This window comes from Aquabacter sediminis (genome assembly GCF_028863665.1).
In the GTDB taxonomy this organism is placed as follows: Bacteria; Pseudomonadota; Alphaproteobacteria; order Rhizobiales; family Xanthobacteraceae; genus L1I39.
In genome coordinates this window covers 284256-341926 of the sequence record NZ_JARBFX010000003.1, presented here as the reverse complement: position 1 = coordinate 341926, position 57671 = coordinate 284256, and the positions used below count along the sequence as shown (strand labels likewise).

At 68.5% G+C, this 57671-nt stretch carries 48 protein-coding genes and 1 tRNA gene (2 of these 49 cut by a window edge); 15 read left to right on the top strand and 34 right to left on the bottom strand.

The features are described 5' to 3' along the window. Positions 1-386, bottom strand: partial view of an amino acid ABC transporter ATP-binding protein gene (locus PV781_RS07305; RefSeq protein ID WP_274774975.1) — the 5' portion only. 370 nt of this gene lie to the left of the window's left edge; only the first 386 of its 756 coding nucleotides appear in the window; its start codon is at positions 384-386; its stop codon lies beyond the left edge, outside the window. Between the two features lie 122 nt (positions 387-508). Between PV781_RS07305 and PV781_RS07300 the strand changes: the two genes are divergently transcribed. Together PV781_RS07300 and PV781_RS07295 are read left to right on the top strand one after the other, a co-directional pair. Continuing rightward, positions 509-1414 (top strand): LysR substrate-binding domain-containing protein, encoded by a 906-nt coding sequence (locus PV781_RS07300; protein ID WP_274774974.1) that lies wholly within the window; start codon positions 509-511, stop codon positions 1412-1414. Further along, a complete protein-coding gene (locus PV781_RS07295; RefSeq protein ID WP_274774973.1) occupies positions 1414-2691 on the top strand; it encodes a M28 family peptidase in 1278 nt (425 codons plus the stop codon). Before PV781_RS07300 ends, PV781_RS07295 begins: the two co-directional genes overlap by 1 nt. Positions 2692-2697: 6 nt before the next feature. Here PV781_RS07295 and PV781_RS07290 read toward each other — a convergent pair whose 3' ends face one another. The 12 genes from PV781_RS07290 to PV781_RS07235 all read right to left on the bottom strand — a co-directional run bounded on the left by PV781_RS07290 (position 2698) and on the right by PV781_RS07235 (position 15803). Further along, positions 2698-6198 carry a bifunctional cytochrome P450/NADPH--P450 reductase gene (locus PV781_RS07290; RefSeq protein ID WP_274774972.1) on the bottom strand — a complete coding sequence of 1167 codons (3501 nt, stop codon included), beginning with the start codon at positions 6196-6198 and terminating at the stop codon, positions 2698-2700. Positions 6199-6267: 69 nt separating this feature from the next. Beyond that, positions 6268-7536, bottom strand: a complete 1269-nt coding sequence (locus PV781_RS07285; protein WP_274774971.1) for a glycosyltransferase — start codon at positions 7534-7536, stop codon at positions 6268-6270. Beyond that, on the bottom strand, positions 7536-9086 hold the full coding sequence (locus tag PV781_RS07280; protein ID WP_274774970.1) for an MFS transporter: 1551 nt from the start codon (positions 9084-9086) through the stop codon (positions 7536-7538). Before PV781_RS07280 ends, PV781_RS07285 begins: the two co-directional genes overlap by 1 nt. A 235-nt stretch (positions 9087-9321) precedes the next feature. Continuing rightward, the gene (locus tag PV781_RS07275; protein ID WP_274774969.1) at positions 9322-9867 is read right to left on the bottom strand and encodes an Lcl C-terminal domain-containing protein; all 546 of its coding nucleotides are present in this window, start codon (positions 9865-9867) and stop codon (positions 9322-9324) included. Between the two features lie 42 nt (positions 9868-9909). Next, a complete protein-coding gene (locus PV781_RS07270; protein WP_274774968.1) occupies positions 9910-10170 on the bottom strand; it encodes a hypothetical protein in 261 nt (86 codons plus the stop codon). Next, positions 10146-10937, bottom strand: a complete 792-nt coding sequence (locus tag PV781_RS07265; protein ID WP_274774967.1) for a hypothetical protein — start codon at positions 10935-10937, stop codon at positions 10146-10148. Before PV781_RS07265 ends, PV781_RS07270 begins: the two co-directional genes overlap by 25 nt. Positions 10938-10982: 45 nt before the next feature. After that, positions 10983-11864 carry a hypothetical protein gene (locus tag PV781_RS07260; protein ID WP_274774966.1) on the bottom strand — a complete coding sequence of 294 codons (882 nt, stop codon included), beginning with the start codon at positions 11862-11864 and terminating at the stop codon, positions 10983-10985. 145 nt (positions 11865-12009) lie between these two features. Beyond that, a complete protein-coding gene (locus tag PV781_RS07255) occupies positions 12010-12225 on the bottom strand; it encodes a hypothetical protein (RefSeq protein WP_274774965.1) in 216 nt (71 codons plus the stop codon). 320 nt (positions 12226-12545) lie between these two features. After that, the gene (locus tag PV781_RS07250) at positions 12546-12842 is read right to left on the bottom strand and encodes an NfeD family protein (protein ID WP_274774964.1); all 297 of its coding nucleotides are present in this window, start codon (positions 12840-12842) and stop codon (positions 12546-12548) included. Between the two features lies 1 nt (position 12843). Then, a complete protein-coding gene (locus PV781_RS07245; protein WP_274774963.1) occupies positions 12844-13725 on the bottom strand; it encodes an SPFH domain-containing protein in 882 nt (293 codons plus the stop codon). Between the two features lie 88 nt (positions 13726-13813). Beyond that, complete coding sequence (locus PV781_RS07240; RefSeq protein WP_274774962.1) at positions 13814-14722, bottom strand: alpha/beta hydrolase fold domain-containing protein; 909 nt, start codon at positions 14720-14722, stop codon at positions 13814-13816. A 217-nt stretch (positions 14723-14939) separates the two neighbouring features. Then, complete coding sequence (locus tag PV781_RS07235; protein WP_274774961.1) at positions 14940-15803, bottom strand: helix-turn-helix transcriptional regulator; 864 nt, start codon at positions 15801-15803, stop codon at positions 14940-14942. Positions 15804-15881: 78 nt separating this feature from the next. Here PV781_RS07235 and PV781_RS07230 point away from each other — a divergent pair, with 78 nt between their 5' ends. Both PV781_RS07230 and PV781_RS07225 read left to right on the top strand, forming a co-directional pair. Continuing rightward, positions 15882-16799 (top strand): SDR family oxidoreductase, encoded by a 918-nt coding sequence (locus PV781_RS07230; protein ID WP_274774960.1) that lies wholly within the window; start codon positions 15882-15884, stop codon positions 16797-16799. Between the two features lie 251 nt (positions 16800-17050). Beyond that, positions 17051-18106 carry a manganese catalase gene (locus PV781_RS07225; protein ID WP_274774959.1) on the top strand — a complete coding sequence of 352 codons (1056 nt, stop codon included), beginning with the start codon at positions 17051-17053 and terminating at the stop codon, positions 18104-18106. On the opposite strand, the gene PV781_RS07220 is transcribed toward PV781_RS07225, so the two are convergent. The 5 genes from PV781_RS07220 to PV781_RS07200 form a co-directional block, all read right to left on the bottom strand. Further along, positions 18019-19359 (bottom strand): putative bifunctional diguanylate cyclase/phosphodiesterase, encoded by a 1341-nt coding sequence (locus tag PV781_RS07220; protein WP_274774958.1) that lies wholly within the window; start codon positions 19357-19359, stop codon positions 18019-18021. The two genes, PV781_RS07225 and PV781_RS07220, sit on opposite strands and share 88 nt — an antisense overlap. 96 nt (positions 19360-19455) lie before the next feature. After that, on the bottom strand, positions 19456-21258 hold the full coding sequence (locus PV781_RS07215; RefSeq protein ID WP_274774957.1) for a sulfatase family protein: 1803 nt from the start codon (positions 21256-21258) through the stop codon (positions 19456-19458). Positions 21259-21318: 60 nt separating this feature from the next. Then, a complete protein-coding gene (locus PV781_RS07210; RefSeq protein WP_274774956.1) occupies positions 21319-23133 on the bottom strand; it encodes an amidohydrolase in 1815 nt (604 codons plus the stop codon). Between the two features lie 103 nt (positions 23134-23236). Next, entirely contained in the window at positions 23237-23458 is a 222-nt protein-coding gene (locus PV781_RS07205; protein WP_274774955.1) for a hypothetical protein, read from the bottom strand. A 207-nt stretch (positions 23459-23665) separates the two neighbouring features. After that, positions 23666-25000 carry an HdeD family acid-resistance protein gene (locus PV781_RS07200; protein ID WP_274774954.1) on the bottom strand — a complete coding sequence of 445 codons (1335 nt, stop codon included), beginning with the start codon at positions 24998-25000 and terminating at the stop codon, positions 23666-23668. Positions 25001-25400: 400 nt separating this feature from the next. Between PV781_RS07200 and PV781_RS07195 the strand changes: the two genes are divergently transcribed. Then, positions 25401-26246, top strand: coding sequence for a MipA/OmpV family protein (locus PV781_RS07195; protein WP_274774953.1), 846 nt, complete (start codon positions 25401-25403; stop codon positions 26244-26246). A gap of 210 nt (positions 26247-26456) precedes the next feature. After that, positions 26457-27149: a YoaK family protein gene (locus PV781_RS07190; protein WP_274774952.1), complete on the top strand. Its 693-nt coding sequence runs from the start codon at positions 26457-26459 to the stop codon at positions 27147-27149. A 6-nt stretch (positions 27150-27155) separates the two neighbouring features. Here PV781_RS07190 and PV781_RS07185 read toward each other — a convergent pair whose 3' ends face one another. The 3 genes from PV781_RS07185 to tcuA form a co-directional block, all read right to left on the bottom strand. Continuing rightward, positions 27156-27872, bottom strand: a complete 717-nt coding sequence (locus PV781_RS07185; protein WP_274774951.1) for an MgtC/SapB family protein — start codon at positions 27870-27872, stop codon at positions 27156-27158. 126 nt (positions 27873-27998) lie between these two features. Beyond that, positions 27999-29111, bottom strand: coding sequence for a tricarballylate utilization 4Fe-4S protein TcuB (gene tcuB / locus PV781_RS07180; protein ID WP_274774950.1), 1113 nt, complete (start codon positions 29109-29111; stop codon positions 27999-28001). A 33-nt stretch (positions 29112-29144) separates the two neighbouring features. After that, positions 29145-30554 (bottom strand): FAD-dependent tricarballylate dehydrogenase TcuA, encoded by a 1410-nt coding sequence (gene tcuA, locus PV781_RS07175; RefSeq protein ID WP_274774949.1) that lies wholly within the window; start codon positions 30552-30554, stop codon positions 29145-29147. 245 nt (positions 30555-30799) lie between these two features. Here tcuA and PV781_RS07170 point away from each other — a divergent pair, with 245 nt between their 5' ends. Beyond that, on the top strand, positions 30800-31765 hold the full coding sequence (locus PV781_RS07170; RefSeq protein WP_274774948.1) for a tripartite tricarboxylate transporter substrate binding protein: 966 nt from the start codon (positions 30800-30802) through the stop codon (positions 31763-31765). 58 nt (positions 31766-31823) lie between these two features. On the opposite strand, the gene PV781_RS07165 is transcribed toward PV781_RS07170, so the two are convergent. The 6 genes from PV781_RS07165 to PV781_RS07140 form a co-directional block, all read right to left on the bottom strand. Continuing rightward, entirely contained in the window at positions 31824-32546 is a 723-nt protein-coding gene (locus PV781_RS07165) for an IclR family transcriptional regulator (protein ID WP_274774947.1), read from the bottom strand. 230 nt (positions 32547-32776) lie between these two features. Next, complete coding sequence (locus PV781_RS07160; RefSeq protein WP_274774946.1) at positions 32777-33661, bottom strand: NAD(P)-dependent oxidoreductase; 885 nt, start codon at positions 33659-33661, stop codon at positions 32777-32779. Continuing rightward, complete coding sequence (locus PV781_RS07155) at positions 33658-35136, bottom strand: aldehyde dehydrogenase (protein ID WP_274774945.1); 1479 nt, start codon at positions 35134-35136, stop codon at positions 33658-33660. Before PV781_RS07155 ends, PV781_RS07160 begins: the two co-directional genes overlap by 4 nt. A gap of 53 nt (positions 35137-35189) precedes the next feature. Then, positions 35190-36404 carry an ABC transporter substrate-binding protein gene (locus PV781_RS07150; RefSeq protein ID WP_274774944.1) on the bottom strand — a complete coding sequence of 405 codons (1215 nt, stop codon included), beginning with the start codon at positions 36402-36404 and terminating at the stop codon, positions 35190-35192. Between the two features lie 14 nt (positions 36405-36418). Next, positions 36419-37279: an alpha/beta fold hydrolase gene (locus tag PV781_RS07145; protein WP_274774943.1), complete on the bottom strand. Its 861-nt coding sequence runs from the start codon at positions 37277-37279 to the stop codon at positions 36419-36421. Beyond that, positions 37276-37719, bottom strand: coding sequence for a hypothetical protein (locus tag PV781_RS07140; protein WP_274774942.1), 444 nt, complete (start codon positions 37717-37719; stop codon positions 37276-37278). Before PV781_RS07140 ends, PV781_RS07145 begins: the two co-directional genes overlap by 4 nt. Before the next feature lie 100 nt (positions 37720-37819). Here PV781_RS07140 and PV781_RS07135 point away from each other — a divergent pair, with 100 nt between their 5' ends. Both PV781_RS07135 and PV781_RS07130 read left to right on the top strand, forming a co-directional pair. After that, positions 37820-38620, top strand: a complete 801-nt coding sequence (locus tag PV781_RS07135) for an N-acyl homoserine lactonase family protein (RefSeq protein ID WP_274774941.1) — start codon at positions 37820-37822, stop codon at positions 38618-38620. Between the two features lie 204 nt (positions 38621-38824). Next, a complete protein-coding gene (locus tag PV781_RS07130; protein WP_274774940.1) occupies positions 38825-39733 on the top strand; it encodes a dienelactone hydrolase family protein in 909 nt (302 codons plus the stop codon). Between the two features lie 6 nt (positions 39734-39739). Here PV781_RS07130 and PV781_RS07125 read toward each other — a convergent pair whose 3' ends face one another. Together PV781_RS07125 and PV781_RS07120 are read right to left on the bottom strand one after the other, a co-directional pair. Beyond that, on the bottom strand, positions 39740-41122 hold the full coding sequence (locus tag PV781_RS07125; RefSeq protein WP_274774939.1) for a sigma-54-dependent transcriptional regulator: 1383 nt from the start codon (positions 41120-41122) through the stop codon (positions 39740-39742). A 2-nt stretch (positions 41123-41124) separates the two neighbouring features. Further along, a complete protein-coding gene (locus PV781_RS07120; protein WP_274774938.1) occupies positions 41125-43050 on the bottom strand; it encodes a sensor histidine kinase in 1926 nt (641 codons plus the stop codon). 187 nt (positions 43051-43237) lie between these two features. On the opposite strand from PV781_RS07120, the gene PV781_RS07115 reads away from it, so the two are divergent. Further along, positions 43238-44581 carry a dicarboxylate/amino acid:cation symporter gene (locus PV781_RS07115; RefSeq protein WP_274774937.1) on the top strand — a complete coding sequence of 448 codons (1344 nt, stop codon included), beginning with the start codon at positions 43238-43240 and terminating at the stop codon, positions 44579-44581. A 138-nt stretch (positions 44582-44719) separates the two neighbouring features. Here PV781_RS07115 and PV781_RS07110 read toward each other — a convergent pair whose 3' ends face one another. Both PV781_RS07110 and PV781_RS07105 read right to left on the bottom strand, forming a co-directional pair. Then, on the bottom strand, positions 44720-45772 hold the full coding sequence (locus PV781_RS07110; protein ID WP_274774936.1) for a GGDEF domain-containing protein: 1053 nt from the start codon (positions 45770-45772) through the stop codon (positions 44720-44722). A gap of 488 nt (positions 45773-46260) precedes the next feature. Then, positions 46261-46695 carry a MerR family transcriptional regulator gene (locus PV781_RS07105; RefSeq protein ID WP_274774935.1) on the bottom strand — a complete coding sequence of 145 codons (435 nt, stop codon included), beginning with the start codon at positions 46693-46695 and terminating at the stop codon, positions 46261-46263. An 87-nt stretch (positions 46696-46782) separates the two neighbouring features. Here PV781_RS07105 and PV781_RS07100 point away from each other — a divergent pair, with 87 nt between their 5' ends. Then, positions 46783-48996 carry a heavy metal translocating P-type ATPase gene (locus PV781_RS07100; RefSeq protein ID WP_274774934.1) on the top strand — a complete coding sequence of 738 codons (2214 nt, stop codon included), beginning with the start codon at positions 46783-46785 and terminating at the stop codon, positions 48994-48996. Between the two features lie 97 nt (positions 48997-49093). On the opposite strand, the gene PV781_RS07095 is transcribed toward PV781_RS07100, so the two are convergent. Next, positions 49094-49168 (bottom strand) — tRNA-Thr (locus tag PV781_RS07095). Positions 49169-49394: 226 nt separating this feature from the next. Here PV781_RS07095 and PV781_RS07090 point away from each other — a divergent pair. The 4 genes from PV781_RS07090 (at position 49395) to PV781_RS07075 (ending at position 54555) form a co-directional block, all read left to right on the top strand. After that, on the top strand, positions 49395-50555 hold the full coding sequence (locus tag PV781_RS07090) for an ABC transporter ATP-binding protein (protein ID WP_274774933.1): 1161 nt from the start codon (positions 49395-49397) through the stop codon (positions 50553-50555). A gap of 93 nt (positions 50556-50648) precedes the next feature. Continuing rightward, the gene (locus tag PV781_RS07085) at positions 50649-51566 is read left to right on the top strand and encodes an ABC transporter permease subunit (protein WP_274774932.1); all 918 of its coding nucleotides are present in this window, start codon (positions 50649-50651) and stop codon (positions 51564-51566) included. Beyond that, positions 51563-52381, top strand: coding sequence for an ABC transporter permease (locus tag PV781_RS07080; RefSeq protein ID WP_274774931.1), 819 nt, complete (start codon positions 51563-51565; stop codon positions 52379-52381). Before PV781_RS07085 ends, PV781_RS07080 begins: the two co-directional genes overlap by 4 nt. A 257-nt stretch (positions 52382-52638) precedes the next feature. Continuing rightward, positions 52639-54555, top strand: a complete 1917-nt coding sequence (locus PV781_RS07075) for an acyltransferase family protein (RefSeq protein WP_342455439.1) — start codon at positions 52639-52641, stop codon at positions 54553-54555. An 18-nt stretch (positions 54556-54573) separates the two neighbouring features. Here PV781_RS07075 and PV781_RS07070 read toward each other — a convergent pair whose 3' ends face one another. After that, a complete protein-coding gene (locus PV781_RS07070; protein ID WP_274774929.1) occupies positions 54574-56640 on the bottom strand; it encodes a hypothetical protein in 2067 nt (688 codons plus the stop codon). Next, positions 56637-57671 carry the 3' portion of a DUF4159 domain-containing protein gene (locus PV781_RS07065; protein WP_274774928.1) on the bottom strand. Its footprint extends 1776 nt past the window's final position, so the window shows 1035 of its 2811 coding nt (coding positions 1777-2811); its start codon lies off the right edge, out of view; it ends in the stop codon at positions 56637-56639. Before PV781_RS07065 ends, PV781_RS07070 begins: the two co-directional genes overlap by 4 nt.

The following is a 57671-nucleotide window of genomic DNA, read 5'->3' as shown; positions in this document are numbered from 1 at the left end:
GCCTCGGCGATCTCAATGGCGGCGGGGCGGCTCATGCGCTTCACGCGCAAGGGAGCCTCGATGATGTTCTGGAGCACGGTCATGTGCGGCCACAGATTGAAATGCTGGAACACCATGCCGATGTCGGGCCGCACCTCGCGCGCCGAGCGGCGCTCCTCGGAACTGTCCCGGGCCGAGGCGATGGTGACGCCGTTCATGGCCACCGTGCCGGCGCTCGGCTGCTCCAACAAAGCGAGGCAGCGGCAGAGCGTGGTCTTGCCCGAGCCGGAGGGACCGATGAGGCACACCACGTCGCTCGTCTGGATCGAGAGATCCACGCGCCGCAGCACCTCCACCGGGCCGAAGCTCTTGCTCACCTCATGGGCGGCGATCAGCGGCACAACCAATGCTGGCTCCCTCGAGAAACTTGACCATAAATTTGCGTTATGGTCTTCTTGCCTCGTGTTTCAAGGCTCGCTCATATTCCAGACGAGCAAACACGAAATGGCAATAACCAAAATTTATGCAAATGGATTATCGTCTCCTCGAAGCCTTCCGCGCCGTGATCGATGCCGGCTCCGTCACCCAGGCGGCGGGCGCGCTGGGGCTCACCCAGCCGGCCGTGAGCGCGCAGATCGCGCGGCTGGAGGCGGAGGTGGGCTTTTCGCTGTTCGAGCGCTCGGGCAACCGGGTGCGGCCCACCACGGAGGCCCTCGTCTTCCGCGAGGAAGTGGAGCGCACGCTGGCCAAGATCAACGACCTCAGCCGGGTGGCCGAGCAGATCCGCACCGGCGAGATGGGGGCGTTGACCATCGTCAGCCACCCCATGGCGGGGGTCACCTTGCTGCCGCCGGTGGTGGCCGCCTTCGGCAAGGCGCGGCCCGACACGAAGGTGGACTTGAGCGTGCGCAACTCGGACATGGTGCGCTCGCTCTTCCCCTCGCGCACCTACGACATCGGCATCGCCGAGGCGTCCGTGGACCCGGCGGGGCTCACCATCACCCGCTATCGCATGGCCTGCAGCGCCATTCTGCCCAAGGGGCATGCACTGGCTGCCCATGATGTCATCACGCCCGCTCTGTTCTCCGGCCTGCCCTTCGTCAGCATGTCCCGGCAATGGGCCGCCCATCATCTGGTTGAGAAGGTGTTCGGGGCCGCCGGCGCGCATCTCAACGTTGTGGCCACCTCGGAACTGTTCGCCGCCATCTGCATGATGGTGGCCCATGGGCTCGGCGTCTCCATCGTGGATGCCGCCTCCGCCGCCCAGTTCGAGGGGCTGGGTCTGGAGGTGCGGCCCTTCGCGCCCGCCGTGCTCTACGAGGTGGCGGTCTTCCATTCGGCGGACCGGGTGCCCTCGGCCATCGCCCGCAACTTCCTGGATCTTCTCGACGCCCACATGGGCACCTTTCTTTCGCCCGCCGTGGAGCAGCCCTGATGCGCCTCTTGTCTGACCTTGCCGCCTTCGCCGCCGATGCCCGTCTCCAGGAGGAGTTCGACGCGCTCTGCGATTTCGGCGGCCGCCTCGCCGGCACGAAGGCCGAGGCGGACGCCATGGCCTATGTGGCGGAGCGGGGGGCGCAGGCCACCGGCGTGCCCGCCCAAGCGGTGCCCGTGGCCTATGGCGGCTGGACGGCGGGTGCGGCCTCCCTCGCTTTTGCCGATGGCAGCACCGCCTTGTGCCATCCTTTGGTGCGCAGTCGAGCGACGCCGGCGGAGGGCCTCGAAGCTGAAGTGATCGATCTCGGCCGGGGCACGCCGGAGGAGTTCGAGGCCCACCGCGCCGAGATTGCCGGCCGCATCGTGCTGGTGAGCCACGAATTGATGTTCGTGGCCGGCACCATCCATCGCCGCCGCAAATACAATATGGCCCTGGAGATGGGCGCCGTCGGCTTCCTCATTGCCGGCCCCGTGGCGGGGGGCGCTGTGGCGGGCTCCTCCGGCCGCGCCGGTGACGAGCCGGGCATTCCCGCCGCCGGCATCTCGCCCGAGACCGCCGCGCGCCTCGCCCGCACCGCCGCCGGCTGGCCGAAGGTGCGCTTTCACCTCGACGCGCAGGACCGGCCCGGCGAAACGGCGACCTTGCTGTTCGACCTGCCGGGGCAGGGGCGGGACCTTGTGGTCCTGAGCGCCCATGTGGACGGCCACGACATCAATGAAAGCGCGCTGGACAATGCCTCGGGCGTCGCGGTGGCGCTCGCGGTGATGCGGGCGGTGGCGCCTCATGTGGCGGGCTTCCAACGCGGCGTGCGGCTGGCCTTCTTCAGCGCCGAGGAATGGGCGCTCACCGGCTCGGCGCAATATGTGGCGGGCCTGCTGCCTGAGGCGCGCGATCGCATCGCCCTCGACATCAATCTGGACACGGTGGTGGGCGGCGCGCGCCATGCGGCGCTCACCAGCGGCTATGGGGCGCTGGAGCCCTTCCTGCTGCGCGCGGCGGAGGAGGCCGGGCACCGCTTACGCTGCGTGCGGCCCTTCCTGCAGAATTCCGACCACGCCAATTTCGCCGCCGCCGGCATCCCTGCCTTCCGCCTGGTGGCCGGCTATGACGAGCCCAACGCCGCCGTCCGCTTCGTCCTGACCCCCGAAGACCGGCGCGACAAGGTGCAGCCCGGCGAACTCCTCCGCGCCGCCGCCCTCACCGCCGCCTTGCTGGTGGCCGCCTGCACGGCATCGCCGGAAGAGGCGGCGGGGTGGCGGGCGCGGGTGGGGTGAGGGGCCTCACCCCGCCGCCCACACATCCTGGAGATAGCGCCCGCTGTCCTCCAGCGCCTTGACCGCCTCAGCGCCGAGCAATTCCGCGAAGGCGGCGTGCACGTCTGGGGCCATGGTGCGGGCATTGCCGCAGATGAGGATGGACGCGCCCGCCGCCACCGCGCCGCGCACCGCCTCCCCATGGAGGCGCAGGAGGTCCTGCACATAGGTCTTCGGCGTCCCCGCCCGGCGGGAGAAGGCCACCGCCAGGAGGCTGAGCGTGCCCTCGGCCTCATAGGCTTCCATTTCCTCGCGATAGAGATAGTCGCTCTCGTCCCGGCAGCCGAAGAAGAGCTGCACCGGGCCCACCTCCATCCCCTGCGCGCGCTGGGCGTGACGCTCCTGGATGAAGCCGCGCAGCGGGGCAAGGCCGGTGCCGGGGCCCACCAGGATGAGCGGCACGGTGGGGTCCGCCGGCAGGTGGAAGGTGCTGCCCGTATCCTTCACCAGCACCCGCACCGGCGTGCCCTCGGCGCATTCAGCCAGATAGGTGCTGCACAGCCCGTCATGGTGAACCCCGTCGGCCGAGACGAAATGGTGGACGCCCACGGTGAGCGTGCACGCCTCCGGCGACAGGAGCGGCGAGGAGGAGATGGAATAATAGCGGGGCTTCAGGGCCGGGCGCACGGTGAGCAAGGTGGCGAGGTCGAGCTTCACCGAGGGTACCTGCGCCAGCAAATCCTCCATGCGGGGCTTGGCCTCGGCGACCGCGTGGGGGAAGTCGGAGAGCCAGGCGGCGATGCGGGCGCTGTCGGGCGGGCATTGGGCCGCCTGCGCCCAGGCGCGCAGGTCGCGCCGGGTGACGGGGCCGGCGAGGTCCACATGCTCGGCCAGAAGCTCGCCGACGCTCACCGGCACGCCGAACGGCAGGCCGGCCTCGTCCGCGGCGTGGGGATGGAGCGGGGTCAGGATCACGCGCGTTTCCGCCGCCAGGCCGCAGCGGGCGGCGGCGGCTGCCACCAAAGCTGGCGGGTTGGTGGGGAAGACGGCCAGATGATCGCCCGCCGCATAGGAGGTGCCGGCAGGCAGCGGGATCTCGATGTGGCGCGTGGAGCCCTGGGCGCCCGCGCCCAGCAATTCCCGGTTCATGCGCACCGGCACCATCACGGCGCCCGCATCGAGCCGCGTGCCGGAGCGGGGCGCGGCGCCGGAAGCGGTGCCGGCGAAATTGGCCATCTCCACCCTTACGGAAGGCTCCACCTTCGCAGGCCCCTCGGCGGCGGCGTCCGCGCCTGCCGCATCGGTGTCCGCCGCGCCGCCGAAGGCCGCGTCCAGCGCCGGCCAGAGCGCGGCGGTCCAGGCCTCCACCGCTGCCTCATAATCGCCGTCCGCATCCGCCGTGCCCGCCTCCAGGAGGGCAGTGCCGCCAAGTGCGGCGAGGCGGGTGGCGACAGTCTTGGGGAATTTCTGGAAGGTCTGGTGCCACTGGGTGTTGCCGCAGCCGAGCACCGCATGGCGCACCCCCGCACAGGCGCCCGCCGGGGCGCTCGCCAGCCATTGGGCAAAGCGCGCGGCATTGTCCGGCGGGGTGCCGTTATAGGTGGAGGTGACGATCACGACGGCCCCGTCCGTGGGCCAGGGCTGGCCCACCTGATCGTCCAGCTCTGCGACGGTGGCGGCATAGCCCCGCCCCGCCGCGTGTTGGGCGAGGGCGAGGGCGATGTCGCGGCAGCCGCCCATATTGGAGCCGTAGAGCAGGCGCAGGGGCCGCCCGCCCCCCGCCACCGGCGCCGCCAGCGCGCCCTCCGCCTTGGCGGCGGCGGGGCGCACGGGAAAGCGGCCCTTCACCTCCGGCCGCCGCTCCAGCAGCATGTCCAGATGGTCGGGCTTCACGGTGAGCGCCTGCTTGTGGCGCAAGACGTAATGGGGGTCCTTGGGCCGGACCGTGTAGCGCTGGACGAGGCGCGCCAGCACCATCTTGGCCTCCAGCAGGGCGAACTGGAAGCCGATGCAGGAGCGCGCACCCATGCCGAAGGGGTGGTAGGCGTGGGGATGGTGGAGCTTCTCCTCCTCCGGCGCGAAGCGGTCGGGGCGAAAGGCCTGGGCATCGGGGCCCCAAATGCGCGGATTGCGCTGCATGGCCGTGAGCGACACGAACAGGCGCTCGCCCGCCTTCACGTCATAGCGGCCGTTCCCCACCGTGGCGTCGCGGGTGATGTAGCGCGGGATCACGGGCACCGGCGGGCACAGGCGCAGCGCCTCTTTCAGCACCCGCTGCGTATAGACGAGCCGGCCCACATCCTCATAGGTGGGCGAATAGGAGAAGTCCCGGCCCAGCACCTGGTCCACCTCGGCGATGAGCTTTTCCAGCGTCTCGGGATATTTCCACAAATAGTAGAGCGCATAGGCCAGCATGCCCGACGTGGTCTCGTGCCCGGCGATCAGCAGCACGATGAGCTGGCCGCGAATATTGTCGTTCGGCAGCTTCTGGCCGGTGACCCGGTCGGGGGTGGTGAGCATCACCTGGAGCAGGTCGGTGGGCACCGCCGCGCCCGCCGCCATGGCGGCCCGGCGCTCGGCGATGATGGTCTCCACCTCGTCCAGCATGATCTTGTCGGCGGCCGCACGCCGCTTGCGCACCTCGTGGTAGAAGACCTCCGGCAAAAGGCGCCTGGTCTCGGCCATGGCGTCGGTGAGCACCACATTCATGGCCTCCACGAAGGCCGGCAGGTCCGGCGCGTCGATGGCCCCATAGCGGCGGTTGAAGGCGGCATAGGAGATGGCCTCGAAGGTCATCCGCGTCATCAGGTCGGTGGCGAGGAAGCTCTCGCCGGGGCCGAGGCGGTCGAGATGGGCGAGCAGGTCGTCCGCCACCTCGACGATGCGGCCGTAATAATTCTTCAGGGCCGTGGCGCCGAAGGCGGGGGCGAGGATGCGGTGCGCCTGGTGCCAGAGCGGGTCATCGTCGGAGGAGGTGAAGAGCGCGCTGCCCACGCTCTTGTCGGCGAGGTCGCGCAGCCCGCCGCGCCCTTCCACCTGCTTGGCGAAGATGGTGGGCGCGGCGCACATTTCCGAGACGATGTCGGGGTTCGAGCAGAAATAGGCGCGCTTTCGGCCCACCTGGAAGGCGAAGAATTCGCCATGCTTGGCATGGAGCGCGTCCAGGGCCGCCACCAGGCCGTCCGCATTGTGCAGTTCGGGCAGGTTGCCGACGATGGGATAGGGCCGGGGGCCGGGCACCGGCTGGTGGGCGGCGTGCGTCGCCGGGGCGGGCGTGGCCGTCGCCGCCGCATGCTCCACCACAAGACGCAAGTGAAGGCCATCCGGCAGGCTGTCATCGAGGGCGACGGTGATGCCGTCCGCCGTCTCCACATGAAAGGCCGCGTCCGCCGCAAGGCCCGCCGCCGCGCGCACGGCCTCGCGCACCGCCGCGCCGCTGGCGCCGGGGAACCAACCCACCTTGAGGGTGTCGGCCCCGTGCGCGAGATCCACACGCTTCAGGGCGGGAGGCGCAGGGGTCTGCGGCATGGGGAACTCCTTGGGACGTGTTTTCGGCCCCTCGGGGCCTCGTTTGGGATGGGGGCCGGATTGGGACGGTCAAGCGGCGGTGGACGCGCGCGGCGCGCGGCGGACCATGGCCTCGATGGCCGCCACGTTGCGGGCCATGTCCCCCTCCGGGTCCATGGCGGCGGCCACCGCCTTGGCGCGGGCGGCCATGGCGGTGTCGGCGAGCACCGCGCGCAAGGCGCGCTCCAGGGTCTCCCGGCTGACGCGCGTGTGGGGCAGCACCGCGCCCACCCCCATGCGGCGCAGGCGCTCGGCATTGTCCGGCTGGTCGAAGCCCACGGGAATGGTCAGCACCGGCACGCCGGCGCGCAGCGCCTCCGCGCAGCCGCCGACGCCCCCGTGCTGAACCACCGCGGCCGCATGGGGAAAGAGGCTCGCATGGGGGGCAAAGTCCAGCGCCAGCACCTGGTCCGCGGGAGCCTTGGGCGGCTCATTCTTGCCCATGAGCAGGACAGCCCGCCGGCCGAGGGCTTGCGCCGTGTCGGCGGCGATCTGGTAGAAGTCGCGGGCGAGGTGCACCACGGTGGTGCCGAGCGTGAACACCACCGGCGCCGGCCCCGCCGCCAGGAAGGCGGTGATGCGCGCGGCGGTTTCCGGGTTGGGCGCCTGGGCCAGGAAGGGAAAGCCGGTCTGGACCGAGGCCGCCGGCCAGTCCCGCTGGAGCGGGCCGAAGGCGGGGGAGAACAGGGCCAGCACCAGATGGGGCGAGAACTTGCCCTCGAACAGGACACCGCCATGGGTCTCCACCCCCAGTTCCTGCGCCAGGGCGGTGAGCGGCGCGCCCCAGGCATTGGACATGCGGCGCGCGATATTGAGCAGGATGCGCTGCGGCCAGGTGCCGAGGTGGCGCAGATGATAGCCCGCCGGGAACCAGGTGAGGACGCACGGGTCGAGCGCCGACATGAAGGTGGTGGGCGAGAGCATCACATTGGCCCAGGGCAGGCCGAGCTTGGCTGCCACCAAAGGCGCCACATAGACCAGTTCCCCCACCACCAGGGCATCGGCGCCCTGCGCGGCGGCCATGAGGTCCGCATAGGTCTCGCGCACGCAAGGGAAGACGGTTTCCAGATAGAGGCGCTTTCCGCCATGGACCGGGTCGCCGAAAATATGGGTCAGCACCTCCGGCGGAAAATCCGGCCGCAGGGGATGGAAGGGCAGGCCGAGGGCGGTGATGCGGCTCTCATAGGCGGCGGGGGCGGCGACCACCGGCTCATGGCCCCGTGCCTTCAGGGCCTGTGCCACCGCCAGCATAGGGAAGAGGTCGCCGAGCGAGCCGAGGGAGGCGAGGACGATGCGCATCAGATGGTCACCTTTACGGGCGCGCGGGTCGTGTTGGGACGGCCGCGCATCAGGACGATCACGGCGAGCAAGGCGACAGCGAGCATGATGAATCCCACATAATAGCCATCGGCAATGCTGCGCGCCGCGCTGAGCCGCAGGGCCTCGGCCACCGCCGGTGCCTGCGCCGCGAGCGTCCGCGCGGCCTCCTCATTGCCGTAGATGGCTTGCTCCATGATGACTTCGAGCTGCGCGCGCGCGGCCCCCTCGACGCCCGAGGCCTCGGCGATGGCGTGGAAGCGTCCGCGCTCCATGGCCACCACCACCGTGCCGATGGCCGCCATGCCCATGGCGCCGCCCAGCTGACGCACCGTATCCAGGGCGCCAAAGGCCCGGCCCCGCTGGCTTTCCGACACCTGGGCGGTGCCGTCCGTATAGGTCTGGGAGACGCACAGGCCGATGCCGGCGCCGAGCAGGATCAAGGCGGGCACCATATAGGCGAAATCCATGCGCGGCAGGGCCTGGGTCTCCAGGAAGAATCCGAGCGTGGCGAGGCTGAGGCCCGCCACCACCGGAAGCTTCGCGCCATGGCGGTCATACAGCACCCCCGAGAGCGGGGCGCAGATCAACATGGGCACCAGGAAGAGCAGCATGGCCAGGCCCGACTCCAGGGGCGTGAAATGCAGCACCCGCTGGAGAAAGATGGCGCCATAGGCCGATTGCCCCACGATGGCGCTCTGAATGCAGAACAGCACGATCCCGTCGGCGCTGAATTGCCGCCGCGTGAACAGGCGCACATCCATCAGCGGGTCGTCTGCCCGCGCCTGGGTGAGAATGAACACCCCCAGCAGCAGGCATCCGCTGGCGATCAGGCCGACGGTGAGCGGCGAGGTCCAGCCCCAGGAATGGCTCTGCTGCAGGCCGAGCACCATGGGGCCGAGCGCCGCCGCCAGCAGCAGGGAATGGGCTGGCCGGAAAGTGCCGCTGCGCGGGCTCGCGGCGGCAGGCCCAGCCTTCGCCAGCAGCACCAGGACGAGGGCGGCGAGCGGCAGATTGACGAAGAAGGCCCAGCGCCAGCTCCCCGCCTGCACCAGCGCCCCGCACACGATGGGGCCGAAGACCATGGCCAGCCCCCCGAGCCCGCTATAGAGCCCCATGGCGCGGCCGCGCCCGGAGGGGCCGAAGGCCTCGGTGGCCAGCAGCGCGGCGGCGGGCGCCATCATGATATTGCCGAGCCCCTCCAGGGCGCGCCCGCACAGGAGCATGGGCAGGTTCACCGAAAGCCCGCTGACCATGGAGCCGAAGGCGAACAGCACCACGCCAGCGCGGAACATGCGCGCGCGCCCCTCCACGTCTGCCAGCCGCCCCCCGGTGGCGATGGCGACGGCCACGGTGAGCGCATAGAGGGTGATGATCCATTGCTGCGCCCCATGGCTCAGCATCAGGTCGCGCTGGATGGAGGGGAGCGCCACGGCGGTCCCGGTGCCGTCGATCATGATCATGCCCAGCGCACCGGCCGCCGCGAACACCGCGCACCAGCGCTGCCGGCTGTCTGTGGACGCGACCCTCATGCGGCGAACCCCGTGCGGACCCAGGCGCCCCGCCAGCGGGAATTCCTGCGGCGAAACGGTAACATGGCGCCAATTGTCCAGTGCACGGCGAAGCTTGTCCAGCACCACGCGGCCGCGGGGCAATTATCGCCGGTTTGCACGCCGCGACACGGCTCCGCCCTCCACGCGCCGGGCTCGCGGAACATCGCGCATCCATCTCACCGGAACGCATGCCGGTCCAAGGGGGGCGCCTCCATCACGCCGCGCCATCGCGCACCAGGCGCAGGCGCGCTTTTGCCGAAACCAGATAATGCGCGGCCAGGCAGCCATCGCGGAAGCGCAGCGCCATCCGCGTGACCGGCGAGGTCAGGCATGACGTCCAGTACCAGTCGCCGCCAAAGCCTCGGATGAGGTCCCGGTCCTGGTACATCATCTGCAATTCAGCCGGGGAGGGGATGCGCCAATCCTCATAGCCATTCCAGCGCGCCCGACGGGCGAGGGCGTCGATATCGCGGCCGCGGATCAGGCAGAAATCGACGGGATGGGGGCTTTCATCGTCCGGTCGCGTGTGCAGCACCGCGCCGGTGTCGGGAGACAGGCCGGCGAACACCGTCCCGTCGGCGCGAAGGGGCCGGCGCAGGGCGCGCCGGCGCTCATATTCGGCGGTCATGAAGAATGGCAAGGTGAAGCCGGGACCGTCATCGCCCGGCCGGGCCGCTCCCGCGCGGGGGAGGGCGGCATCGCCGTGCGGATCCCCGTCCCCGTCCCCGTCCCCGTTCCCTGCATCCGTGGTGTCATCCATCGGCCTGCGACCTCGGCGTTGGTGGGCAAGGGGAGGACATCCTCATTCCCCGTCGCCGGGCGCCTGCGGTGCGGCGTGCGGGTCGAGCGCGGATGTAGCATCCCTGTGGTCCAGCCGCGTCCGATGGCGGAGCAGGAACGCCACCTCCTGGTGCGAGAGCCCGTCAATGTAATCGTCCATCTCGCGCAGGATGTGCGGGCTCTTGTCCGCGATGCCGCGATAGAAGTGGAGAAACTGAAGGATTTCCTTCTCCTTCTCGCTCAGGGGCAGGTTCTCGCTCAAGGGCAGGGCATCGTCGGCCATTGGCTCTCCTTTCCCGGCCGGATCGCGCAGGGCGCGCGAAGGGCGCACGCGCACCTTAATCCGCCATCGCACGCTCGCCTGCGCACCCCATAGCGGGGCAGGGCGGTGCCGCGGCGCTGCGCCAGCCACGCGACGCCCCCCACCAGCAGGAGCCATGCCAGCACCAGGCCCGCGAGCCACATGTCCCGGATCAGCGGGCTGACCGTCTGGGCCGAGGGTGGGCCGAACAGGTTCAGGGCGTGGAGGATGGCGACGACGCCCACGGCCGCCAAAGGCGGGCAGATGAGATTGGCGGCACGGGAGCGGCTCAGCGCCCGCAGGGTGCGCAGCCCCGGCAGCCGCCCGATCACCGTGGCCAGGATGAAGCCCCAGGTGGAAAAGCCGACCGCGATCAGGATCAGGAAGGCGATGGCCCAAGGCCCCGGCTCCAGCTCCATCCAGGTCACCGACTGGACCGCGCCGAGGCCGCACAGGCCGGCCCCCACCCAGCGCGGCAGGGCACTCAGCAGGAGCATCACGCCGACAAGGATCACCGCGAAGCAGACACTGAGCTGGACCAGCGAGAGCGACAGGACGCCGGGAAACAGCAGCCCGGAGACCAGATAGGCCAAAGGCAGCATCACCGTGGCGGGAAAACCAAAGATCAGGAACACCACCCCGAACACGGCCGCCGCCGCCGCCGCGAGCCCGAAGACGGCCAGGAAGAGAATGCCGGCTCCTGAATGGGCGTCGCGGTCGTCGATGATGTGGATGAAGATCGGAAACATCGTGCCCCCCTTCGCGCGCGACCCCGGCGGGCGCGCCCACCGTCCTCAGCGATGCGCTGCACACCAGGCATAGGTCTTGCCCTTCGAGACGAAAGTCTTCTCGTCCACAACCTGGAAGCTGAACCGAAAGCGCCCGAGATCAGATGAGGAGCGACCGCCACTCTCGCAGGAGGGGGCGCCGGAATAGACGTTTCCTGCCACGGTGAGGGGCTCCGCGAGCGTGCAGATGCCGAACATGCCCTCCGCCGCAGGCGAGAGAAATTGCCGGCCGGCGAAACGACCGTCGGGAAAAGTATAGAGGCCGATGGAGCGCGCCGCGTCGGGCGGCGTGAGGCAGCGGCCGACGCTATATTCCCCCGGCACCAGGGGCAGGCGAGCCGCAGGCTGCGGCGCGGCCGGCGCGCTGCCGGCCGGGGCGGCGTGGGCAAGCCCGCACCTATCCGTCAGCCGCGCGATCACTTCGCCGGCGCCGGACAGATCGAAGACGGGGCCTTTCGGCGTCATGGCGCGGGTGGCCGGTCCCGCCAAGGTGAGACCCTTGCCCGCGCCGATGGCCCGCACGGTGTCCGGCTTGAGGCCGAGCCCCCCGCCGGCCAGATCGCTCAGGAACACCCCCGCGCCGAACGCTTCGATGGCGACGGGAAAGGTGGCGCCGTCAATGTCCAGCATGGCCGCCCCGTCCGGCCGCCACCCCGATTGCAGGGACAGAATGAGACTGAGGCGCAGGGGGCCGCCGGGGCGACAGGAGAGCACGAGGGCGGTGGAGCCGGCGCGGTTGCGCGTGAACGCCTCCACCGTCTCACCCTGGTCGCGCATCGTCCATGGGGCGGCGGCGGATGCCGCCATGGCGGGAGGCGCGCGAAAAGCCCCGCCGAAACTCAGGGCCACGAGCCCCGCCATCAGCCATGTGATTCTGTCATATCGCATCAGTGTAGGCCCCCGCCTGGGACGCAACCTACCACCAATGCAACCGGCGCGCAGCGGTTTCCCGTTGCCGCAGGCTCCGCCGGGCGCTGACGGGCGCGCGTCCAGGCGTGTCCTCTGCCTTCCCCGCGCCGTTCCCTTGTGGCGCCTACTTGGCCCGCGCCTGCCGCGCTTCCCGCGCGCGGCGGGTCTTCTCGCGGGCCATCTCCATGCGGTCGGATTCCGCTTTCTCCCGCGCCTCGCGCAGCGCCCTCTGGCGGGCCATCTTGGCCTGCACGGAGTCCGCCTCGGGGGCCACCGGAGCCGCAGGCGCGGAGAAGACCGCTTCGGCACGGGCCTTCAAGTCCACGGGCATCTTCGTCACATTCACGTCCTCTTGTCGCGGGGTGGGAACCGGGTGGCGCGGCACGGGAGAGATCCGGTCTGACCTTGGCCGGTCACCGCTCCTGCATCCTCTCGCCGAAGGCCTCCGCTCCCCCGCCCTTCAGGAAAGCCTGGGTGGCGGCGAGGACAGCTTCGTTTTCCCGATCCCTGACCGTGAATCGTTCAAGATCCCCGGATGCGGAATCGTAGATCGTCTTGGCCTTGGCTGAAAGCGGTTATTGGGCGAGGGCATGCTTGCGCCCGGCCGGGACTGCTCTGGGGCAGGGATCGCCCTGCGTCCTCAGAACAGCGATGAGGCGTTCAATTCTCGTTCACGTCCTTGTCCCAGATCTTCACATTGCCGCGCATGTGCACGCCCTTTCCCTTGCCGCTTCTGGCGCGGGTGAGGCGGCGCAGGCCAAGCCAGGCGGCGAGTGCGGCGCAGGCAAAGACCAGCAGAAGCAGAGGCACGCTCTCCCCCAGCAGGCCCAGCGCGAGGAGCGCCCCCACCACCGCCGCGCCGATGGCGAATCCCAGGAAGATGTAGCCCGAGGTCAGCATTTCCAGGATGGCCAGCACGATGCCGGCCACCACCCAGACCCACCACACCGTCCACATGTCAGGCGCGCCCCTTCAGCATCTTGAAGGCGTCGGCGAAGGCCTCCAGCGCCTGTGCCGGGATGAGGATGGTCTGCTGGCCATTTCCCTTGGCCACTTCCGCGAGCGCGGCCACCTGCTTCTGGGCGATCTGGAACTGCGCCGCCTCCAGGCCATTGGCGGAGATGGCGGCGGCAATCACGCCGGTGGCATAGGCTTCCGCATCCGCCGTGACACGGCGGGCCTTGGCCTCCTGCTCGGCGGCATAAAGCGCCGCGTCGGCGGCCAGCTCCACCGAGCGCTTGCGGCCTTCCGCCTCCATCACCTGGGCGCGGCGGGCGCGCTCGGCATTGAGCTGCTGGAGCATGGCGGCGCGGGTGGCCTCGTCCAGATTGACGTCCAGGATCTCGGCCCGCGTCACCTCCACGCCCCAGTCGTCCACCATGGCGCGCACATGCTCGCGCACCCGCTCGATGAGCTGGGCGCGGTTGGACTGCACCTGGTCCAGCTCCAGCTTGCCGATCTCCGAGCGCACGATGCCGGCGACCGTGGTGGCAATGGCCGCGTCCACGTCGCGGATGCGGTAGACGGTCTTTTCCGGCTCGGTGATGCGATAGAAGACCGAGGTCTCCACCCGCACCAGCACATTGTCGGCGGTGATGGCGTCCTGGGTGGCATTGGGAAGCTGGCGCTCCAGGATGGAGATCTTGTGCGCCACCCGGTCGAAGAAGGGGATGACGAAATTGATGCCCGGCCCCAGCACCGCGCGCAGGCGGCCGAAGCGTTCAACCACATATTTTTCCGACTGCGGCACGATGCGCACGCCGAGGAAGATGCACAAGATGACGAAGGCGGCGAACGCCAGGGTCACCGCGCCGCTGCCGAGGAAGTCACCGGGATTCATGAGAAAGCCTCGCGGGCGAAGAAGGGCGGCGCAGCCTGCCCCCGATCGGGCCTGCGCGCAACCTCAAGGGGAAGGGCGGGCGGGCGCCTCACGGGCGGGCGTGCCGCTCCACCTCGTCAAGCACACGGGCGATCTCGCCCAGGCATTCCTCCGCCTCGGGGATGGAGGCGGACATGAAGACATGGGGCATGTCGTCGTAAAGGCGCAGGTAGGAGCGCGCCCCTGCCGCCTGCGCCCGCTCATGGGCACGCACGGCGTCCGGGCTGGTGAGGTCCAGCGTGCCGCCGAACAGATGGAGGGAGGGCAGGCCCCTGAAATCGCCGAAGAGCGGGCTCACCGCCGGATCCGAGGCATCCCCGGTGGGGGAAAAGGCGGCGGCGGCCCAGCGCGGCCCGGCCTGGGCCAGCAGGGGATCGTGGGGCGCGATCTCGGCGCTTTCGGGAGCCGAGAAGGTATAGTCGAGGGCCGGCGACAGCAGGACGAGGGCATCAACGCCCTTGTCGCCGCGCGCCCGCAATTCCTGCGCCAGGGACAAGGCCAGCGCCGCGCCCGACGAATCCCCCATCAGCACCAGCGGCCCGTCGCGCTGGACCAGCACCGCCTGGATGGCGAGCAGCGCGTCCATGGCCTCGCGCCAGGTGTGGCGGGGGGCAAGGGGAAAGACGGGCACATGGAAGGGTGTGCCGCAGCGGCGCACCAGGTCGGTGATGATCGACCACTGGTAGCTGGCGAGCTCCAGGGAATAGGCGCCGCCATGCACGTAGAGCACGCGCGTGGCGACGCTGTCGCCGTCCGGGAAGCAATGGAAGCAGTGCGTTCCCGTCTCGTTGCTCTCCAGAACCTGCACGCCCCGCCGCAGCAGCAGGCCGGGGGGCGAGGCGCCGGCGGACTGGGACTTCAAAGCCGCCGCTTCCAGCCGGCTCGGATCGGCCATCATGGCCTTCGATCCGCTGAGCGGCAGGATCACCGTCTTCAAGATCTCGGCGGACAGGCTCATGAGGGCTCCTTCTGCACCGGGCGCGGGACAGCGGAGCGCCCTCGGACACAGGACAACGCGTGCAATGCAGCAAAGTTCATTTCTGTCCGGCGGATGTGACCGGAGGACGCACGCAAGCGGCCCTGCGGTCGGCGCGCGGCCGGGCGGGCGGCGTCCGGCATGTGTTCCGGCGCGCCCTTGAGCCTGCTTACCGGAGCCTTGCCTATGGGAGTTAAGGTCAGACGGGTGGCAAGCCGCCGCTGAAGGGGCCCGCCGCGCAGAGCTGGCGAACCTTCTGGAGGTCGGCCTCGCCGGCGGGATTGTAGATGACCAGCTTGAGGTCTGGGCGGCCATCGACGGCGAAGCAGGAAAATTCGAGGCTGATCTCGCCGGCAATGGCATGGCGGATGGTCTTGGCACCCTCTCCGGTCTCGCGCACGTCGGTCTCGTTCCACATGCGCGCAAAGTCCGCGCTGGCCGCGCCCAGTTCGGCCACCAGTTCGTCCGCCCGCCTCGTGTCGCCCACCCGCGCGGTCTCGGCCCGGAAGGTGGCGACCAGGAAGCGGGCCACCGTCGCCCAGTCGCTCTGCGCCGCGCGGGTCTTTGGATCGAGGAACATGCGCCGCAGGATGTTCCGCTCGGGCGGCGGCAGGGCCTCGTAATCGGTGAGCACCCGGCGCGCGGCGTGGTTCCAGGCGATGATGTCCCAGCTGGAGGTGGCCACCGTCGCCGGGATCAGCGGCATGGCGTCGAGAAAGCGCTGGAGGCGCTGGGAGATGCCCGCGCGCGGCAGGGCATGGGCCTTGGGCGGGCGGCCGATGGCCACCAGGAACAGGTGTTCCCGCTCCGCCTCGGTCATCAGGAGGGCCTCGGCCAGCCGGTCGAGCACGGCCGGGGAAGGCGCCCCGCCGCGCCCCTGTTCCAGCCAGGTGTACCAGGTGGTGGAGATGTGCGCGCGCTGGGCCACTTCCTCGCGCCGCAAGCCGGGGGTGCGGCGGCGCCCGCCAAGGCCAAGGGCTGCGGGATCCAGCCGCTGCCGGCGCTCCCGCAGAAAGCGCGCGAGGCGCCCCCCGGCGCCGTCCCCGCTTATCCTGTCAGTCATTATACCCCTATAAGGACACGTCTTTAACTGGATAAATCCTGGCCCATAGTCCGCCACCGCACAAGACGGAGAGCGACCATGAACGTATTTGTCACCGGGGCCACAGGCTTTGTCGGCGCGGCGGTGGTGGAGGAATTGCTGGCCCATGGGCATCAGGTGCTCGGCCTCGCGCGCTCCGCCGCCAGCGCGCAGCGGCTGCGGGACCTGGGCGCGGAGCCCTTGGCCGGCGACCTGGAGGCGCGCGACACGCTGCGAAGGGCGGCGGCAACCGCGGATGCGGTGATCCATACCGGCTTCATCCATGACTTCGCGCGCTTCGCGCAGTCCTGCGCCATCGACCGGGCCGCCATCCTGGCGCTCGGGGAGGGAGCCGCCGGAAAGCCCCTGGTGGTGACCAGCGGGCTCGCCTCCCTCGACGCCGCCGGGCGGCGCGCGGTGGAAGGCGACCGGGCCTTCCCGCCCTCGGAGCATTATCCCCGCGCCTCCGAATGGGCGGCACACGACCTGAGCGCGCGGGGCATTCCCGCCAGCGTCATGCGCCTGCCCCCCTCCGTGCACGGCCCGGGTGATCATGGCTTTGTCCCCATGCTGATCGAGATGGCCCGGCGCAGCGGGGTTTCGGCCTATCGGGAGGAGGGCGAAAATGCCTGGCCGGCGGTGCATGTGCGCGATGCCGCCCGCGCCTACCGCCTGGCGGTGGAGCAGGGGCCGGGCGCTGAGACGTTCCATGCCGTGGCCGAGGAGAGCATCCCGTTCCGGGAGATCGCGCAGGCCATTGCCGAGGGGCTGAGCCTGCCTTGCGTCTCGCTCTCGCCGGTGGACGCGCAGCGGCATTTCGGCTGGTTCGCGGGCTTTGCGTCCATCGACCAGCCCACCTCCAGCGCCGCCACCCGGGCTCGCCTCGGCTGGCAGCCGCACGGCCCAGGCCTTCTCGAAGACATGCGGCATGCGGGCTATTTCAACCGGCCGGCTGAGCACACGGAGCGGAATGTGTGAGGACGCGCCGGCGCAAGGTGAAGTCTTTGCCGTGGCCGTAGTCTTAAGTTTGACAATAAAATACTGCGTAGTGCAGGTCTAAACTGTGTATATTACGTTTGGATGGTGTGTATAGCTTGGAAGATGCAAAGTCGTTGGGAATAATGCGCGGTGTCTCCGCTTTCTCCTCGGGGCGGCCGGCGCGCGAGGTGCAGCGTGTCGGGCCCCTCCCATCCGGCCCGTCCTCAGGCCCACCCCCGAAGGAGACGCGCATGTTCATTCATCGCAAGGCATTGCAATATCAGGCCCGTCCCGATCGTCCCGATCCGCTGTTCGCCAAGCTGCTCCAGGAACCGCTTGGCGGCCAGTGGGGCGAGATCTCGGTGATGATGAGCTATCTCTGGCAGGGCTGGACCTGCCGGGGGCCGCAGAAGTACCGCGACATGATCTGCGACATCGGCACCGAGGAAATCGGCCATGTGGAGATGCTCGCCACCATGATCGCCCGCCTCCTGGAGACCTCCCCCGTGGAGGCGCAGGAGAATGCGGCCAAGGATTCGGCGGTGGGGGCGATCCTGGGCGGTGCGCGCATCGAGGATGCCATCATGGCGGGCATGAACCCGCAGCATGTGATCGTCGCCGGCTCCGGCCCGCGCCCGGTGGACAGCGCCGGCAATCCCTGGACCGCCGGCTACATGGCCGCCAGCGGCAATCTTCTCGCCGACTTCCGCTTCAATCTCACGGCCGAAAGCCAGGGCCGCCTCCAGGTGGCGCGGCTCTATAATCTCACCAGCGACAGCGGCGTGCGGGACATGCTGTCCTTCCTCATCGCCCGCGACACCATGCACCAGAACCAGTGGCTCGCGGCCATCCGGGAACTGGAGGAGGAGGGCTTCGACCAGACGCCGGTGCCCGCCTATTTCCCGCAGGAGCGGGAGATGAGCCAGGTCGCCTATCGTTATATCGGCGCCTCCGAGGGCACGCGGCCAAGTCCGCAAGCTGGGCCAGCGGTCCCTCGCCCGACGGCAAGGGCCAGCCGGACTATGAGGAGATCCGTCCTCTGGCCCAGGACGATGGCACCCTTGGGCAGGCCGACCCGCGCATGTACGGCACCCCCGCCACACCGATGCCGCCCCAGGCCGCGGAGTAGCGGCCGGCGGCTTCCGCGCCGGCCAGATGGAGCCGCGTGCCGGATCCATCTGGCCGGATCGCGCTCTCGCCGCTCCGGCGTCGGGGGCGATCAGATCGCCGCCGCCGTGCGCGCGGCGCTGGCATCTGGAAGAGCGGCCTCGAAGGTGGTGATTTCCACGGCAGGGCCGAACAGATAGCCCTGAAAGCCCTGGCACCCGGCTTCCACCAGCCGGCGGAACTGGTCGGGCGTCTCCACCCCCTCGGCCACCAGCGCCAGCGACAGGCGGCGGCTGAGGGTGGTGACAGCCTCGATGATGTGCATGTCCGCCTCTCCGCGCGCCATGGCGGCGACGAAGCTCTGGTCGATCTTGATCTGGCCGAAGGGCAGGCCGCTGAGGGCGCGCAGGCTGGAATAGCCGGTCCCGAGATCGTCGAGCGCCCAGACGATCCCGCTTTCCCGCAGGGCTTGCATCCGGGCGGCGGTGGCGGCCATGTCCCCCACCAGCATGCTTTCCGTCAGCTCCAGCGTGAGCTGGCAGGGGCGGGCGCCGCTGCGCCGAACGGTTTCCAGAAGATTCGGCACGAAATCGGGCTGGAGGAACTGGGACGCGCTGATATTGACCGAAAGCGTCAGATGGGCCGTCTCCGGACGGGCGTGCCACCGTGCGAGCTGGGCGCAGGCGGCCCGAAGCACGAAGTCGCCGATGGGCACGATGAGGCCGGATTCCTCGGCGAGCGGAATGAAATCGTCGGGTCCCACTTCGCCACGCTTGGGGTGGTGCCAGCGCACCAGCGCCTCTGCGCCTGTCACCCATCCGTTCCGGTCCACCTGGGGCTGGTAGTGCAAGACAAATTCCGCGCGGGCGATGGCTCGGCGCAGCTCCGCCTCCCGGCTGCGGCGGTCGGTCAGGTCCGCATGCATCAGCACGATGGTGACGACCAGGGCAAAGACGGCCGAGACGGTGTTGACCCAGGCCGCTGGCCAGTCGGCCCAGGGGGGAATGATGAGCGCGGGATCGGAGAGCCTCAGCGGCGTCAAGGCGAACACCAGGAAGGCCACCAGGTACGCTGCCGGGAGGATCAGGCGCAGATAGGTGTCGTCCCGCCGGAAGACAAAATAGCTGCCTGCGGCGATGGCCAGGAAGAAAAGATGGGTGGAACGCGGCACGCCGGGTGCGGGATTGTCCAGAAGACAGAGGGCGCAAAGCAGCAGCGGGGTCAGGTGGGCGGTGGCGATGGTCGCGGTCCGCAACCGTCCCAGACAGGCGAGGACGAGGAGGCTGGCACCGGTCAGGGCCAGAAGCCCGTTGAAGAGGGCCAGCATCTGGCGCTCAATCATAAGGCCACCCGCGCACCACGCCGCCCCCAGCAGCACCATGGTGCTGCCTTTCAGGTGAATCATGGCGCGCACGCGTCGGGCGTGACTGTCGTCCCAAATGGGATAGGTCATGGTCCTCTGGCCGTACAACGGGAAGGGGATGTCCCTCCGGCAGTCAGCAGTCAAACCGATTAGAAAGGCCTGTACAACCCCACGGCGCCCCCTCGGCTACCGCGCACTGCGCGGCGGGAAATACCATTTGCCGTTGCGGATCGGCAGGAAGGACCCGTCATCCACCCCCACCTCGGCGGCGATGAGGGATTGGGTCAGCGTGTTGAGGGCGAGGATGAGATCCTTGTGGGCCGTCCTGTCCATGGCGAGGTTGCGCATTTCCTCCGGGTCTTCCTGGAGGTCATAGACCTCCACGTCATTGGCCGCGAACAGCTCCTCCAGGGTGGTGGGGGAATTGAAGGCAGTCTGGCCGAAATAGCGCGAGAACCGGTAGCGGCCATCGAAGATGGAGCGGATGCCCACGCGCTCGCCGAAGTCCGGGTCGTTCTTCAGGAAGGTCTGCACCTTATCGTCATTGGTGACGGTGCCGGAGAACATCATGTGCGTGAAGTGCTCGGCCCAGGTCACGTCCTGGTAGGACAGCATGTTGTAGTTGAACAACGTGGCGGGGCGCACCGCGTCCACCTTGGCGGCAGCGGGGGCCTTCAAGAGGCCTGAAAAGTCATGGCCCTTCAGCCCGTCGCCCGCCTTGGCGCGGTCGGGCGCTGCCGCGCCGGTGAGCGCGAGGAGGGTGGGGGCGAGGTCCAGCTGGGAGGTCAGCGCCTGGCAGGTCACGCCGCCCGGATAGGCCGGGTGATGGATGATGAGGGGCACATGGTTCTGCTCCTTGTAGGTGCAGTTGCCCTTGCCGCGCATCTGGTGGTGGCCGCCCAGTTCGCCATGGTCGGCATTGAAGATGACGATGGTGTTCTCATGCATGTTGTTGGCTTCCAGCGCCTTCAAGACATGCATGACCTGACGGTCGCAATCGCGGATGCAGTTGTAATAATAGTTGCGCAGCACGTGCCAGCGCCGGTCCTCGTCCGGCCAGGCGCCTACCATCATGTCCTGGATCGCCTGGTAGATGAGGTGCGCCTTGGGCCGGCCCGGCGCGTCGAGGGGCTGGGAGCGGCTGGCGGGCAGGGGCACGTCGTCCCAGCGGGCCTGGTAGAGCTGGTCGTCCGGGGTGGGGAAGATATGAATGGCCGGGTCCTTGCCCTGCACCACCTGCCCCGGCAGGTCCGAATTGATGTACATGACATCGTGCGGATTGACGAAGTTCACCGCCATGAACCAGGGCTGGCCCTTGGCCCGCAATTCCTCCCCCTCCCGGCGCATCCAGCTTTCCACCCGGTCGGCGGTGAAGCCGTCGAAGGAATAGCCGCCGAGACCTGAATCGATGAGGTCGCCCAGGCCGAAGAAGTCGTCGAACCCGTAGCTCTCGATGATCTTGCGGTAGTCGGCCATGGGGGCATCCACGGCCACCTTGGTCTGGTCGAGATTGGCGCTGAGGTGCCATTTGCCCTGGTAGGTGGCGTGGTAGCCCAGCTCCTGCATGCGGTGGCCGATCGTCTTGATGGACGTCGACATGTCCGGCTGCCACAGATAGTTCAGATTATCGAACACCCCGGAATGCTGGATGTGCTCCCCCGTATAGATGACCGAGCGGGCCGGCGAGCACACGCAGGACGCCGACTGGTGGTTGGCAAACGTGATGCCCTTGGCGGCCAGCATTTCGCGGGCGGGCACCGGGAAGGGCCATTTCGGGAAGAAATGCTCCTGGTCCACCAGGATGAAGAGAATGTTGTAGCCCTTGGGCGGCGCATCCGGGGCGATGACGGGTTTGGCCGGCGTGCTCTGCACTGTCGCCGGCTGGGCGCTCGCCGCCGCGGGAATGAGGTTGGCGCCGAGCAGAGTGGCGGTGCCCTTGCCCAGGAGGTCGCGGCGGGAAATGCCCTTCGGCGTGTCGTTCTCGGACATGTGTGAACCTCCCGGAAATGGCGATGGGGCGCGCGGCACAGGGCGGCGCGCCCTGAAGCGTCAGGCCTGGTGGCGGATCTTCCCGTTCATGAGCGTCAGCTCCACCTTGGCCTTGTGGATGTCGTGGGGGTCGCCCTTGAGGATGTCGCGGTCGAGGACGATGAGGTCCGCCAGCTTGCCCACCGCGATGGAGCCGACCTTGTCGTCGAGGCGCAACTGGTAGGCGGCCCCCATGGTGTTGGCATGGATCGCCTCTTCCACGGTGAGGCGCTCGTCGGCGGGGGCGAGGATCGGGGCATCGGGCTTGCCCACCAACTGGCGGGTGACGCCCACCTGGACGGAATCCAGCGGCTTATAGGTGGAGAAATAGCCCGCGGCCGGCCAGTCGCAGCCGAAGGAAACCCGTCCGCCTTGCTTTAGCACCGTCTTGGTGCGGTACATGTTCCCGGCGCGCTTCTCGCCCAGCCGCGCCACCATGTTCTGGAGCGTGTCGGGATCGGCCGAGGACCAGTTGGCGGAGAATTGCGCGGTTACACCCAGCTTGCCGAAGCGGGGATTGTCCGTGTCCTCCACATAGACGAGGTGGGCGATGGCGTGGCGCCGGTCGCGGGGCGGGTTGGCGGCGATGGCCTTCTCGAAGCCATCGAGCGCCACCTGCGCGGTACGCTCGCCGCAAGCATGGACGTGCACGTCGAACCCGGCCGCGTCCACCGTGCCGATGAGCTGGTGCCACTGCTCAACCGTGAAGGGCGAGCCGCCCGTGCTGTCCGGCTTGTCCGCATAGGGCGCGTTCAGCCAGGCGGTGTAGCCGCCCTGCGAGCCGTCGCCGATGATCTTCACCACGTTCACCTGCACCAGCTCGGTGGAGACGCGGCGGCGCACGTCCTTCAGCACCGCCACCGCATTGTCGATGGGCGCGCCCTTGACCGAGCAGCAGGCGACGACGCGGAAGGGCAGCACGCCGCGCTTTTCCGCATCCGCATAGAGCCCGATGATGGCGCCCTCGTCGCTGCCCACGGGGGGAACGCCGGCATCGAACACCGTGGTGATGCCCGCCGCAGCCGCTTTGGGAAGCCATGTGTCCAGCAGCCGGCCCATGGTGGAGGCGGTGATCGGGTCAACCGCATTGACCAGGCTCAGGACCGCATTCACCTCCAGCACGTAGCCGGTGGGATCGCCCTTCTGGTCGCGCACGAAATAGCTGAAGCGCGGGATCGGGTCGGGGGTGTCGCGATTGACCCCCGCCAGTTCGAGAGCCTTGGAATTGGCCCACAAGCTGTGCCCGTCAATGGCGAAGAAGAAGCCCGGACGGTCCGGCAGGATGGCGTCGAGATCGGCGCGGGTCGGGCCTTCCGGCGGAAACATGTCCACCCGCCAGCCAAAGCCCCGGATGGGCCCGGTGGGATGGTCCTTGGCATAGGCGGCGATGGCGTCGAGGGCATCCTGCTTCGTTGCCAGCTGGAGGTCGACGCCGGAGGTGAGAAAGGCGCCGAGGAGCGGGTGGGTATGGCCCTCCACGAAACCGGGCAGGAGAAGGCGGCCGTTCAGGTCGATCACCTGCGTCTTCGGCCCCGCCAGCTTCAGAGCGCCGGCCTTGTCGCCCACATGGACGATGGTCTTGCCGGTCACGGCCACCGCCTCGACCCCGGTGGGCCCCGCCACCGTGTGGATGGGACCGTTATGGAAGATGAAGTCCGCGGGGCCGGAGGCCTCCTGCGCCAGCACTTCGCTGGCCCGGAACAAGGTGCCGGCGGCGGCTGCCGCGCCCATGGCCGCCCCAGCGCGCAGCAGGGTGCGCCGGCTTGGGCCGGTTGCCGGTGGCTTGGCTCGGCCGAAGCGCTCGAAATGGGGTGCCCAGTCACACGCGACACACATCCGCTCGTCCCCCTTGTGAGCGCGCCGCCGAAGCTGGGCGCCTAATTGTCGTTGAGATCGCCGTTGGGCCCCAGGGCGCGCGCGTGGCGCGCCGCAGGGGCGGTCACCGGCTCTGGCATAGAGTGAGCCAGTGGCGATGCTCGCGCGGGATGCGGCCGGCTTCGCAATCGGTGCGCGCCTGGCCGTTCAGCGCCATGAAGCAGGATTGGCCCTCGCGCAGGTGCTGGCACCAGCCCCGGTCCGTGGAATCGCTGAAGGCCATGAAGCAGGACTGACCTTCCACATAGGCTTGGCAGAAACCGCGGTCGCGGCCGTCGAAGGTCATGAAGCACGAGCGCTTTTTGGTGCACACATCCGGCTGCGGCTGGGCGAAAGAATCCGTAATAAAAGTCGGGAGGCACAAAGACAGCGCTGTCATGAAAATGAAAAGCGGGCGCATGCTGAGGCTCTCATCACAGATATATTGGTTCACAGCGGATCGTGGCGGCATTTATGCGCGCCTGAAGCTGCAATCGCGCACGCCACTCAATTTCTACTTGTTTTCAGGTGCCTGTCCAGCCTCTGACCGCGTGCGCGCTGCCGTCCGCAGCACGCGCAGCCTGCGCCGTCCACCGCCCATCTGGAGGATGCCCGAAACCGCCCGCGCATAGTCGAGCACCATGCCCGGCGTCCAGGCCATCCAGGCGGCGCGGCGCCGCATCAGGCCGGCCACCCACAATTCGGGCAGGCTCAACAGGCGGATGACGAACAGGGGCGAGCGGATTTCGCTGGCGTAGCGACCCTCAATGGCCGCATCCAGGGCGCGGGCCACCGCGCTCGAGCAGTTGCGATAGGTCAGGTTGTAGGTGCTGTCGATGCGGTAATCGGCCCAGAAGCGGCGTACCGCCGCGCCGTTGATGCCGGCAAGGCGCACCTGCATGGTGGAGGGGCACCATTCGGCGCTCTCATAAGCGTAGCTCGGCTTGAACTCGCCGGGCACGTCATTCTCGCGGGTGGCGCGCAGCACGCGGGCGAACTGGTCGGGCGAGCGCTCGATCTCCACCGCCGGATAGTGGCTGATATAGAGGTCAGGGTCCATCTGGAGCGCCGCATGGCCGGTGGAGGCGGCTCCGGTCGCATCCTGCGCCACCACATAGCGCTGCACCCCCTGGGCGAGGGGGGCAAGGCCGCCGGTGGGGGTCCAGACATGGACGGTAAGAATGTCATCGAAGCGTTGGGGCGCTGCCGCAGCGGCGATTTCCGCATGGGGTTGGGCCTGTCCGGCCCGGTCGGCGCGGGTCTGGGCCAGGATGTCGGCGAGGAGCACGCCCTCCGGTAGGCGCCGCACCCGCAGCGCGAAGGCGGTCACCCCGACGGCGGTGACGATGATGAGCTGGGCCACATCCGAGCCCACCTCGCCGCGCCAATGGGTGGGCCAGGGCACGAAGGACCACAGGCCCATCAGGAATTCGAGCCCCGCCAACGCCAGCGCGCTGTGCCAGGCGGGGAAGCGGACCACATAGGCGCTGCCCGCGCGCCAGATGGCATCGCAGATGAGCAATGTGCCCACGAGAATGCCGATGACAATGTCGGAATGCCAGGGGGCGTCGATGATCAGGAGGATGATGACCACGCAGACGAGACCCTTGATGAAGCGCATGGTCCGGTGCATTCGCGACTGGCTCATGATGCCGGCGCCGAACGACACGAACGCGATGATCACCAGCGGGATCGCGAAATAGTCGGCGGGAATGCGCACCTCATCGATCAGGGCATCCAGCAGCAAGAGGGTGCCGATCACCAGCCAGACGATGCCGATGATGCCGACCACCCACCATTTGCGGCGCAAGGTGGGGCCTCCGATCAGCAGAAGGAAAAGCTCGAACACCGCATCCCCCGATCCGGACCCTGCCGCCCGGCGGCATGGCCTGCGTGCCTCATGCCCCAGAGGAGAGGCCGCCGCCGTCTGGGCTGGGGCCCCGATCGCCCCGATCGGGCTCCTGCCTCACCGGCACATGGAAAACACCTTGCCGCGTAGCACGTAAAAGACAGCGTGAACAGCCGCGCCTACGGCCAAGCCAAAGGTAAGGAATGTATTATGGGGCGGTATTTGCTTCACGGCCGCGCGGCCCCCGCCCGGGCCAGTTCGTGTGCTTGCAAGGGGTATCATCTTGTTGCGATGATTTAACTATACTCATTCCCAACAGAAACAGCCCGTGTTGCAATTTTGCCACCACGGCTGAGGGCTTTGTGACTAGAGTGTGGCACGTCTATCGGGATTCCCCTCCATGCTCTCCGCTTCCCTTGGTGCCCGCGCGCTTGGTTCCGTGGTGGCCCTCGGCCTTCTTGCATCCGGCGCCATGGCTGCGGACGTGAAGACCATCTTCGACCAGCCGGCCCAGAAGGAAAACTGGTACGTCATCATCGGTGCGTCGGGGATCGTGGAGCCCGAATATGCGGGCAGCTCCAGCTATCGCATCGTGCCGGGCTTTCTCTTCAGCCTGAGCAAGGAGAGCGAGCTCTACGACTTCCATTCCATCGACGACAGCCCGTCCATCACCCTCCTGGACATTGGCCGCTTCGCCGTCGGCGTGGCCGGCAATCTGGACTGGGGCCGGGATGCGGACGATTCCAGCCGCCTGCGCGGCATGGGCGACGTCTCCACCACCGTGCAACTGGGTGGCTTTGCGGAGTGGTTCCCGGCCGAATGGCTGCGCCTGCGCGGTGAACTCTTCTACGCCGCTGGCGGCTATTCGGGCGTGGTCGGCTCCATGAAGGCCGACTTCATCTACAATGCGCCCGGCGGCTGGGGCTTCGCGGTGGGCCCGCGCCTTTATTATGCCGGCACCGGTTACATGGACGCCTATTTCGGCGTGACGCCAGTCCAGTCCTACACCACGGCGGCCCTCCTCAACCCCACTTTGCCCTATTCGCCCTCCGCGGGCTTCAACCAGTGGGGCGTGACGGCGCAGGTGACCAAGCAGTTGGGCAACGGCTTTACCGCCGGCATGTACGGCACCTACCTGCACTTGCTGGGCTCGGCCGCCGACTCGCCCCTCACCCAGAACGTCAACCAGTTCGAGGCGGGCGTCTCGCTGACCTACAGCTTCAATGTGGGCAAAGGCTTCTGGTGAGAGCTTGCTCCCGGTGACGCCGCGCACCGGGTAAACCCTGACCTGTCGTGAAACGGTGGTTCGGCCTGGACGTGCGCCATGTCCGGGCCTCCGGCGGCGTTGGCCCCGGTGCACGGGCGAGGGAAAGCACACAGGGCCAAACTTAAGCCCCCACTGCCGCAAAAGCTCGGCTATTCAACGGCGGGTTCGATCCCCGTCGGAGGCGCGCCCTTGAGATACGTCCTGCCCAGCCTTCTATGCTTCAATGCGGGCTTTGTGGACGCGGCGGGCTTCGTGACCCTGCACGGCCTGTTCACCGCCCATGTCACCGGCAACATCGTGACCTTCGCCGCCGCCATCGCCGACGGCCACATGCCGTCCGTGGCCAAGATCATCGCGGTGCCGGTCTTCTGCCTGGTGGTGGTGTGCGCCCGCCTGGTGAGCCATGCCAGCCTCGCGCGGGGCCATGATGATTTCCGCATCCTGATGGCCGCCAAGCTCATCCTGCTGGCGCATGCGGCCGTGGTGGCGATCCATGTGGGCGTTCTGCCCGATCCCGATGCCCCGGCGGCGGTGATGATGGGCATGACGCTGGTGGCGGCCATGGCGCTCCAGAACGCCCTTCACCGCACCCACCTCACCGATGCGCCGCCCTCCACGGTGATGACCGGCACCATGACGCAAGTGCTGCTCGACGTGACCCACCTTTGGAGCCCCCCGCCGGGCGGCGACCTTGCTCCCGTGCGGGCGCGGCTGAAGCGGCAGGGGCTGTTCTTCGCAAGCTTCTGCGGCGGCTGCGCGGCCGCGGCGCTGGCCTATCTGGCGGTGGGCATCTGGTGCTTCCTGGTGCCGCCGCTGGTGGCGCTGGCCGAGATCCTGAGCCTCCCCGCCAAGCCGGCGGACGCCAAGCCCGCGCGGGGATAGGGCGCTTCACTCACCGCCGGCGCTGCGGAACCAATGGGCGGAGGACACTGCATCCAGCGTGCGCAGGCGGCCCATGAGCGTGTCGAGCTCCGCCTTGCTGGCGGTGGAGGAGACCAGTTGCGCGGTCAACTCCACCATGCCGTTGGGCCGCTCCACCACCTCGATGTCCGCCACCGGGAAGGACGCCTCTTCCAGCATCATGGCGAGACTGGCCTGGAGATCCACCGCCGCCGCCGAGGAGCCGAGCACGATCACCTCGTAGCAGGCCTCCGTCTCCTCGCCCTGGGGCCGGCGCTCCAGCCAGCGCACCAGGGGGCGCAGCAAGGTGTTGCCGGCGAGCACGAACAAGGTGAGCGCCACCGCCTGCGCCACCAGGTCGGCGCCCGCGCAGGCCCCCACCGCCGCCGAGCACCACAAGGTGGCGGCGGTGTTGAGCCCGCTCACATTGGCCCCGTCCTTCATGATGACGCCGGCGCCCAGGAAGCCGATGCCCGACACCACATAGGCGATCACGCGCACCGCGCCGGAGGCACCGTCCAATTGCATGGACATGTCCACGAACTGGCAGGCGCCGATGGCCACCAGCACATTGGTGCGCAGCCCCGCCATGCGCTGGCGATACTGCCGCTCGGCGCCGATGAGGGTGCCCATGGCGAAGGCGACCGTCAGGCTGAACAGCGTGCTGACGAACTCGTCGGGGTGGAAGGACGTGATGAACGGCATGTGGCTCCCCATGGCTCCGGGCCAGGATCGCCCTCAGCCGGGGCACGCCCCGTCGCTGCCTGGGCGCAGCTTATGATGAGGGGCGCACTAACCCGGCGAGTGTGACGGGGAGATGACAGGCCCCCCTCAGTGCCCCGCCAGCTCCTTGTGCCGCTCCTTGGCGTAGCGCACCAGCGCGGCGTAGCGGTAGAGGCCGTGGACGAACTTGCCGTAGGGCATTGTCAGGAAGAAGCCGAACACGAAGCCCAGGTGAATGGCCAGCAGCGTGCCCATGGCCGGGGTAGCGCGGGCCACCAGCAGGAGGAGGCCGGTGAGCGCGGTGAGGAAGAGCATGGCGAGGAAAGCCGCGTCCATGCCCTTTCGGGTCTCGTCCATCATCATGGGATCACGGGCCTTCTTGGCCAGGAACAGGCCGGCCGGGCCGATCACCAGCCCGATGCCTCCAAGCGTGCCCAGCACCACCGGCAGGTCCCACCAGGGATAGGGGGAGTGGCGGTCGAGCAGATAGGCATAGAGGGTGGCCACCGAAGTGGCGGCGAAGCAGAGCGCGAAGCCGTAGAAGGTCAGGTGGTGATAGATGCGCCGGTTGTCGGTTGGCTTCTCGTCCGCATTCATGCAGCCGACCCCGCCGCCGTCCAGATAGCGCAGCCGACCGGCATCCTTCATGGCCTGCCAAAGGGAGGGCGCGTCGGTGGGAAGGGGCTGGCGCGCCTCCATGTCCCGCCAGAAGGCGCGCAGGCCCATGAACAAGGCCAGGATCGCATAAAGAAAGGCGGCGCCGAACAGGCCCACCATTGCGCCATGGGGCATGAGGCGGAAGAAGGCGCCTTGGCCCACCTGGGTGCCGAACATCACCGACGGGTCGTTCAGCGCCATGAAGCCGAACAGGAAGCCCGCCACCGACAGCGCCGCGATCAGCGCCACCGAGAGCCCGTTGCGCCGGAACAGGCCCGCCAGCGGGCGCGGCCAGGCATAGGCGGCATAGGTGTCGTTGCGCACCTCGGCCAGCGTGCGGGGCACGTTGACGTTGAATTCGTGGGGCGGGGAGAACTGGCAGTCATAATAGCAGGCGCCGCACGAATGGCAGAGATTGGCGAGATAATTCAGGTCGCCGGCGGCAAAGGAGCGGCGCATTTCCATGGCCGGGAAGACGGCGCACAATCCCTCGCAATAGCGGCAGGAATTGCAGACCGTCATGAGGCGCTCGGCCTCCTGGAGCGCGTTGCTGTGCGCGGTCATGTCAGGTCATTCCTCGGAAACGGGCATTAAGGGTCAGGCGCGGGCCGCGGAGGCGGCGGCGGTGCCGGCGCAGCGGCCGAAGACGGAGCCGATGGTCATGCCGATGCCGGCCGCATAGCCCCGGCCGAGCACGTTGCCGGCCATGATCTCGCCAGCGGCGAACATGTTCTTGGCCTTGGTGCCGTCGGCCATCTGCATGCGGGCTTCCTCGTTCACCCGCACGCCCAGATAGGTGAAGGTGATGCCCGGCCGCACCGGATAGGCATAGAAGGGCGCGGTATCGACGGGTCGCGCCCAATGGGTCTTGGGCGGGGTGAGCCCGTCCGTCCGGCAATCGTCCAGCACCGTGTGGTCGAAGCTGCCGCCGGGCACGATGGCGCCGTTGAAGCCCTTGACCGTGGAAGCGAACTTGGCCGGGTCGAGGTTCAGCTTGCCCGCCAGTTCCTCCAGCGTCGGGGCGCTGATGGGGGGATAGAGGGAGGGCATGAAGGAGGTCAGCGACTTGGCGTCGAAGACGATATAGGCGATCTGGTCCGGCTGCTGGGCGACGAGCCGGCCCCAGATGGCATAGCGCTTGGGCCAGAAATCCTCGCCCTCGTCATAGAAGCGCTCGGCCTTGTTGTTGACGACGATGCCGAACACCACGCAGTCGAGCCGCGTGATGATGCCGCCATCGAACTTGGGCGCGCGGGCATCGATGGCCACGGCGTGGCATTGGGTGGGATCGCCCACCTCCTGGACGCCCTGGTCGAGGAGCATGCGCAGCATGGTGCCGCGATTGTTGGGGGTCCCGCGAATGAGGAAATTCTCCGCCGGCGGGCCCCAATATTCCTTCAGCCACTCGATATTGGCCTCGAAGCCGCCGGCCGCCGCCACCAAGGCGCGGGCGGTGACCTCATCTGTGCCGCCGGGATGGCGCACGCGGGCGGAGCGGAAGGTGCCGCCCTCCAAAGTGAGGCCCACCACCTCGCTGTCATAGGCCACTTCCACGCCGAGCCGCTCGGCGGTGAGATAGAGGGCGTTCAGCATGGCCCGGCCGCCGCCGAGGAAGAAGGAATTGGTGCGCCCCAGCGAGAGCGTGCCGCCGAGGGAGGGCTGGAAGCGCACCCCCTGCTCGGTGATCCAGGTCAGCATGTCCTTGGACTTGGCGATCATGAAGCGCGCCAGGTCTTCATCCGTATGGCCCTGGGTGACGCGCAGGAGGTCGTCGAAGAACTCCTCCTCGCTATAGGGGCCGGTCAGCGTGTCGGTGGCGCTGTCATGGGCGCAGCGCATGTTGCGGGTGTGGCGGGTGTTGCCGCCGCGATAGAAGCGGGAGGCCGCCTCAAGCACCAGCACCGAGGCGCCTTGCCGGCGCGCGGCAATGGCTGCGCACAGGGCCGCGTTGCCGCCGCCCACCACCACAACATCCCACTGCCGGCCATAGACCGTGCGCGCCGCCATGGGCATCTCCTTCCTGCATCCTTTTGCATACAAAAGTATGCGTATGTGGCCCCTCACACACCGCCTCGTCAAGATGCCTTGACGGGGGAGGGGCAGGGCTTATTATGAAATTAGAATAATTATTCTGTCTAGCAGAACATTCCGCTGTCGCGCCTCTTCTTTGAGGGCGACGGAGGACGCGGGGCAGCGCCAGCGGCCCCTCCGCGCGGACCAAGTCCGCTCAAGCAAGACGATCGGGAGGACACATGACCCTGAAGACCACTCTGGCCGCCTTGGCCGGCTGCCTGGCGCTCGCCGCGCCCGCGGCCGCGCAGACCTATCCCAGCCGCCCCGTCACCATGATCGTGCCCTATGCGGCGGGCGGCGCGACCGACGTGGTGGCCCGTGCCATCTCCGAGAAGCTCTCCACCGCCTGGAAGCAGCCGGTGGTGGTGGACAACCGGGCGGGCGCCGGCACCACCATTGCCGCGCGTGCGGTCGCCCAGGCGGCGGGCGATGGCTACACGCTCTTCATGACCACCTCGGCCCACACCATTTCGGGCCATCTCTATCCCGGCCTCACCTATGACCCGGTGAAGGATTTCGCGCCCATCACCCTGGTCACCAAGGTGCCCCTCGTGCTGGTGGTGAACCCGCAGGTGCCGGCCAAGACCTTGCCCGAATTCACCGCCTGGCTCGCCAAGGAAGGCGACAAGGTGAATTTCGCCTCGCCCGGCATCGGCACGGCGCAGCATCTGTCCGGCGAATTGTTCAAGATCGCCACCAAGAGCGGCATCACCCACGTGCCCTATAAGGGCGATTCCCCGGCGCTGACCGATCTCATGGGCGGGCAGGTGCAGATGATGCTGGCCACCGCCACCGCCGTCATTCCGCTGATCGAGACCGGCAAGCTGCGCGCCATCGCGGTGGCCAATTCCCGCCGGCTGTCCGCGCTGCCGGACGTGCCCACTTTCGACGAATCCGGCCTCAAGGGCTTCGAGGCCGCCACCTGGTTCGGCCTCTTGGCGCCCGCCTCCATCAAGCCGGAGCTGGTGCAGACCATCTATAAGGAGGTCTCGCGCATCGTCGCCGAGCCGGACATGACCAAGCGCATCGAGCAATTGGGCGGGGACGTCATCAACTCGACGCCGGACGCCTTCGCGGCCTTCATGGCGGATGAAACCCAGAAATGGGGCGCCGCCGCCAAGGCCTCGGGCGCCACGCTGAAGTGAACCGCACGGACGGGGAATGAGACGGGACCGGGCGGCGACGCCCGGTCTTTTTTATGCGTCAGGCAAAGCGCGGCCAGGTGCCGCCCAGGCGCCGCGTCAGGTCGGCGGCGGCGGGCATCAGCAAGGCGCGCATGGCCGCGATCTCGTCCGGGCCGAAGCGCTCGCGGGGGCCGGACAGGGACACCGCGCCCATCAGGCCGCCCGGCCCGAACACGGGCGCCGCAAGGCCCGCGCAGGCCGGGTCCCGCTCGCCCAGGGACAAGGCCCAGCCCTCCGCGCGGAGCGTGTCGAAATCGGCGCCCGCGCTGCCCTCGAACGCCAGGATCACCCGGCCGGCGGCGCCCACCTTCAGGGGATATGTCTCGCCCGCCGTCACCCGGTCGAGGGTGGAATGGCGGGAATCCACCCGCAGCAGGCAAAGCCGGCGCTCTCCATCCTGGCGCATGTGGAAGGAGGCGCTCTCCGTGCCCTTGTCCACCAGGTCCTGGAGCACGGGAAGCACCTGGCCGCGCAGCGCATTCTTGCGCTCATGGGCAAGGCCCAGGCGGAAGGCGGCGGGGCCGAGGTCATAGCGCCCGTCCCGCAGGCGCGTGGCATAGCCATTGTGCTCCAGCGAGGCCATGAGGCGCAGGATGGTGCTCTTATAGAGGCCGGTGACGCGGGAGAGGTCCGCCAGGCTCACCGGGCTGTCGCCCTGCTCCAGCGCCGCGATGATGGCGAAGGCCCGCTCGACGGCGGCGACGCCCCCGTCGGGGGAGGTGAAGGTCTGCTTCTCGGCCACGCCTGTCTCCCTGAACGCGGCCACCGCCGCCGTCGCGCCATTCCCGTCCGCCGGGGATTACACCAAAAAAGAGGGCGATTCACCGCTGCTTGGCGCGTTTGACGCGCCGAGCGGCGGGATCGCCCTCAAGATGTGGAACGCGCGCCGGGAGGAAGGCGGCGGGAGCGTTCCGGAAAGGTCCGCGCCGGCCGCCGGGTCAGGGCTGGCCGGCGGCCGGCGCGGCGGCGCCGTCAGCTTTCGCCGGCGGCGATGATGCGGCTGACCACCGGCCAGTAAAGGTCGGCAAAGCCCGCCTCCTGGGTGCGGCCGAGCAAGCGGTCGGCCAGTTCCGCCCCCTCCAGCTTCAGGCCCACGGAGCCCGCCAGGGAGAGGGCATAGGAAATGTCCTTGCGGGCGTAGGAGGTGGAGAAAGCGCGCTCGGGGAAGGTGTCGGGCACCACCGCCTTCAGGCCGTGATTGCGCAAAGCGAAGCTGTCGGCCGAGCCCTTCATGAGGGTCTCGAACAGGAGCTTGCCGTCCACCCCGGCGCGCCTGGCGGTGGCGATGGCCTCCGAGAGGGCGACCACCGTCTCCACCAGCACCATATTGTTGAGGATCTTGACGATCTGCCCCGCGCCCACCGGCCCGCAATGGGTGATGTCGCTGGCGAAGGTGGCCAGCAGCGGACGGATGGCGGCGAACGTCTCCTCGTCCGCCCCCACCATGATGGAGAGCGTGCCTTCTTCCGCCGCCTGCCGGGTGCGGGCGATGGGGGCGTCCGCATAGATGGCGCCCTTCTCACCGAAGCGGGCGGCGATGTCGCGGGTCAGCTCCACCGGCGAGGTGCCGAGGTCGACGATCACCTGGCCCGGCCGGGCGCCGGCGAGCAGGCCGTTCTCGCTGAGCGTCACCGCCTCCACATGGGCGCCGCTCGGCAGCGCCATGAGGATGACGTCGCAGGAGGCGGCGAGCGCGGCAAGGCTGTCGGCGCGCGTCACGCCGAAGGCGGCAAGCCGCTCCAGGGGGGCGTCGGCGCGGTCGAAGCCGATGACGGGGCGCCCGCTCTTCTGGGCCAGATTCCGGCACATGGGCTCGCCCATGACGCCGAGCCCGATGAAACCAACCGAACCCGTCATTGATTGAAGCCCTTCTCGTCGCCGCCCACCAGCGGCCCCATGTCCCAATAGATGCCCTTGGCCTGCTGGTAGAGGCGCACGCCGGAAATGCCCTTCTCGCGGCCGATGCCGCTTTCCTTGAAGCCGCCGAAGGGGGTGGCGATGGACAATTGCTTGTAGGTGTTGATCCACACCGTGCCCGCCTCGATGGCGCGGGCGACGCGGTAGGCGCGGCGATAGTCCGCCGTCCAGATGCCGCAGGCGAGGCCATAGACGCTGTCATTGGCCTGGGCCACCACGTCCGCCTCGTCGTCGAAGGGCAGCAGCACCAGGACGGGCCCGAAGATTTCCTGCTGGGCGGCGCTGGAGCGGTTGGTCAGGCCGCAAATGAGGGTGGGCCGGTAGAAGGCGCCGGCGGCAAGCGCGGCATCGTCGGGGCGGGCGCCGCCGGAGATGATCTCGCCGCCTTCCTTGCGGGCGGTCTCCACCATGCGCTCCACGCGCTCGCGATGGGGGAAGGAGGCCAGCGGCCCCATCTTCACGCCGGCTTCCGTGGGCAGGCCCACCTTCAGGGCGTCGGTGGCGGCCTTCAGGCGCGCGGCGAAGTCGTCGAAGGCGGCACGCTGCACGAACAGGCGCGAGCCGGCGACGCAGGACTGGCCCGACCCCTCGAAGATGCCGCCCATGACGCCGGCCACGGCGGCATCAAGATCGGCATCGGCGAACACGATGTTGGGCGACTTGCCGCCCAGTTCCAAGGCGGCGGGAATGAGCCGGTCGGCGCAGATGCGGCCGATGGCCCGGCCCGTCTCGGTGCCGCCGGTGAAGGAGACCATGCGCACGCCGGGATGGCGCACCAGGGACACGCCCGCTTCCCCGCCAAGGCCGGTCACCACATTGAGGATGCCGGCGGGCAGGCCCGCCTCGGCGGCGATGCGCGCCACCAGAAGCGCGGCGGTGGGCGTCACCTCGGAGGGCTTGACGATGACCGCGTTTCCGGCGGCGAGCGCCGGGGCCACCTTCTGCGCCTCCATGGTGAGGGGCGAGTTCCAGGGCGTGATGGCAGCCACCACCCCCATGGGCTCATAGACCGCCATGGACAGGTAGTCGCCGCGCGGCGGGGTCAGGTCGGAGCCGAGCGTCTCGCAGACGGAGGCGAAGTAGCGGAAGGTGGCGATGGCGCTCGCCACCTGGGTCCGGCACTCGGCCATGACCTTGCCGTTCTCGCGCATCTGGATGGCGGCGAGTTCGTCGGCATTGGCGGCCATGCCATCGGCGATGCGGGCGATGATGCGGGCGCGCTCGTGGGGGCGCAGATTGCGCCACTTGGCCGAGTGCACCGCCGCCTGGGCGGATCGGACGGCGGCATCCACGTCGGCGGCGGAGGCGGCTGACACCTCGTAATTCACCGCGCCGGTGGCGGGATTGATGGAGGCGAAGGCCGGCCCCGTCCCCTGGACGGGCTGGCCTGCGACGAAGAAGGGCAGGGCGGTCATGAGGTCCTCACAAAAAGCCGGCCCGCGTTCGGGGGCGGGCCGGCTGGAAGGGATCAGCGCTTGACGAGCGGGCACTCGCTCTCGCTCAGCGGACGGAAGGACTCCGAGCCGGGGAAGCGCTGGACGGTCTTGTAGAAGTCGTTCTCGTACTTGGACTCGGCGGGGGTCTTCACCTGCATCAGGTACATGTCGTGCAGGACGCGGCCGTCGGCGCGGATCTCCACGTCCTTGTTGTACATGTCGTTGACCTTCATCTCGTGCATCTTGGCGGCGACCTTCTCGCCGTCCTTGCTGCCCAGCGCCTTCACGGCTTCCAGGTAATGCTTCACGCCGGAATAGACGCCCGCATGGATCATGCTCGGCACCTTGCCGCCGGTCTCTGCCATGAAGCGCTTGGTCCAGGCGCGGGTGTCGTCGTTCAGGTCCCAGTAAAAGGAGGTGGTGACCTGGAGCCCCTGCGCCGCCTTCACGCCCAGCGCCTTCACGTCGGTGATGAAGACCAGGAGGCCGGCGAGCTTCTGGCCGCCTTCCACGATGCCGAACTCGCCCGCCTGCTTGATGGCGGTCTGCACGTCGCGCCCGGAGGTGGCGAGGCCCACCACATTGGCCTTGGAGGACTGGGCCTGGAGCAGGAAGGAGGAGAAATCATTGGTGCCGAGCGGATGGGCCGCCTGGCCCAGCACCTTGCCGCCGGCCGCGTCGATGAACTTGGTGGCGTCGCGCTGGAGCGCGTGGCCGAAGGCGTAGTCGGCCGTGATGAAGTACCAGCTCTTGCCGCCGGCCTTGGTGATGGCCTGGCTGGTGATCTTGGCCAGCGCGTAGGTGTCGTAGGTGAAGTGGAAGGAATAGGGCGTGCAGGCCTTGCCAGTGAAGTCGGAGGAGGCCGGGCCGTTGACGATGAAGATTTTCTTGCGCTCCTTGGCCGCTTCCAGGATGGCAAAGCCCGCGGAGGAGGCGGCGCCGTCCGCGATCAGGTCGACGCCTTCATTGTCGAACCATTTGCGGGCGGTGGCGGAGGCGATGTCGGCCTTGTTCTGGTGGTCGGCATTCACGATCTCAATGCGCATGCCATTGACCGAATTGCCGAAATCCTGCGCCGCGAGGCGGGCGGCGGCGACCGAGCCCTGGCCGCCATTGTCGGCGAAGACGCCCGACTGGTCGTTCAGGATGCCGATGCGGATCACGTCGTCGGCGGCTGAGGCGAGGCCGGGCGCGGCAAGGGTGAGCGCGCCGGTGAGTACGGCGGCGAGCCGTGTTGCGGTGTTCATGGAAGTCCTCCCGTTCATTTCTTGTGGTTGAGCGCCCGCACCTCTGCGAGGACGGGGGCGATATAGGCCCGGAACTGCTCGGGGTTTTCGCTCATGGGGAAATGGCCGAGCCGGTCCATGACCGTGACCTTGGCGCCCGGAATGGAAGCAGCGGTGCGCAGCGTGTCCTGCGGCGAGCAGGAATAGTCATATTCGCCGGTGAGCAGGAACAACGGGCACACCGTTGTGTCGATGGCGGCGGTGCGGCCCCTGAGGTCGCCGTCCACGCGGTAGAAATACAGGTCGCCCTTGAAGACGCCGGGGCCGCTCTGCTTGTAGTGCCAGAGCGTTTCGCGGCGCCGGGCGGGGGGCACGTCCGGCGACATGAGGCCGGAGACGAGCGCCGCGCAGGCTTCCCCGCCATGCACGTCGGGCCGGTTGAGCCAGCTGGTGTCGTACCAGGGCTGCTGGAAGTCCGCCGCCTCCAGGCCGATGAGGGCGGAAAACTCAGCCGCATGGTCGATGGCCAGATTCAGGACGATCCGCCCGCCGATGGAGCAGCCCATCACAACCGGCTTGTCCAGTTCCAGCGCGCCGCAGAAGGCGCGGATGGCGGCCGTATAGGCGGCGGTGGTCAGCCGATATTCGCTGCCGTCCCAGTCTTCCGGCGGATTGGACTTGCCATGGAAGGGCAGGTCAAAGGCCAGAACGCGGAAGTGGCGGGTGATCTCGTCATCGCACAGCAGATGCCGCCACTGGCGGGCATCCGAGCCGGCGGTGTGCAGGCAGACGAGGGGAATGCCGCTGCCGGCCTCCTCGAAATAGATGCGGTGCGGACGGCCATCGATCTCGCAGTGGAGATAGCGGCCGATCATGGGCTCCAAGCGCGGGCTCATGCGGGCTCCTTGGAGGGCTGCGCCGCACTGCGGGGCAGGGCCAGCAGATCCTTGAAATATTGCAGGTTGGCGATGAAGGGATGGAGGTCCCCCTCCAGGCTCGCCGCGCCGCTCTTGGTCAGCGCCAGCAGATCGTGTGAGCCGGCGCGGGGCAGCGGCTTCCAGAATTCCAGGAACGCCTCGGGGCTCGCCCGATAAGCGAAGCGCCAGCTCGCCATCAGGCGGGGACCTGACTCCATGGCGGTGATGCGGCCTTCCACGATGCGGGTGTGGAAGGGCCGGGCAGGGGTGCCGAGAAGGCAGTCCACGGTCAGAAAGCGGCCGCGTTCCATGAGGGGCGCATTGGCCTCCAGCAAGGCGGGCAGCCGCGCGAGGCGCGCGGTCACGGCATCAAGCGCCGCCCCCTGCGAGGGGGCCGGAGCGCCGGGTTCATGGGGCAAGCGTCTCTCCCGGTGTTCTGTCAAACAGAATAGATGTTCTTTTTTCTGAGAGGAACTATACACAGCCCAACCCCGCACGCAAGCGGGCCGGAACGGGAGGTTGGGAATGGAGTGGGAGGTCTATGCGCTGCGCTACGGCACCCAGGCGCGCACCGCAGGCATGAACATGATCGGCTCACCCGATCCGCACGACCTGCCCATGCCGCTGGACTTCTATGTCTGGCTGCTGCGCTCAGGGCAGCGGACAATCCTGGTGGACACCGGCTTTCGTGCCGTGGGTGCACCGGAGCGGGGCCGGCGCATCCTGCGCCAGGTGGAGGACGCGCTCGCCGATCTCGCCTGCGATCCCGCCGGGGTGGGGGATGTGATCATTACCCACCTCCATTACGACCATGCGGGCAATCTCGACCTCTTCCCCGCCGCCACCTTCCATCTCCAGGAGCGCGAGATGGGCTTCGCCACCGGCCGCCATATGTGCGTCCACGCCATCCGCCACGCTTACGATGTGGAGGACGTGGTGAAGATGGTGCGCGCCCTCTACCAGGACCGGGTGCGCTTCCATGCGGGGGAGGGCGAGGTGGCGCCGGGGGTGAGCGTGCACCATGTGGGCGGGCACACGGACGGCCTGCAAATGGTGCGCGTGATGACCCAACGCGGCCCGGTGGTGCTGGCGAGCGATGCCAGCCATTTCTACGCCAATATGGAGCGGGGGCTCACCTTTCCCATCGTTTTCAACCTGGGCGAAATGGCCGCCGGCTGGGCCAAGGCCCATAAGCTGGCCGGCGCGAAGGACCGCGTCATTCCCGGCCATGATCCGCGCGTCCGCGCGCTCTATCCCCCCGTGCCGGGGACGCAGGGCGAGACGGTGGCGCTGCACCTGCCGCCGGTGGGGGAGGGGTGAGGGGCTGTTCCCCGCCGGATGCCGGGCCGGGGGAACGGATCGGGAAACCGGCGCGACCACCGATTCGCGCGCCTTTTGGTCCCCGCCCGTTCCCCGTTCCGCGCTTCACTTGTCCCGATCTGGAACAGTCTGTCCCCGCGCGCCGTTGTGGGGCGCGCGGTGGCGGCTTAGGCTTGGCCGCAAAGGGAAGACCGGGAGCGCCTCGTGCGACACGTTTTCACCCGCCGCGCATGGGCTCGCGTCGCGCTGGCGGGCCTGGCTTTGCTGGGAAGTCTGGCCGCCGGCGCCAGCCTTTGGGCGCAGGAGGCTCACGCGCAGGAGAAAGTCAGCTTTCCCTCCCGCGACGGCACCCCGCTCGACGGCTATCTCTTCCGCCCGAGCACAGCGAACGGGCCCGGCCCGGCGGTCATCTTCGCCCATGGCTGCGGCGGCCTGATCGGAAAGTCCGGCATCAACGCCCGCGAGATCGCCTGGGCGCAGCGCCTGACCGGCGACGGCTATCGTGTGCTCATGGTGGACAGCTTCACCCCGCGCGGCGTGAAATCCATGTGCGCGCCCGCGACCTTCCGCTCGGAGGTCTATCGCGCCCGCCCGCAGGACATGTATGGCGCGCTCGCCTATCTTCAGGCCCAGCCCTTTGTGGACCCCGGCCGCGTCGCGCTCATGGGCTGGTCGCAGGGGGGCGGCGCGGTGCTGAACACGCTGCGCACCAAGAGTGCCGCCCGCCCCGCCGGCCTTGCCCCGGCGCGGGACTTCCAGGCGGCGGTCGCCTTCTATCCCGGCTCATGCCGGCCCGAGCGCCAGCCCGGCGGCTGGTCGAGCCGCATTCCGCTGATGGTGCTGACCGGGGAAAAGGATGTGTGGACGCCCCTTGAGCCCTGCGCGGCGCTGCTCACGCAGGCGGCGCAAGCGGGAAGTCCGGTGACGCTCCACATCTATCCCGGCGCCTACCATGATTTCGACTGGCCGGGCCTTGCCTATCGCGAACGCCCGGAATTCCGCACCAAGGACGGGGCCGTGCCCATCGTCGCCACCGATCCCGCTGCCCGCACGGATGCCCTCGCGCGCGTGCCGGCCTTTCTCGGCCGGTATCTGCGGGCAGACGGGAAATAGCTGTCTCTACTCCCGCCCGCCGCGAAAGGCGTTCTGGTCGATGCCGTGGCGGTGGAGCTTGTCGTAGAAGGTCTTGCGGGGGATGCCGAGCGCCTTGACGGTGGCCTGCACGTCGCCCTGGTGGGCGGCGAGCGCGGCGCGGATCTGCTCGGCCTCATAGGCCTCCACCCGCTGCGGCAGGGGAACCGCGCCGGCTGCGGGCTCGGCCGGGACGGGCGTGTCCACGAGGCCGAGGGCGACGCGCTCCACATAATGCAGGAGTTCGCGCACATTGCCGGGCCAGTCGTGGGTTTCCAGCCGGTCCAGCACCGTGCGCCCCACCACGGGCGGCGGGCGGCGGAAGCGCTTGGCGGCGGCGGCGAGGAAATGGGAGAAGAGCAGCGGCACGTCGGAGCGGCGCTCCCGCAAGGGGGGAATGCGCACCGTCGCCACATGCAGGCGGTAATAGAGATCCTCCCGGAACCGCCCGGCCTTCACCAGCTCCAACAGATTGATCTTGGCGGCGGCCACCACGCGGATGTCCACCCGCCGGCCCTCATTGGCGCCCAGCGGGATCACCTCCCGCGCCTCCAGCACCCGCAGCATCTTCACCTGGAGGGCGGGGGACATGGCCTCGATCTCGTCCAGGAACAGTGTGCCCCCATGGGCGAAGACGATCCGCCCCACGCGCTTCTTGAGCGCCCCGGTGAAGGCGCCGGCCTCGTGGCCGAAGAGTTCGCTCTCGATCATGGTTTCGGGCAGCGCGCCGCAATTGACCGCCACGAAGGGCCGCGCCGCCCGGGGGCCGAGGCGGTGGAGGAGATTGGCCACCACCTCCTTGCCCGAGCCCGTCTCGCCTTCCACCAGCACGTCCACGTCCGCATCGGCGAGCTGGCGGATGGTCTGGCGCAGGCGCTCCATGGCCGGGTCGGCGCCGAGCAGCGGCAGCTCCTCCTCGGCCAATTCAGCCGCATGCTGGGCGGCGAGTTGGGCGGCGCGGCGCAGCTCGCGGTTTTCCAGCACCAGCCGGCGCTTTTCCAGCGCGTGGCGGATGGCCCCCAGGAGCCGCTCGCCGGAATAGGGCTTGGCGAGGAAGTCATAAGCCCCCTCCCGCATGGCCTCCACCGCCATGGCGATGTCGCCATGGCCGGTGATGAGGATGACGGGCAGGTCCGCATCGCGCCGCTTCAGCCGCCGGAACAGTTCGAGCCCGTCCATGCCGGGCATGCGCACGTCGGTGACCACGACGCCGGGAAAGCCCGCATCGATCCCCTCCAGCGCCGCCTCTGCGCTGGCAAAGGGCAAGGCGGCAAGGCCCGCCAGCATGAGCGACTGGATGTTGGCGGCGCGCAGGGTGTCGTCATCGTCGATGAAGGCCACGTCCGGCGGCCGGTCGGCGGGATGCGCCATGGTCAGGCCCTCGCCAAAGTGAGAAGGAAGACCGCGCCGGGCCCCTCGCCGGCGGTGAAGGTGCCGCCGCATTCGGCGACGATGTCGCGGGCGATGACGAGGCCGAGGCCGAGGCCCTCCGGCTTGGTGGTGACGAACGGCATGAACAGCGCCTCGCGCACGCTCGCCGCCAGCCCCGGCCCGTTGTCCGAGACGGTGACCACCGCCATGGTCCCTTCCGTTCGCGCGGTGATGCGGATGCGCCCGTCGCGCCGCCCGTCCAGGGCCTCGATGGCATTCTGCAGCAAGTTCACAAACACCTGCTCCAGGCGGATGCGGGCCGCGCGCACCACCACGTCGGTGATGGGAATGTGGATCTCCAGCGCCACCTTCTGCTCGGCGAGGCGATGGCGCACCAGAAGCCGCGCCCCTTCCAGCACGGCGCGCAGCGACACCGGCTCCATGTCGGCGGGTGCCTTGCGGGCGAAGGCGCGCAACTCGCCGGTGATGGCGCCCACCCGCTGCGTGAGGTCGTCGATGATGACAAGGTTCGAGCGGGCGGAGGCGGCATCGCCCCGCTCCAGGAACAGGCGGGCATTTTCCGCATAGGTGCGGATGGCCGCCACAGGCTGGTTCACCTCATGGGCGACGGAGGCCGCGATCTGGCCGAGCACCGCCAGCTTGTTGGCCTGGACCAGTTCGTCCTGGAGATGGCCGAGGGCGGCTTGGGTGCGGCGGCGTTCCTCCATCTCGGCGGTGAGGCGTTCATTGGTGTGGCTGAGCGCCTGGGTGCGCTCGGCGACCCGGGCCTCCAGCTCGCGGCGGGCCGCCGCCGCCCGGTCGCGCTCCCGGGCAAGGCTTCGGCGGCGTGCGGTCCAGATGCCCGCCACGCCGAAGCCCGCCACCCCCAGCAGCAGGGCCAGCGAGCGGGCGGCCGTGGTGGCCAGCGGCACGGAGGGCGCGGTGGGGGCGAGCACATGGAGCGTCCAGCCCGAGGTGCGCAGCGGCGCGTCCGAGGCGACGAAGGTCTGGCCCGCCAAAGCCGGCGGGGCGGCCACGAAGGCCGCGCCGGGCAGGTCGCGGGAGGGACGGATGGGCAGCATGGCGAGCGGGGCATCGCCGAACTGGAGCGAGGCGCGAATGTCCGCCCGCTGGGCGGCATCCAGCGGCACGGTGGCATGGAAGCGCCAGGCCGGCTCGCTCGCCACCAGCACGATGCCGCGCTCATCGGTGACGAAGGCAGGTTCCGGTAGGGCGTGCCAGGCGTCTTCCGTGGCGCCGAATTCCGCCTTCACCACCACCACGCCGAGCGGCCCCGTGGTGCCCTCGATGCGCCGGGACAGATAAAGGCCCGGCCGGTGGCTCACCGTGCCGAAGGCGAAATGCTCGGCCTGGCCATCGGTCATGGCGCCGGTGAAATAGGGCCGGAAGGCGTAGTTGCTGCCGACGAAGCTCTCGGCGGTGCGGTAGTTGCTGGCGGCGCGGGTCAGGCCCTGGGCGTCGATCACATAGATGGCGCCGGCCCGGCTTTCCTGGGCGATCCGCTCCAGCCGCTCGTCCAGGGCCAGAAGCCGGCCCTCCTGGGGCGCGGCGAGCGCTTCCTGAACGCCGGGGTCGCCGGCAAGCACCAGCGGCAGCGCGCGCTGTTTCTCGATCTCCGAGCGCAGCATGGCGCCCCGCAGCGCCACCGCCGCCTCGGCCGTGGCCCGCAACTGGGACATCGCCCAGTTCTTCGCCACATGGGCGGCCACCGCATCCAGAACCACCAGCGCCCCAAGCGCGAGGGTGCCCAGCACCAGCCAGGAGGCCCGCCGCCGGCGCAGCGGCGCTCGGTCGGCCGCCGCAGCGGGCGGAATGGCGGGAGCGGGGGATTGGGGCAGGGCGAAGGCTCCCGAATGTGCGGAAATCCGCACGCGACTTTGGGCGAGATTGTGCGAAATTTCGCACATTGCGTCAAATCGGCGGCGAAGCACCGGCAAAAACGCGTTTGGATTCAAGCCACTTTCCTGGCGCCGCCGACGGCCCCCTTTGGCACGGGCCTTGCCGAAGGGGGGGCGAGGCATCCGCCTCTTCCGTCCAACCGGTTCCGAAGGTGCCCCAATGAAGAGGCGCCGAAGGGCCACAGGAGAAACGCTCATGGCGGTCGCCCTTTCGGCGCCGGCTCCGGCCGTGCGTCGCCCCAAGCTGCATCACCACCTGTATTTCCAGGTGCTCGTGGCCATCATTCTCGGCATCCTGCTCGGCCACTTCTACCCGAAGTTCGCGGTGGAGCTGCGCCCCCTGGGCGACGCCTTCATCAAGCTGGTGAAGATGGTCATCGCTCCCGTCATCTTCCTGACCGTGGTGAGCGGCATCGCCGGCATGCGGGATCTCGGCAAGGTCGGCCGCGTGGCCGGCAAGGCCATGATCTACTTCCTCACCTTCTCCACGCTGGCGCTCATCATCGGCCTGGTGGTGGGCAATGTGGTGCAGCCCGGCGCGGGCATGAACATCAATCCCGCCAGCCTCGACCCCAAGGCTACCGCCGACTACATCGCCAAGGCCCACGATTCCACCATCGTCGGCTTCCTGATGAACATCATTCCCTCGACGCCCATCAGCGCCATGGCCTCGGGCGACATTCTCCAGGTGCTGTTCTTCGCGGTCCTGTTCGGCATCGCGCTCGCGGGCATCGGCGACAAGGCCGAGCCGCTGATGACCGTGCTGCATTCCACCGCCCAGGGCATGTTCCGCCTGGTAGCCATCCTGATGCGCGCGGCCCCCGTCGGGGCTTTCGGCGCCATGGCCTTCACCATCGGCCGCTACGGCCTCGGCTCCATTGTGAGCCTGGCCATGCTGCTGGTGACCTTCTACATCACCTCGTTCCTGTTCGTGTTCGTGGTGCTGGGCGCGGTCGCCCGCTACAACGGCTTCTCGCTCTGGAAGCTCCTGAAATACATCAAGGAAGAGCTGCTCCTGGTGCTCGGCACCTCGTCCTCGGAAGCGGCCCTGCCGAGCCTGATGGAGAAGATGGAGCTGGCCGGTTGCCACCGCTCCGTGGTGGGCCTCGTGGTGCCCACCGGCTATTCCTTCAACCTGGATGGCACCAACATCTATATGACGCTGGCGGCCCTGTTCATCGCCCAGGCCACCGGCATCCAGCTGAGCCTGTGGGACCAGATCCTCCTGCTGCTGGTCGCCATGCTCTCCTCCAAGGGCGCGGCGGGCATCACGGGCGCCGGCTTCATCACGCTGGCCGCCACGCTCTCCGTGGTGCCCTCCGTTCCGATCGGCGGCATGGCGCTCATTCTCGGCATCGATCGCTTCATGTCCGAGTGCCGGGCCATCACCAACTTCATCGGCAACACGGTGGCCACCATCGTGGTGGCACGCTGGGAGGGCGAACTGGACGAGGCGCGCCTGGCGGCCGCATTGTCCGGCCGGGTTCCGCTCGGCCATGAGATGAAGGTGGCCGAGGAATATATGGACGCCATCGACTGAACACCCCGCTCCGGCGCCGTGCAGGGCGCCGGGCGATCGCCGCGGCTGACGGTGAGGGGCCGAAGCCGCGACACCGGTTCCTGCGGGGGAACCGGAGGGCCGCGACGCGAGAGCGTCGCGGCCTTTCTCATGGGCGCCTTAACCGTCCACGCCCGCCAGGGCAGCGGGCGTCAGGGCCTCGCCCATGGCCTCGAACACGACCACCCTGTCCCGCCCCAGCGCCTTGGCGCGATAGAGAGCGCGGTCCGCCTGCGACACCAGTTGCACCGGGTCTGCTTCGCCCCCCGCATGGGTCGCCGCGCCGATGCTGGCCGTCACGCGGCCGGTGAGGGGGTGCGGCATGTCGGCGGCGGCGATGTCGGCGCGGATGGCTTCCGCCAGCGCGGCCGCGCCGGCCCCGTCGGTGCCCGGAAGGATGACGGCGAATTCCTCGCCGCCATAGCGGGCGGCGAGGTCATCGGCGCGGTGCACGGCGCCCTTGAGGCGCTCTCCGGTGCGCCGCAGCACCGCATCTCCCGCCGGATGGCCCGACACGTCATTGACCGCCTTGAAGTGGTCGAGGTCCACCAGCAGCAGCGAGACCGGCTCTCCGGTGCGCCGCGCCCGCCGCCCCGCCCGTTCCAGCTCCTCGTCGAAGGCCCGCCGGTTGCTGAGGCCCGTGAGGGCATCCGTGTCTGCCCGGCGCTTGAGGTCCTGGTTGATCCGCCACAGGTCCAGCTCGTCAACGGCGATGGCGCCGAGGTCTTGCAGCGGGCCCAGGGGGAAGGTGCTCTCCTCCCGAACGGCACGGCCCAGCACGCACAGCGTCCCCAGCGCAAGGTCAGGCGTGAGCAGCAGGGGGACACCCGCATAGAAGCGGTACGGCAGGGAGGTGGCGAGCGGATGTCCAGCCAAACGCGGATCCGTGTGCAGATCCCCCACCACCAGCGGCTGACCACTCTCAATGATGAGGTTGCAGACCGTGCGCCGCCGCTCCACCACCGGCGCCAGCCCCGGCCCGGACATGGCCTTCATCCATTGGAAGGCGTCGTCGATGAAGGACAGGAAGGCGACCTCTGCCCCATAGAGCGCAGTGGCGAGGCGGGTCAGCCGCTCGAACCGCTCGTCCGGCGCCGTATCCATGATGTGGCAGGCGGCCAGCACCCGGAGGCGTTCGGCTTCGTTCGCGGGGGGGCGGGGCGGCTGCCACATCCTGTCGCTCCGGTGCGGGTCGCGGGTGGGGGCAAGGTGTCCCGGAGCCCGCCTGTGTGGCAAGGGGACGCCACCGGAAGGCTGGGGGAAAGCCCGCGGCGAGGGGGGCGCCTCGCGCGATCGTGCGGCTTGGCCGTAGCAGACGGGCGCGACCGGGGGCGCCTGGAGAGGGCGAGCCGATGGGGCAAGCCGGGGGTAAGGCTGGAAGCGGGAGATGGCTCGGGGCGACCGTCGCGGGGCGGCGCCGGGGGCGATGGGGCGGCCGATTGAGGGGCGATGCGAAACGTCGGCCTCGTCATCCCGGAGGGTGGAGGCCGGAAGCGGACACCGGAAGGGGCGTCGGATGAGGCATCGGATGAGGCACCGGTCGGGGCGCGACGGGCGCAGGGGCAGGGGGCGATGTTCGCCAGGCCCAGTTCAGGCCCGCCGGCCCCTTGATCCGCGCCAGTTCCGCGCCACCCAAGCCGAGAACACCGGCGGTTTCCGGCCTATTCGTCGGCCAGGCGGCCATGGGTGTGGGTGGGATCGGCGAGGGTCTCGATCACCCGGCATTCCCCGACCCGGCCTGCGGCACATTGCTCCACCATCTTGAGAAGTTCGGTGCGCAGCCGCTCCAGACGCGCGATGCGCCGCTCCACATCCTGGAGCCGGGCGGTGGCAATGGCGTCGGCGGCGGCGCAGGACTGGTTCGGATCGTCCTGCAATTTCAATAGGGTACGGATCTCGTCCATGGGAAAGCCCAGCTCGCGCGCGTGGCGGATGAAGGCGAGCCGCCGCAGGTCATCCGCCCCGTAAAAGCGCCGGTTCCCCTCGCTTCGCGCGACGCCGGACAGAAGGCCGATCTCCTCATAATAGCGGATTGTAGGTATTTTAATACCCGATATGCGCGCCGCGTCCCCGATGGAATAATCCAGTTCCGCCATTTTCTCCCTTGCTCCTCCAGTGGCTGGAGGATGTAGCACCCGTGTCGATCCCACAAGCCGCCCCGGCGGTTCCAGCGGAGTTCGACCATGTCCGAGGCTGCCCCCGTCATCACCCGCTTTCGCGTCGAAGGCATGGATTGCGCGTCCTGCGCGACCAAGATCGAAACGGCCGTCCGGCGGCTACCCGGGGTGGCGGACGCCACGGTCTCGGTCCAGGCCGGAACGCTGATTGTCACGAAACAACAGGGGTTTGAGGCGAGCCGCGTGGCGCGGCAGGTCAGTGCGCTCGGCTATGGAATCACCCCTGCGGACACCGCCGCCGCGCCGGCTCACAGCGCGCCATGCTGCGCCCACGCGCATGCCCCGCACGACCATGACCACGCCCCAGCCCACGCCCCCGGCCCCGCCCACCCCACCCCGGCCGCCATGCCCGTTGAGGCGCCTTGGTGGCAGGCCCGCAAGGTGAAGCAAGCCATGTTCTGCGGCCTCGCCATTGTTCTGGCCTGGGTCGCCGGATGGGTCTGGCCGGCCGCGGATCTGTGGGCCTTCCTGGCCGCTCTTCTGGTGGGCCTCCTCCCCATTGCCCGCCGCGCCCTGGCCGCCGCCCGCGCCGGCTCGCCCTTCACCATCGAGACCCTCATGACCATCGCCGCGGTGGGCGCGGTGGTCATCGGGGCGGCCGAAGAGGCGGCGGCGGTGGTGTTCCTGTTCCTGATTGGCGAGATTTTGGAAGGGGTTGCGGCAAGCCGTGCCCGCGCCAGCATCTCCGGCCTCACCGCCCTCCTGCCCAAGACCGCCCTGGTTCAGAAGGGCGGCACGGTGCGTGAAGTGCCGGCGGAAACCCTGGGGCCGGGCGCGCTCATTTTGGTGCGCCCCGGCGACCGGATCGCGGCCGATGGCCTTGTTCTGCAAGGAGAAAGCGCCGTCGACGAAGCCCCCGTCACGGGCGAGAGCGTGCCGAAGCCCAAGCAACCCGGCGATCCCGTCTTCGCCGGCACCATCAATGGCGAGGCCGCGCTCTCCGTGGAGGTCACCGCCGCCGCCGCCGACAACACCATCGCGCGGATCGTGAAGCTGGTGGAGGAGGCGCAGGAGAGCAAGGCTCCCACCGAGCGGTTCATCGACCGATTCTCTCGCTATTACACGCCCTTGGTCCTGGTGGCAGGGGGGCTGGTGGCGGTCATTCCGCCGCTTTTTCTGGGCCAGGACTGGGCGGACTGGATCTATCGTGGCCTTGCCGTCCTGCTCATCGGCTGCCCCTGCGCCCTGGTCATTTCCACCCCCGCCGCCATCGCGGCCGGCCTCTCCGCCGGCGCCCGGCGCGGCCTCCTGATGAAGGGCGGTGCGGTTCTGGAACGCTTGCGGCAAGCCACTTTCGTGGCCTTCGACAAGACCGGCACCCTCACCGAGGGGCGGCCCGTGGTCACCGACATGATCGGCCTCGGCCGCCCGGACAACGAGGTGCTGGCGCTGGCGGCGGCCGTGGAGAGCGGATCGAGCCATCCCCTGGCGACCGCGATCCTGTCAGCCGCAGAGCAAAAGGGCATCGCCGTGCCGGCCGCATCCGGCGTGAAAGCCCTTGCGGGGAAAGGCGTTTCTGGAGTTGTCGACGGTGTCGGCATCGCCCTCGTCTCGCCGCGTGCCGCGTCCGAACGGGCGATCCTCCTACCCGAGCAGGCGGCCCGGATCTCCGCCTTTAGTGATGACGGGAAGACCGTCGCCGTGCTGCTGATGAATGGCGTTCCCGGCGGCATCCTTGCCTTGCGAGACGACCTGCGTCCGGATGCGCAAGCCGGGGTCAAGGCTTTGAAGGACATGGACCTTTCTGCCGCCATGCTGACCGGCGACACGGCACGCGCCGCCGCCGCCATCGCAGGCCCCCTGGAGATCGAAGCCCAGGCCGGCTTGCTGCCGCAGGACAAGCAGGTTCAGGTGCAGGCCTGGCAGAAGGCGGGCCAGGTGGTGATCAAGGTGGGGGATGGCATCAACGATGCGCCCGCGCTGGCCGCCGCCGACATCGGCATCGCCATGGGCGGTGGCACCGACGTGGCGCTGGAAACCGCCGACGCCGCCATCCTTCATGGCCGGGTCGGGGATGTCGCCCGCATGGTCCGACTGTCCCGTCTGGTGATGGGGAACATCGCGCAGAACATCTCCATCGCCTTGGGGCTGAAAGCGATTTTCCTGGTGACGACCATTGCCGGCGTGACCGGCCTGTGGCCTGCCATCCTCGCCGACACCGGCGCCACCGTCCTCGTCACCCTGAACGCCCTGCGCCTGCTCTCCCCGCGCTTGGACTAAGGAGAGGCATTTGGCGTGCCGCAACCCAAGGCGGCACGCGCCCCATGTGCCGGTGGGGGCGCAACATCTGACGGGAAGGGGAAGGGCCTGGAATTGCTGGTGCTGCGAGAGAGGATTGAACTCTCGACCTCTCCCTTACCAAGGGAGTGCTCTACCACTGAGCTACCGCAGCGACTGGCGGCGACGAAGGTTTCCGTCGCGAGCGGGCTGTTCCTGCCACAAGCGGGCGGGTGGTGCAAGCCTTGCCGACTGCGGAACTGTCCGCAAACTTGCTTACCCACAGATCGCCGTTTTTGAGCGCGCTGCAACGCATCATTTTTGCGCTTGCACATGACTTGAGCATGGCCTCGCCGCGGGCTAGCCTCTCATCGAGCGGCAACCAGGGGGAAGCGGGGCTCATGTCGAAAACTCGGACGCAGACCATCGGCGCCGTGCGGCGCACGTTCGCACCCTGGACGGACCCCAAGGCCACGCCGCTGATCCGGTTCGAGAATGTCATCAAGCGGTTCGGCGATTTCGTCGCTGTCGATGATGTCAGCATCGACATCTATGAGCGGGAATTCTTCGCGCTCCTCGGCCCCTCCGGCTGCGGCAAGACCACCTTGATGCGTATGCTGGCCGGTTTCGACGAGCCCACAGAGGGGCGCATCACGCTGGCAGGGCAGGATCTGGTGGGCGTTCCGCCCTACCAGCGGCCCGTGAACATGATGTTCCAGTCGTACGCCCTGTTCCCGCATATGAGTGTCGCCGACAATATTGCCTTCGGCCCCCGCCAGGCCGGCATGCCCAAGGGCGAGGTGACCCAGCGCGTCGAGGAAATGCTGGCGCTGGTGAAGCTGGAGAAGTTCGCCAAGCGCAAGCCCCACCAATTGTCCGGCGGCCAGCGCCAACGGGTGGCGCTGGCCCGCGCCGTCGCCAACCGGCCGAAGGTCCTGCTGCTGGACGAGCCCCTCGGCGCCCTCGACAAGAAGCTGCGCGAGGAAACCCAGTTCGAGCTCATGGATCTGCAGATGAAGCTCGGCATGACCTTCCTGATCGTCACGCACGACCAGGAGGAAGCCATGACCGTGGCCGATCGCATCGCGGTCATGAATCAGGGCAAGCTCGTCCAGGTGGCGCCGCCGGCCACCATCTACGAGCAGCCGTCCACCCGCTATGTGGCGGACTTCATCGGCGATGTGAACATCCTGGAATGCAAGGTGGTCAGCCGCACGGAAAGCGAGGTGGTGCTCTCTTCGCCCATCACGCCCGCACCCATCCGCATGGCGCAGACCGTGGACGCGAAGACGGGAGACACTGTCTTCCTGGCGGTGCGTCCGGAGAAGATGCGCATCTCGCTTGATCCGCCGGCGGACGTGGCGGAGAACCTGTTCCAGGGCGAGATCTGGGACATCGGCTATCTCGGCGACCTGTCCATCTATCATGTGGAGATGCCGTGCGGCACGCGCATCAAGGTGTCGCTGCCGAACCTGTCGCGCGTCGTGGAGCGGCCTATTTCCTGGGAGGATAAGGTCTATGTGACCTTTGCCCCCCATGCGGGCGTGGTGCTCTGTCACTGAGGCAAGGCCGCCTCCCGCCGCGGCGGGAGGCTTTGGGGGAGGCCGGGCCTGGACGGGTCGGCCGTTGACCAAGCGGAAGAAGAGGGGGCGCCCATGGCCATGGCGGGTGAAAAGGGACGCGGGCGATTGTTCGTCATCGCCATACCCTATCTCTGGTTGCTGGTTCTATTCCTGGTCCCGTTCTTCATCGTCATGAAGATCAGCCTGTCCCAGGATGTGATCGCTTCGCCCCCATACACGCCACTCCTGGACCTGTCGAAGGGGTGGGCTGGATTTACGGACTTCCTGTCCCAGCTTTCCTTTGCCAATTACTTTTATGTGTTGGACGGAGACAATGAGTTCCTCGGCGCCTATGGCTCCAGTCTTGTCATTGCCTCCATTTCCACGCTTCTGTTGCTGCTTGTGGGCTATCCCATTGCGTATGGAATGGCGCGGGCGTCGCGGGGCATCCAGCCGACGCTGCTGATGCTCATCATCCTGCCTTTCTGGACGTCGTTCCTGATCCGTGTCTATGCCTGGATCGGCATCCTGTCGCCGGAAGGGCTGCTCAACCAGGCGCTCATGGCGGTCGGGCTGATCGACGAGCCCCTGCAGATCCTCAATACAGATCTCGCCGTCTATATCGGCATCGTCTATTCCTACCTGCCCTTCATGGTGCTGCCGCTCTATTCGGCGCTGGAAAAACTGGACGGCACCTTGCTGGAGGCGGCGCAGGACCTTGGCTGCACGCCGTTCAAGGCCTTCTGGCTCATCACCTTTCCGCTTTCTTTGCCGGGCGTCGCCGCGGGCGCGCTGCTCTGCTTCATCCCGGCGGTGGGCGAGTTCGTGATCCCAGATCTCCTCGGCGGGTCGGACACCATGATGATCGGCAAGTCGCTGTGGACTGAATTCACGGTGAACCGCTCCTGGACCTCCTCCTCCGCGGTGGCTGTCTTGCTGCTGCTGGTCCTGGTGGTACCGATCGTCATCTACCAGAACATCCAGGCGCGCCAGCTGGAGGCGGGAAAATGAACAAGGGCATGTCCTGGTTCAACGTGACGTCCATCGTGGCCGGCTTCGCCTTTCTCTACATTCCGATCCTGCTGCTGGTGATCTATTCCTTCAACGCCTCGCGTCTCGTCACCGTGTGGGCGGGCTTTTCCCTCCAGTGGTACGCATCGCTGCTGGAGAATGAGCAATTGCTGGACGCCGCCTGGGTGACGCTGCGGGTGGCCTTCCTCTCCTCCCTCATCGCCACGGTGCTGGGCACCATGGCGGCGCTGGCCCTCACCCGCTACGGGCGCTTCTTCGGGCGGACCCTGTTCTCGGGCATGACCTACGCGCCCCTCGTCATGCCGGAGGTCATTACCGGCCTGTCCCTGCTGCTGCTGTTCGTGGCCATCGGCTTCGAGCGCGGGTTCTGGACCATCACGCTCGCCCACATCACCTTCACCATGTGCTTCGTGGCGGTGGTGGTGCAATCGCGGCTCGTCACCTTCGACCGGTCGCTGGAGGAGGCAGCGCTCGATCTGGGCTGCCCGCCGTTCAAGACCTTCTTCATCATCACCTTGCCGCTGATCCTGCCAGCGGTGGTGTCCGGTTTCCTCCTGGCCTTCACGCTCTCCATGGATGACCTGGTCATCGCCAGCTTCACCACGGGGCCGGGCGCTACCACCTTGCCCATGCGCATCTATTCTCAGGTGCGCCTGGGCGTGACGCCGGAAATCAACGCCGCCTGCACCATCCTCATCGCCATCGTGACGGTGGTGGTGCTCATCGCCTCCGTGGCCACCAAGCACCAGGAAAAGGTGCGCCAAGCTGAAGAGCGGGCGGCGGCCGCCCAATAGGGCGTTTCCAAGCCAAGCGGGAACCGGCTCGGCTGACGGAAACACATTGAGAGTGAGCGCCAGCCCATCGGTCCCTAAACCCCTCGCGCCCGGCTTCGGCCGGGCGCTTGCGTTTCAAGGGCGGGTGCGGCTGCGCCACACCGGCGCAAAAACGCCGCCGGGAGGTGGCCCGGCGCGAAACATTCTGCAAAAAGGAGCAAAGGTGAGGAAACAGATCGGCGTCCGGGTGAATGCGGTACAGGGCGGACATTGGCGGCTTGCGCGCCCTGGCAGTTCTTCCGGTCGTTCTCTACCACCTCGACGAGCGCCTGGTGCCCGGCGGCTATGTGGGCGTCGACATCTTCTTCGTCATTTCCGGCTACCTCATCACCAAGCTCCTCGCCCAGGACCTGGAGGCGCAGCGCTTCAGTTTGCTGACCTTCTATGACCGGCGCGTCCGGCGCATCGTGCCGGCTTATGCGGCAGTGGCGCTTGCCACTTCGGTGGCGGCGCTCATCCTGCTGCCGCCGGGGATGCTGGTGGCGTTCGGCAAGTCGCTCCAGGCTGCTTCGACCTTTTTTGCCAACCGCTATTTCCTTTCCGCCACCGGCTATTTCGGCGCGGCGCCCGACGAGCAATGGCTGCTCCACACCTGGTCTCTTTCGGTGGAGGAGCAATTCTACCTGGCCTGGCCCCTGCTCCTGGCTCTCTTGTTCCACCCGCGCCTCGCGCGCATCCGGCCCTATGTCATCTGGGCGCTCGTTATCGCCTCGCTGGTGGTGTCCACGCGAAACGCGGTGCTGAGGCCGGGTCCGGCCTTCTACAATTCGCTCGGCCGGTTCTGGGAACTGCTGCTGGGGTCGGTCCTCGCCCTGGGCTACCTGCCGCGCCTGCGTACCATCTTTCAGGCGGAAGGGGTGGCGCTCGTCGGCCTTGGCCTCATCGGCTTCGCCTATGCCTCGTTTGGACACGGCACCATCTTTCCCGGCGCCACAGCCCTTGTCCCGACAGTGGGCGCGCTGTGCCTCATCTGGGCCGGGGAGGACGGGCGCACCACATGGGTCGGCCGCCTCCTGGCGCTGGCGCCCCTGGTGTGGATCGGCCTCATCTCCTATTCGCTCTATCTGTGGCATTGGCCGATCATTGCGATCCATCGCTTCCTGACCTTCCGGTCGCCGGAACTGGTGGAAGGCATAGGGCTGTTCGCGGCCATGCTGGTGCTCTCGGCGCTCTCCTGGCGTTTCGTGGAAGCGCCGTTCCGCCGCCATGGCCCGGCCCAGGCGGCCAGTGAGTGGCGCAGTGTGGGAGTGGGGATCGCCGTATTGGCGGGCCTTACGGGCCTTGGCTGGGTCATGGTGGCGACAGGCGGACTGCCGGGCCGCGCCACCGCGGCCTATCTCCAGGCGGAGCAGACGGTGGGCACCTATTGGAAGGGGCGCGCCTCTTGCCTCCTTGGACCCGGCGGCACCATGCCGCCCGAAGGCCAGTGCCGCTTTGGCGATCCCGATTCGCGGGCGCCGGTGGTGGCGCTGTGGGGCGATTCCTTCGGAGACCATCACGGTCCTGCTCTCGACCGCCTTGGTCAGGAAGAAGGATTCGGATTCTGGCAGGTTACCAAGGCGGGCTGTGCGCCGCTGGCACCCGATCCGGCCATGAGTCCGCTCGCGCGGTCCGAGCAGCAAGCCTGCAACGCGTTCCGTGCCCAATCCCTGGCACGGCTGATCGCGGATCCGCAGGTGCGGCTGGTGGTCATTGCCGGAAACTGGGCCAACGATCCGCCCGCTGACCGGGCGCGCCTCGCTGCGGCACTGGACGCCTTCTCCGCAGCGGGCAAGCCGGTGCTTCTTGTCGGCAGCGCGGGCGGCTTTTCCACCGGCGGCGGCCGCTGCGTGCTGCGCCGACGCTTTGCGGGGAATGACGAAACCGTCTGCAACGTGACGCGGTCCGCCTCCGATGCGGATGCCTCTGCCCTTGAATCCTGGTTGCAGGGTCTTGCGGATGAAAAGCCGGGCCGCAGCCTGTTCCGCCCCCGGCTTCTCTATTGCGACGACAGCACGTGCCGCCCCACAGCCGACGGCGTGCCCCTGTTCCTGGACGGCGGCCATCTCAACGTGGCCGGCGCGCTCCACGCTCTGGAGGCATGGCGGGCCGTGCTGGTGCCGCCCTTGAAAACGCCGGCGCCTCCAGTGCGCTGAGGCGCGTCGCGAGGGGCATCAGCGTCCCTCGCGGATCCAACTCAGCGAGATCAGGCCGAGGAGGAGCAGCAGGCCGGTGAGGCCGGCAAAGACCGGGAAGAGGCCGATGCCGGTCACCACGCTCACATCCCGCGTGCGAAGGCCCAACCAGTCCTCGCCCGCCAGCCGTTCGCCCGTGCTCACCGCCACCACGCGGGGCACGCCGCCGGAGAGATCCGCCAGGCGCCAGACCCGGCCGCCCGTGGCGTTCGAGACGGGTGCGAGCACGTCCTTCGTGCTCGTCACCTCGGCAAATTCCTTCGGATTAAGCGGGCCGATATTGGCGAGCGCGTTGAGATTGCCGTTGGCGGCGCGCCACAAGCCCAACTGGTCGGCCGGCGTGGTGGCGCGCCAGAGGCCCGGTTCCACCTGGGTCATGGTGAGCGTGCGTTCCGGTCCAGTGGGCGGCGTGATGCGCGCGGGGGGCGCCGTATCGGCCATGGTTTGGCGCTCCACCACCAGCTCGCGGCTGGAGGTGAAGAGGCGCAGGCGCTCCTCCTCCAGGTCCGGCTCCTTCATGAGCCAGTGTGAGAGGCGACGCAGCAGGTCGATATAGGGGCCACCGCCCTCATAACCGCGCGCCCAGAGCCAGAAATGGTCGGACAGGAGCAGGGCGACGCGCCCTTCGCCCACCCGGTCGAGGATCAGGACCGGCTTGTCCTGTGGCCCCGCCAGCACCGCCGTGCCCGACCGGGCCTCCGCATCGATGACGCGGAAGAACCGGCTCCAGGAGGGCGGGTTCGTCTCGGCACCGGGCAAGGCGCGCGTCACGGGGTGGCGCTTGCCGGGATTGGTCAACTGGGTGCGGAACGGCTGCTCGGTGGTGGCGCCCGTGGGGGCCGCCGGCAGGATTTCCTCAAGCGGCGTGTTGTAGAGCGAGCCGGGCTCCACATAGTCCGTGCCCGCAGCCACCAGGATGGCGCCGCCGGCGCGCACATAGCGCACGATATTGTCGAAATAGACCTGCGGCAGCACCCCCTGTTGGGAATAGCGGTCGAAGATGATCAGGTCGAAGTCGCGGATCTTGGTCTGGAACAACTCGCGTGTGGGGAAGGCGATCAGCGAGAGTTCATTGATGGGCGTGCCATCCTGCTTCTCCGGCGGACGCAGGATGGTGAAGTGGACGAGGTCCACATTGGCGTCGCTCTTCAAGAGGTTGCGCCACGTGCGCTCGCCCACGTTCGGTTCGCCTGATACGAGCAGCACCCGCAGCTTGTCGCGCACGCCGTCGATGGAGACGGCCACGCGGTTGTTCACCGGCGTCAACTCGTCCGGAAGGGGTGGCACCTCCACCTCGACGATATTGGGACCCGCATGCGTGATCTCCACCTCAACGGTGGCCGGCTGCCCGGTGGTAACCATGGGCGTCGCCACCACTTCGCCGTCGCGCCGGACAGTTGCGGTGAGGCGCGTGCCGGCGGGAAGCCCCTCGTCGGTGACGCGGAAGGTCAGGCTCTGCCGCTGGCCAACAATGCCGAAGCGGGGCGCTTTTTCCAAAGCCACGCGGCGGTCCTTTTCGCCGGCCCGGCCCGTGATCAGGCCATGGACCGGGGCGGAGAAGCCCAGCCCAGACGGGTCTGAGGGAACGTCGTGGATGCGCCCGTCTGTGATGAGCACGGCGCCCGCCACCCGCTCGGGCGGCACGTCCGCGAGGCCGGCGGAAAGCGCGGCGAACAGGCGAGTGCCATCGCTCTCGCCGTCGCGCGCATTGGCCTCGATGACCCGCACCTCCACATTGCCGAGGCGCTCCAGCCGCTCCACCAGCGCCGTCCGCGCCGCTTCGGTCTGGGCGGTGCGGTCGCCGAAATCCTGGCTGGCGCTCTTATCCACCACCACGGCGGCGACCGACGTCAGCGGCTCGCGTTCCTCCCGCGTCAGCGAGGGGTTTGCGAGCGCCAGAAGCCCGGCGCACAGGGCGAGCGTGCGAAACACCGCGCCACGGGTCCGAGTGACCACCAGCAGGCCTGCAAGAAGCGCGGCCACTGCCGCGGCGACGAGCAAGGCGGGCAGGGGAATGAAGGGGTCGAAGGTCAGCCCATAGGTCATTGGCCAAGGCGCTCCAGCAGGGCCGGCACATGCACTTGGTCGGCCTTGTAATTGCCGGTGAGCACGTACATGGCGATGTTGGCCCCGGTGCGGAATGCAAATTCCCGCTGGCGCGGCTCGCCGGGCGTGAGCGGCAGGAGTGGCTCGCCTGCCTGTCCGACGGCCCAGGCGCCCGCGAGATCATTGCCGGTGATGATGACGGGCGAGACCCCGTCTCCCGCGCGGGCAGGCCGCTCCTCGCCGTCGCGCGCGGCCGGCAGGGCTTCTACCCACGTCGTGCCTCCGGTGAAGCGACCGGGGAAATCCCGCAGGAGATAGAAGGCCTTGGTCAGAACATGGTCACGCGGGACAGGCTCAAGCTCTGGAATGTCGAGACCGGACAGGATCTCGCGCAGCTTGCGGCCGGCGGGAGTCAGAGGCCCGGAGCCGCCGGGCGTTGCCTCAAGCGCATCGCGCGTGTCGAAGATCACTGTCCCGCCCTGCTTCATGAAGGCATCCACCCGCGCCAGCACCGCCGGGCTCGGGGTGGGCTGGTTGGGAAGGATCGGCCAGTAGAGCAGGGGGAAGAAGGAGAGTTCGTCCTTGGCGAGGTCCACGCCCAGTGGTTCGCCCGCTTGGAGCGCGGTGCGCTGGCCGAGGAAGGTGGTGAGGCCAGCAAGGCCGGCCTGGCTGATCTTGTCCACTTCAGCATCGCCCGTGCGCACATAGGCCAGATGCGTCTGGTTGGCGGCCTTCACCGCATAGGCATCGTCCGCTCGCGCGGGCGAGGGCAGGGGGGCGAGAGCTGAAAGGGCGAGAGCCGCGAGAAGCGCCCCGGCTGCGGCGCGGGCGCGCCGTCCCGTTAGCCGCGACAGCCCGCCCGCCAGGAACAAGACCGCCAGTGCGTCCAGCAGCAGAAGGCCCAGCATGGCGATCAGGACCGGCCCGCGCAGATCGCGCTGCTCGCCAGCTCGCAGCGGCTCCACGTTTGCGCCCAGGGGTGATGTGTCGAAAGGCGCGAGCCGATCGGCGGGCAGGAGGGCATTCACCGC

Bases quoted from the DNA above. Each gene is read 5' to 3' on its own strand.
- PV781_RS07300 (WP_274774974.1), top strand. From the start codon at position 509: ATGGATTATCGTCTCCTCGAAGCCTTCCGCGCCGTGATCGATGCCGGC.
- PV781_RS07295 (WP_274774973.1), top strand. From the start codon at position 1,414: ATGCGCCTCTTGTCTGACCTTGCCGCCTTCGCCGCCGATGCCCGTCTC.
- PV781_RS07290 (WP_274774972.1), bottom strand. From the start codon at position 6,198: ATGCCGCAGACCCCTGCGCCTCCCGCCCTGAAGCGTGTGGATCTCGCG.
- PV781_RS07285 (WP_274774971.1), bottom strand. From the start codon at position 7,536: ATGCGCATCGTCCTCGCCTCCCTCGGCTCGCTCGGCGACCTCTTCCCT.
- PV781_RS07280 (WP_274774970.1), bottom strand. From the start codon at position 9,086: ATGAGGGTCGCGTCCACAGACAGCCGGCAGCGCTGGTGCGCGGTGTTC.
- PV781_RS07275 (WP_274774969.1), bottom strand. From the start codon at position 9,867: ATGGATGACACCACGGATGCAGGGAACGGGGACGGGGACGGGGACGGG.
- PV781_RS07270 (WP_274774968.1), bottom strand. From the start codon at position 10,170: ATGGCCGACGATGCCCTGCCCTTGAGCGAGAACCTGCCCCTGAGCGAG.
- PV781_RS07265 (WP_274774967.1), bottom strand. From the start codon at position 10,937: ATGTTTCCGATCTTCATCCACATCATCGACGACCGCGACGCCCATTCA.
- PV781_RS07260 (WP_274774966.1), bottom strand. From the start codon at position 11,864: ATGCGATATGACAGAATCACATGGCTGATGGCGGGGCTCGTGGCCCTG.
- PV781_RS07250 (WP_274774964.1), bottom strand. From the start codon at position 12,842: ATGTGGACGGTGTGGTGGGTCTGGGTGGTGGCCGGCATCGTGCTGGCC.
- PV781_RS07245 (WP_274774963.1), bottom strand. From the start codon at position 13,725: ATGAATCCCGGTGACTTCCTCGGCAGCGGCGCGGTGACCCTGGCGTTC.
- PV781_RS07240 (WP_274774962.1), bottom strand. From the start codon at position 14,722: ATGAGCCTGTCCGCCGAGATCTTGAAGACGGTGATCCTGCCGCTCAGC.
- PV781_RS07235 (WP_274774961.1), bottom strand. From the start codon at position 15,803: ATGACTGACAGGATAAGCGGGGACGGCGCCGGGGGGCGCCTCGCGCGC.
- PV781_RS07230 (WP_274774960.1), top strand. From the start codon at position 15,882: ATGAACGTATTTGTCACCGGGGCCACAGGCTTTGTCGGCGCGGCGGTG.
- PV781_RS07225 (WP_274774959.1), top strand. From the start codon at position 17,051: ATGTTCATTCATCGCAAGGCATTGCAATATCAGGCCCGTCCCGATCGT.
- PV781_RS07220 (WP_274774958.1), bottom strand. From the start codon at position 19,359: ATGACCTATCCCATTTGGGACGACAGTCACGCCCGACGCGTGCGCGCC.
- PV781_RS07215 (WP_274774957.1), bottom strand. From the start codon at position 21,258: ATGTCCGAGAACGACACGCCGAAGGGCATTTCCCGCCGCGACCTCCTG.
- PV781_RS07210 (WP_274774956.1), bottom strand. From the start codon at position 23,133: ATGTGTGTCGCGTGTGACTGGGCACCCCATTTCGAGCGCTTCGGCCGA.
- PV781_RS07205 (WP_274774955.1), bottom strand. From the start codon at position 23,458: ATGACCTTCGACGGCCGCGACCGCGGTTTCTGCCAAGCCTATGTGGAA.
- PV781_RS07195 (WP_274774953.1), top strand. From the start codon at position 25,401: ATGCTCTCCGCTTCCCTTGGTGCCCGCGCGCTTGGTTCCGTGGTGGCC.
- PV781_RS07185 (WP_274774951.1), bottom strand. From the start codon at position 27,872: ATGCCGTTCATCACGTCCTTCCACCCCGACGAGTTCGTCAGCACGCTG.
- tcuB (WP_274774950.1), bottom strand. From the start codon at position 29,111: ATGACCGCGCACAGCAACGCGCTCCAGGAGGCCGAGCGCCTCATGACG.
- tcuA (WP_274774949.1), bottom strand. From the start codon at position 30,554: ATGGCGGCGCGCACGGTCTATGGCCGGCAGTGGGATGTTGTGGTGGTG.
- PV781_RS07170 (WP_274774948.1), top strand. From the start codon at position 30,800: ATGACCCTGAAGACCACTCTGGCCGCCTTGGCCGGCTGCCTGGCGCTC.
- PV781_RS07160 (WP_274774946.1), bottom strand. From the start codon at position 33,661: ATGACGGGTTCGGTTGGTTTCATCGGGCTCGGCGTCATGGGCGAGCCC.
- PV781_RS07155 (WP_274774945.1), bottom strand. From the start codon at position 35,136: ATGACCGCCCTGCCCTTCTTCGTCGCAGGCCAGCCCGTCCAGGGGACG.
- PV781_RS07150 (WP_274774944.1), bottom strand. From the start codon at position 36,404: ATGAACACCGCAACACGGCTCGCCGCCGTACTCACCGGCGCGCTCACC.
- PV781_RS07145 (WP_274774943.1), bottom strand. From the start codon at position 37,279: ATGAGCCCGCGCTTGGAGCCCATGATCGGCCGCTATCTCCACTGCGAG.
- PV781_RS07125 (WP_274774939.1), bottom strand. From the start codon at position 41,122: ATGGCGCATCCCGCCGACCGGCCGCCGGACGTGGCCTTCATCGACGAT.
- PV781_RS07120 (WP_274774938.1), bottom strand. From the start codon at position 43,050: ATGTGCGAAATTTCGCACAATCTCGCCCAAAGTCGCGTGCGGATTTCC.
- PV781_RS07115 (WP_274774937.1), top strand. From the start codon at position 43,238: ATGGCGGTCGCCCTTTCGGCGCCGGCTCCGGCCGTGCGTCGCCCCAAG.
- PV781_RS07110 (WP_274774936.1), bottom strand. From the start codon at position 45,772: ATGTGGCAGCCGCCCCGCCCCCCCGCGAACGAAGCCGAACGCCTCCGG.
- PV781_RS07105 (WP_274774935.1), bottom strand. From the start codon at position 46,695: ATGGCGGAACTGGATTATTCCATCGGGGACGCGGCGCGCATATCGGGT.
- PV781_RS07100 (WP_274774934.1), top strand. From the start codon at position 46,783: ATGTCCGAGGCTGCCCCCGTCATCACCCGCTTTCGCGTCGAAGGCATG.
- PV781_RS07090 (WP_274774933.1), top strand. From the start codon at position 49,395: ATGTCGAAAACTCGGACGCAGACCATCGGCGCCGTGCGGCGCACGTTC.
- PV781_RS07085 (WP_274774932.1), top strand. From the start codon at position 50,649: ATGGCCATGGCGGGTGAAAAGGGACGCGGGCGATTGTTCGTCATCGCC.
- PV781_RS07080 (WP_274774931.1), top strand. From the start codon at position 51,563: ATGAACAAGGGCATGTCCTGGTTCAACGTGACGTCCATCGTGGCCGGC.
- PV781_RS07070 (WP_274774929.1), bottom strand. From the start codon at position 56,640: ATGACCTATGGGCTGACCTTCGACCCCTTCATTCCCCTGCCCGCCTTG.